This window comes from Pelosinus baikalensis, from assembly GCF_020819555.1.
Classification (GTDB): Bacteria; Bacillota; Negativicutes; order DSM-13327; family DSM-13327; genus Pelosinus; species Pelosinus baikalensis.
In genome coordinates, this window is record NZ_JAJHJB010000025.1 from 1 (window position 1) to 57,671 (window position 57,671).

At 38.5% G+C, this 57,671-nt stretch carries 55 protein-coding genes, 4 tRNA genes, 2 pseudogenes, 1 riboswitch and 1 other annotated feature (1 of these 63 running past the window's edge); of the genes and pseudogenes, 6 read left to right on the top strand and 55 right to left on the bottom strand.

Features of this window, described 5'->3' with window-relative positions; all coding sequences use genetic code 11:
- Positions 1-275 precede the first annotated feature (275 nt).
- Positions 276-626: an HAD domain-containing protein gene (locus tag LMF89_RS16255; RefSeq protein WP_229536015.1), complete on the bottom strand. Its 351-nt coding sequence runs from the start codon at positions 624-626 to the stop codon at positions 276-278.
- Positions 627-987: 361 nt separating this feature from the next.
- On the opposite strand from LMF89_RS16255, the gene LMF89_RS16260 reads away from it, so the two are divergent.
- Together LMF89_RS16260 and LMF89_RS16265 are read left to right on the top strand one after the other, a co-directional pair.
- A complete protein-coding gene (locus LMF89_RS16260; RefSeq protein WP_229536016.1) occupies positions 988-1,377 on the top strand; it encodes a hypothetical protein in 390 nt (129 codons plus the stop codon).
- 331 nt (positions 1,378-1,708) lie between these two features.
- On the top strand, positions 1,709-1,921 hold the full coding sequence (locus tag LMF89_RS16265; protein WP_229536017.1) for a hypothetical protein: 213 nt from the start codon (positions 1,709-1,711) through the stop codon (positions 1,919-1,921).
- 431 nt (positions 1,922-2,352) lie between these two features.
- Here LMF89_RS16265 and LMF89_RS16270 read toward each other — a convergent pair whose 3' ends face one another.
- The 8 genes from LMF89_RS16270 to LMF89_RS16305 all read right to left on the bottom strand — a co-directional run bounded on the left by LMF89_RS16270 (position 2,353) and on the right by LMF89_RS16305 (position 8,606).
- Positions 2,353-2,490, bottom strand: a complete 138-nt coding sequence (locus LMF89_RS16270; RefSeq protein ID WP_229536018.1) for a hypothetical protein — start codon at positions 2,488-2,490, stop codon at positions 2,353-2,355.
- A gap of 206 nt (positions 2,491-2,696) precedes the next feature.
- On the bottom strand, positions 2,697-2,834 hold the full coding sequence (locus tag LMF89_RS16275; RefSeq protein WP_229536019.1) for a hypothetical protein: 138 nt from the start codon (positions 2,832-2,834) through the stop codon (positions 2,697-2,699).
- A gap of 212 nt (positions 2,835-3,046) precedes the next feature.
- Positions 3,047-3,259 (bottom strand): hypothetical protein, encoded by a 213-nt coding sequence (locus LMF89_RS16280; RefSeq protein WP_229536020.1) that lies wholly within the window; start codon positions 3,257-3,259, stop codon positions 3,047-3,049.
- A 625-nt stretch (positions 3,260-3,884) separates the two neighbouring features.
- A tRNA-Arg gene (locus LMF89_RS16285) sits at positions 3,885-3,959 on the bottom strand.
- A gap of 81 nt (positions 3,960-4,040) precedes the next feature.
- The gene (locus tag LMF89_RS16290; protein ID WP_229536021.1) at positions 4,041-4,430 is read right to left on the bottom strand and encodes a zinc ribbon domain-containing protein; all 390 of its coding nucleotides are present in this window, start codon (positions 4,428-4,430) and stop codon (positions 4,041-4,043) included.
- A gap of 70 nt (positions 4,431-4,500) precedes the next feature.
- Positions 4,501-5,820 (bottom strand): MFS transporter, encoded by a 1,320-nt coding sequence (locus LMF89_RS16295; RefSeq protein WP_229536022.1) that lies wholly within the window; start codon positions 5,818-5,820, stop codon positions 4,501-4,503.
- 138 nt (positions 5,821-5,958) lie between these two features.
- Positions 5,959-6,741, bottom strand: a complete 783-nt coding sequence (locus LMF89_RS16300) for a FadR/GntR family transcriptional regulator (protein ID WP_229536023.1) — start codon at positions 6,739-6,741, stop codon at positions 5,959-5,961.
- A gap of 236 nt (positions 6,742-6,977) precedes the next feature.
- Complete coding sequence (locus LMF89_RS16305) at positions 6,978-8,606, bottom strand: L-lactate permease (RefSeq protein ID WP_229536079.1); 1,629 nt, start codon at positions 8,604-8,606, stop codon at positions 6,978-6,980.
- 21 nt (positions 8,607-8,627) lie between these two features.
- On the opposite strand from LMF89_RS16305, the gene LMF89_RS16310 reads away from it, so the two are divergent.
- A complete protein-coding gene (locus LMF89_RS16310) occupies positions 8,628-9,233 on the top strand; it encodes a LutC/YkgG family protein (protein WP_229536024.1) in 606 nt (201 codons plus the stop codon).
- Positions 9,234-9,237: 4 nt separating this feature from the next.
- Complete coding sequence (gene ldhH, locus LMF89_RS16315) at positions 9,238-11,406, top strand: L-lactate dehydrogenase (quinone) large subunit LdhH (RefSeq protein WP_229536025.1); 2,169 nt, start codon at positions 9,238-9,240, stop codon at positions 11,404-11,406.
- A 224-nt stretch (positions 11,407-11,630) separates the two neighbouring features.
- Here ldhH and LMF89_RS16320 read toward each other — a convergent pair whose 3' ends face one another.
- From LMF89_RS16320 to dcuC, 7 genes are all read right to left on the bottom strand, one after another.
- Positions 11,631-12,149, bottom strand: coding sequence for a transcription repressor NadR (locus tag LMF89_RS16320; protein WP_229536026.1), 519 nt, complete (start codon positions 12,147-12,149; stop codon positions 11,631-11,633).
- 217 nt (positions 12,150-12,366) lie between these two features.
- Positions 12,367-12,442 (bottom strand) — tRNA-Val (locus LMF89_RS16325).
- A gap of 10 nt (positions 12,443-12,452) precedes the next feature.
- Positions 12,453-12,527, bottom strand: a tRNA-Glu gene (locus tag LMF89_RS16330).
- Between the two features lie 5 nt (positions 12,528-12,532).
- Positions 12,533-12,608 (bottom strand) — tRNA-Asn (locus LMF89_RS16335).
- A gap of 94 nt (positions 12,609-12,702) precedes the next feature.
- Positions 12,703-13,536 carry a polyamine aminopropyltransferase gene (gene speE / locus LMF89_RS16340; RefSeq protein ID WP_229536027.1) on the bottom strand — a complete coding sequence of 278 codons (834 nt, stop codon included), beginning with the start codon at positions 13,534-13,536 and terminating at the stop codon, positions 12,703-12,705.
- Positions 13,537-13,822: 286 nt separating this feature from the next.
- The gene (locus LMF89_RS16345; RefSeq protein WP_229536028.1) at positions 13,823-14,101 is read right to left on the bottom strand and encodes a hypothetical protein; all 279 of its coding nucleotides are present in this window, start codon (positions 14,099-14,101) and stop codon (positions 13,823-13,825) included.
- 159 nt (positions 14,102-14,260) lie between these two features.
- Complete coding sequence (gene dcuC / locus LMF89_RS16350) at positions 14,261-15,628, bottom strand: C4-dicarboxylate transporter DcuC (protein ID WP_229536029.1); 1,368 nt, start codon at positions 15,626-15,628, stop codon at positions 14,261-14,263.
- Between the two features lie 273 nt (positions 15,629-15,901).
- Between dcuC and LMF89_RS16355 the strand changes: the two genes are divergently transcribed.
- Entirely contained in the window at positions 15,902-16,132 is a 231-nt protein-coding gene (locus tag LMF89_RS16355; RefSeq protein WP_229536030.1) for a hypothetical protein, read from the top strand.
- 62 nt (positions 16,133-16,194) lie between these two features.
- On the opposite strand, the gene LMF89_RS16360 is transcribed toward LMF89_RS16355, so the two are convergent.
- The 19 genes and pseudogenes from LMF89_RS16360 to LMF89_RS16450 all read right to left on the bottom strand — a co-directional run.
- Entirely contained in the window at positions 16,195-16,686 is a 492-nt protein-coding gene (locus LMF89_RS16360) for an 8-oxo-dGTP diphosphatase (RefSeq protein ID WP_229536031.1), read from the bottom strand.
- Between the two features lie 165 nt (positions 16,687-16,851).
- Positions 16,852-17,379, bottom strand: coding sequence for an arsinothricin resistance N-acetyltransferase ArsN1 family A (locus LMF89_RS16365; RefSeq protein ID WP_229536032.1), 528 nt, complete (start codon positions 17,377-17,379; stop codon positions 16,852-16,854).
- A 43-nt stretch (positions 17,380-17,422) separates the two neighbouring features.
- Complete coding sequence (locus tag LMF89_RS16370) at positions 17,423-18,205, bottom strand: HD domain-containing protein (RefSeq protein ID WP_229536033.1); 783 nt, start codon at positions 18,203-18,205, stop codon at positions 17,423-17,425.
- A gap of 11 nt (positions 18,206-18,216) precedes the next feature.
- Positions 18,217-18,537 carry a BON domain-containing protein gene (locus LMF89_RS16375; protein WP_007954016.1) on the bottom strand — a complete coding sequence of 107 codons (321 nt, stop codon included), beginning with the start codon at positions 18,535-18,537 and terminating at the stop codon, positions 18,217-18,219.
- Positions 18,538-18,593: 56 nt separating this feature from the next.
- Positions 18,594-20,366: a helicase-associated domain-containing protein gene (locus LMF89_RS16380; protein ID WP_229536034.1), complete on the bottom strand. Its 1,773-nt coding sequence runs from the start codon at positions 20,364-20,366 to the stop codon at positions 18,594-18,596.
- Positions 20,356-22,110, bottom strand: a complete 1,755-nt coding sequence (locus LMF89_RS16385; protein WP_229536035.1) for a DNA repair helicase XPB — start codon at positions 22,108-22,110, stop codon at positions 20,356-20,358. Before LMF89_RS16385 ends, LMF89_RS16380 begins: the two co-directional genes overlap by 11 nt.
- A gap of 341 nt (positions 22,111-22,451) precedes the next feature.
- Positions 22,452-23,684: an ROK family transcriptional regulator gene (locus tag LMF89_RS16390; RefSeq protein ID WP_229536036.1), complete on the bottom strand. Its 1,233-nt coding sequence runs from the start codon at positions 23,682-23,684 to the stop codon at positions 22,452-22,454.
- A gap of 160 nt (positions 23,685-23,844) precedes the next feature.
- Positions 23,845-25,032 carry a metallophosphoesterase gene (locus LMF89_RS16395; protein ID WP_229536037.1) on the bottom strand — a complete coding sequence of 396 codons (1,188 nt, stop codon included), beginning with the start codon at positions 25,030-25,032 and terminating at the stop codon, positions 23,845-23,847.
- Positions 25,033-25,216: 184 nt separating this feature from the next.
- Positions 25,217-26,947, bottom strand: coding sequence for a methyl-accepting chemotaxis protein (locus LMF89_RS16400; RefSeq protein WP_229536038.1), 1,731 nt, complete (start codon positions 26,945-26,947; stop codon positions 25,217-25,219).
- A gap of 86 nt (positions 26,948-27,033) precedes the next feature.
- The gene (locus LMF89_RS16405) at positions 27,034-28,086 is read right to left on the bottom strand and encodes a SpoIIE family protein phosphatase (RefSeq protein WP_229536039.1); all 1,053 of its coding nucleotides are present in this window, start codon (positions 28,084-28,086) and stop codon (positions 27,034-27,036) included.
- A 15-nt stretch (positions 28,087-28,101) separates the two neighbouring features.
- A complete protein-coding gene (locus LMF89_RS16410) occupies positions 28,102-28,407 on the bottom strand; it encodes an STAS domain-containing protein (protein ID WP_229536040.1) in 306 nt (101 codons plus the stop codon).
- Between the two features lie 35 nt (positions 28,408-28,442).
- Positions 28,443-28,853 carry an ATP-binding protein gene (locus tag LMF89_RS16415; RefSeq protein WP_229536041.1) on the bottom strand — a complete coding sequence of 137 codons (411 nt, stop codon included), beginning with the start codon at positions 28,851-28,853 and terminating at the stop codon, positions 28,443-28,445.
- Between the two features lie 180 nt (positions 28,854-29,033).
- Positions 29,034-32,126 carry a DUF3369 domain-containing protein gene (locus LMF89_RS16420; protein WP_229536042.1) on the bottom strand — a complete coding sequence of 1,031 codons (3,093 nt, stop codon included), beginning with the start codon at positions 32,124-32,126 and terminating at the stop codon, positions 29,034-29,036.
- A 32-nt stretch (positions 32,127-32,158) separates the two neighbouring features.
- Positions 32,159-32,446, bottom strand: a complete 288-nt coding sequence (locus tag LMF89_RS25875) for an ABC transporter substrate-binding protein (RefSeq protein WP_369412631.1) — start codon at positions 32,444-32,446, stop codon at positions 32,159-32,161.
- Positions 32,341-33,302, bottom strand: a pseudogene (locus LMF89_RS26300) (ABC transporter substrate-binding protein). The gene LMF89_RS25875 and the pseudogene LMF89_RS26300 overlap by 106 nt, the downstream one beginning before the upstream one ends.
- A gap of 282 nt (positions 33,303-33,584) precedes the next feature.
- On the bottom strand, positions 33,585-34,742 hold the full coding sequence (locus LMF89_RS16435) for a glycerate kinase (protein WP_229536044.1): 1,158 nt from the start codon (positions 34,740-34,742) through the stop codon (positions 33,585-33,587).
- 188 nt (positions 34,743-34,930) lie between these two features.
- The gene (locus tag LMF89_RS16440; RefSeq protein ID WP_229536045.1) at positions 34,931-35,890 is read right to left on the bottom strand and encodes a D-2-hydroxyacid dehydrogenase; all 960 of its coding nucleotides are present in this window, start codon (positions 35,888-35,890) and stop codon (positions 34,931-34,933) included.
- Between the two features lie 107 nt (positions 35,891-35,997).
- Positions 35,998-36,402, bottom strand: a complete 405-nt coding sequence (locus tag LMF89_RS16445; RefSeq protein WP_229536046.1) for a sugar phosphate isomerase/epimerase family protein — start codon at positions 36,400-36,402, stop codon at positions 35,998-36,000.
- A 327-nt stretch (positions 36,403-36,729) separates the two neighbouring features.
- A pseudogene (locus LMF89_RS16450) lies at positions 36,730-37,014 on the bottom strand (dihydrodipicolinate synthase family protein); the annotation flags it as partial.
- A 73-nt stretch (positions 37,015-37,087) separates the two neighbouring features.
- On the opposite strand from LMF89_RS16450, the gene LMF89_RS16455 reads away from it, so the two are divergent.
- On the top strand, positions 37,088-37,588 hold the full coding sequence (locus tag LMF89_RS16455; protein ID WP_255711441.1) for a DeoR/GlpR family DNA-binding transcription regulator: 501 nt from the start codon (positions 37,088-37,090) through the stop codon (positions 37,586-37,588).
- An 85-nt stretch (positions 37,589-37,673) separates the two neighbouring features.
- On the opposite strand, the gene LMF89_RS16460 is transcribed toward LMF89_RS16455, so the two are convergent.
- From LMF89_RS16460 to LMF89_RS16555, 20 genes are all read right to left on the bottom strand, one after another.
- A complete protein-coding gene (locus LMF89_RS16460; protein ID WP_229536049.1) occupies positions 37,674-38,843 on the bottom strand; it encodes an ABC transporter substrate-binding protein in 1,170 nt (389 codons plus the stop codon).
- Between the two features lie 312 nt (positions 38,844-39,155).
- Entirely contained in the window at positions 39,156-40,703 is a 1,548-nt protein-coding gene (gene pruA / locus LMF89_RS16465; RefSeq protein ID WP_229536050.1) for an L-glutamate gamma-semialdehyde dehydrogenase, read from the bottom strand.
- Between the two features lie 47 nt (positions 40,704-40,750).
- Complete coding sequence (locus LMF89_RS16470) at positions 40,751-41,899, bottom strand: NAD(P)/FAD-dependent oxidoreductase (RefSeq protein WP_229536051.1); 1,149 nt, start codon at positions 41,897-41,899, stop codon at positions 40,751-40,753.
- Positions 41,892-42,170, bottom strand: a complete 279-nt coding sequence (locus LMF89_RS16475) for a (2Fe-2S)-binding protein (RefSeq protein WP_007956726.1) — start codon at positions 42,168-42,170, stop codon at positions 41,892-41,894. Before LMF89_RS16475 ends, LMF89_RS16470 begins: the two co-directional genes overlap by 8 nt.
- Entirely contained in the window at positions 42,167-42,610 is a 444-nt protein-coding gene (locus tag LMF89_RS16480; protein WP_007956727.1) for a 4Fe-4S binding protein, read from the bottom strand. Before LMF89_RS16480 ends, LMF89_RS16475 begins: the two co-directional genes overlap by 4 nt.
- A gap of 1 nt (position 42,611) precedes the next feature.
- Entirely contained in the window at positions 42,612-43,700 is a 1,089-nt protein-coding gene (locus tag LMF89_RS16485) for an NAD(P)/FAD-dependent oxidoreductase (protein ID WP_229536052.1), read from the bottom strand.
- Positions 43,697-44,002: a (2Fe-2S)-binding protein gene (locus LMF89_RS16490; RefSeq protein ID WP_007956732.1), complete on the bottom strand. Its 306-nt coding sequence runs from the start codon at positions 44,000-44,002 to the stop codon at positions 43,697-43,699. The genes LMF89_RS16485 and LMF89_RS16490 overlap by 4 nt, the downstream gene beginning before the upstream one ends.
- A 305-nt stretch (positions 44,003-44,307) precedes the next feature.
- Positions 44,308-45,780, bottom strand: coding sequence for a sigma-54 interaction domain-containing protein (locus LMF89_RS16495; protein ID WP_229536053.1), 1,473 nt, complete (start codon positions 45,778-45,780; stop codon positions 44,308-44,310).
- Positions 45,781-46,038: 258 nt separating this feature from the next.
- Positions 46,039-47,274: a threonine ammonia-lyase gene (gene ilvA / locus LMF89_RS16500; RefSeq protein ID WP_255711443.1), complete on the bottom strand. Its 1,236-nt coding sequence runs from the start codon at positions 47,272-47,274 to the stop codon at positions 46,039-46,041.
- Positions 47,275-47,468: 194 nt separating this feature from the next.
- Positions 47,469-47,692 (bottom strand) — a binding site (T-box leader).
- Between the two features lie 126 nt (positions 47,693-47,818).
- A complete protein-coding gene (gene metX / locus LMF89_RS16505) occupies positions 47,819-48,958 on the bottom strand; it encodes a homoserine O-acetyltransferase MetX (RefSeq protein ID WP_229536054.1) in 1,140 nt (379 codons plus the stop codon).
- Positions 48,959-49,063: 105 nt separating this feature from the next.
- A riboswitch (SAM riboswitch) is annotated at positions 49,064-49,164 on the bottom strand.
- Positions 49,165-49,320: 156 nt separating this feature from the next.
- Positions 49,321-49,998 carry a transaldolase family protein gene (locus LMF89_RS16510; protein ID WP_229536055.1) on the bottom strand — a complete coding sequence of 226 codons (678 nt, stop codon included), beginning with the start codon at positions 49,996-49,998 and terminating at the stop codon, positions 49,321-49,323.
- 61 nt (positions 49,999-50,059) lie between these two features.
- A complete protein-coding gene (locus LMF89_RS16515) occupies positions 50,060-50,422 on the bottom strand; it encodes a PTS glucitol/sorbitol transporter subunit IIA (protein WP_229536056.1) in 363 nt (120 codons plus the stop codon).
- 41 nt (positions 50,423-50,463) lie between these two features.
- Positions 50,464-51,453, bottom strand: coding sequence for a PTS glucitol/sorbitol transporter subunit IIB (srlE, locus tag LMF89_RS16520; protein ID WP_229536057.1), 990 nt, complete (start codon positions 51,451-51,453; stop codon positions 50,464-50,466).
- A gap of 16 nt (positions 51,454-51,469) precedes the next feature.
- Positions 51,470-52,039 carry a PTS glucitol/sorbitol transporter subunit IIC gene (gene srlA, locus LMF89_RS16525; RefSeq protein WP_229536058.1) on the bottom strand — a complete coding sequence of 190 codons (570 nt, stop codon included), beginning with the start codon at positions 52,037-52,039 and terminating at the stop codon, positions 51,470-51,472.
- Positions 52,040-52,076: 37 nt separating this feature from the next.
- On the bottom strand, positions 52,077-52,496 hold the full coding sequence (locus tag LMF89_RS16530; RefSeq protein WP_229536059.1) for a transcriptional regulator GutM: 420 nt from the start codon (positions 52,494-52,496) through the stop codon (positions 52,077-52,079).
- A 123-nt stretch (positions 52,497-52,619) separates the two neighbouring features.
- Positions 52,620-53,393 carry a sorbitol-6-phosphate dehydrogenase gene (srlD, locus tag LMF89_RS16535; RefSeq protein WP_229536060.1) on the bottom strand — a complete coding sequence of 258 codons (774 nt, stop codon included), beginning with the start codon at positions 53,391-53,393 and terminating at the stop codon, positions 52,620-52,622.
- Positions 53,394-53,467: 74 nt separating this feature from the next.
- On the bottom strand, positions 53,468-53,638 hold the full coding sequence (locus tag LMF89_RS16540) for a hypothetical protein (RefSeq protein ID WP_229536061.1): 171 nt from the start codon (positions 53,636-53,638) through the stop codon (positions 53,468-53,470).
- 127 nt (positions 53,639-53,765) lie between these two features.
- Complete coding sequence (locus LMF89_RS16545; RefSeq protein WP_229536062.1) at positions 53,766-54,710, bottom strand: sugar-binding transcriptional regulator; 945 nt, start codon at positions 54,708-54,710, stop codon at positions 53,766-53,768.
- A 248-nt stretch (positions 54,711-54,958) separates the two neighbouring features.
- Positions 54,959-56,851, bottom strand: a complete 1,893-nt coding sequence (pepF, locus tag LMF89_RS16550; RefSeq protein WP_229536063.1) for an oligoendopeptidase F — start codon at positions 56,849-56,851, stop codon at positions 54,959-54,961.
- A gap of 342 nt (positions 56,852-57,193) precedes the next feature.
- Positions 57,194-57,671: the end of a lipase family protein gene (locus LMF89_RS16555; protein ID WP_229536081.1), read on the bottom strand. It continues 869 nt past the right edge of the window; only the last 478 of its 1,347 coding nucleotides appear in the window; the start codon falls outside the window, past its right edge — the gene reads right to left on this strand; it ends in the stop codon at positions 57,194-57,196.

Consider the following 57,671-nt stretch of genomic DNA (forward strand, 5'->3'; position numbering starts at 1 on the left):
TATAGATTGGCAGCATAAAAATATCGCCAACCGTTATCAGGCTGGCGATAGAAAATTTTATTATTTTTTATTGTCCTCTTGACGGGTAGCACACCATTTTTAGTGCAACAGCCCCTTGAATTTCTATATGGTGCGCCCGGCAGGAATCGAACCTGCGCACATGGCTTCGGAGACCAAGACAGCTCTAATTTATAGCAATATGGTTGCTTGTTGGATTCCTTTTATTATATATATGCAAAAAAATATATCGTCAGATGCTTACCTTTACATTTTATTTATTTTTTATTCCAAGGCTTAAACGCCTTGATTTTATCTAGCATTCCAGTAGTATTACCATCAAACGTAATTGCTCTATCATCAAAAATAACCACTGCTGGCGGTTTTTCATCCGTTACATCGTCGACTTGTATTTCATATTTTTTCAGCCATGCCTTTATTGCTTCAATTCCTCCTGGCTTATAGCATCGTGAAGAAACAACAACCACCCGATAGTGCTTACGAACTTCTGTTATAGCTTCCTTAATGCCTTCTACTGGTGGATCAGGAATGATATCTGCACCTTGCCAACGACTCGTATAGCTATTAATTACTCCATCAAAATCGAATATTACAGTTTGCTTGCTCAATTACATTCCTCCTTTCTATTAATTTGCCTCAACAGGACTGATTTTATTATAGGATTCATGGTTATTACCAATCCCAATAACCTTCATGTCATTTTCTAAGACCGCTGCTATTCTTTTTTTCTTTTTCCACCATAGAAATAAACAGGTCCATACTGGGTATAGTTTTCCTGGATGTATAGCATCTGTAGTTAGCTGCCTAATCTAGTTTCTATCTTTTTAGCACCGCGGGCGATTGGACTCGCCCACGGCTGTAATATTCTTATTGTTTTCATGATGTTAGTCTCCTTTTTTATTTATGAGCAAATAATAATTTGATTATGGGTTAGAATAAATAAACAACAAATTTATGGAGGGATCATATATGGCTGATGCCGACAAGTTAATGCAGGAAGAGTTTATGCCTTTTTATAAGCGTACATTTGAAGCGTTTATCAATAACCATAGTTCGCTATATTCAATTGCCGAAAAAATCATGTCTGACAAGAAGAACCACATAGGGATATGCATTACGCTAAACGAAAGTACCATTGGTGAGTACACTGTTTATTTCAATGGAGCAACCATTTCTCATCTTGAAGCTGGGGCACTTTCTTCAGAAATACATACTCCTTTTGGAATCGTTAAGCCATATGTAATTCTTGAAAAAAGTACTGTTGAAAACATGATTGCAGATGAACCGAATTTTATCAAAGATCCAATTACGACTAAAATGAAATACGTCCATAATGTTACTATAAAGTTTTTAAAATGAGTAGATGAGGCTGTCGCATTAGCGATATAATAATATCGCTGACGACAGCTTTTCCCTTGCCAAAACCAAGCAATTCTCTTTTAAAATTGAAGATAGTATTACCTGGAATAAAAAGGGCACACGAAAAAAGAGGAACATTTTCCTCAAATTTTTGTGTGCCCTTTTTCTGGTTTTAAGCTACTTTCAACGGATGCAAATGGACCCGCATCTGCCACTTTGTATTTTATTATGCAGTTTATTCACATTCTCAAAGAGAATCTACCTTACCGTCTGTAACCTTTTCCTAAGTTGAGAATACCTTATATCAATAAATTAAGACTGAGGGATCGGAATGAAATCTGATGACATTGACAATATCGTCATTTGGGCAATAGTCCTCACAATTATTTCAGACGCTCTTGCGTTATTCGCTGAATTATTAAACCAGCGATGTGAAAAGAAAGCAGAACGAGAACAAGAAAAAAAAGAAAAAAAATTCAATCTGGAAATTGAGAACTTACAAAAACGGATTTCTGCCTTAGAGAAACAAGTGGGTACAGTCTAATAATTTCTATCATCCTTCAGCGGATTATTCTTGTCATCAATCTAAAATAAGAAAAACAACTTGTCAGTTTTCCAAACGTGTTTAATTTCTCCACCAGTGACTTTTTTAATTTCGGACGTATCAAGGTGGACTTCAGCTTCAATAGCTTTATCTTTGGATTAATTACGCTGTAGACCAATTGGAATATACCACTCCCAATTACGATAGTTGTTATTTTTAAAGACGGCAACGTCATAGGAATTTTGAGCTGTTTTATTTGTATTAGGTGTGACAATCGTATTATCGGTTTTATCGAGTGCTGCAGGGGGTAGCGTAGGATTTTTATCGTTTATACGTTTTGCTACATCTTCGCAGCTGCCTGTACAGTCGATGTCTGCACAGTAAATACATATGTAAAGTCCGCCAATTATACTGGCGGGCTAACCTAAAAGTTATCTATGACAATCATCTTCCTCAGCCAATTCACGAACTATTCGAAGGAGTTCGCGTTCTATTCTTTCTATCTCTTCGACTTCAAGTTCTAATCTTTCTATTCTATTTTCGTCTTCATGGCAATTTCCGTGTGACATAAATTAACACCTCCTTATTATAACATAATATGTTTTTGAGGTGTTAAAAGTGATAAACACAAAAATATCGCCAAACTCATAAGAGCAAGGTGGTGATTTTTAAATTGGCAAGTGCTTGCCGATTTACTTAAAACAAGAAAAATAACTTATCCGATTTCCTAGTATATTTTACTTCCGATCCTGATCTATTATCACCAAAATGGTGTTCATAACTTACTGCAGCATCCTTGCTGAAATTCCTCTGCAGCTCTACGGGTACATACCGATATCGCCACCATGCTGGCCGTAACCAGCAGACCATCCCCAATTCCTATAGTTGTTATTTTTAAACACAGCAACGTCATAATTATGACTGGTCAATTAATTTCTTAGTAACTTTAGGGGCGTATTCAGAGCACTCGCCACCTTTCCACTTGACAAGCTTGGCTATACATATTTCAAATATGATTGCGAAAATCGGTTAATGTACATTCTACGGTTGGCATATTACTCCTCCTTCTCTATTTTTAGGTATGAAAAAAGCGCCCCAGTGGACGCTTAAAGTTATATTTATTTTTCAATTCCATCGACCATTCATATTCTTTTCAAATATACTTACTTTATCCTCATCTGCTTCACCACCTTTAAGATGCGTTTCAGTATATTTATTTTGGATCTCAACTGAACCAGAATGTTTCAATTCTTCGAATAATTTTTGCCGACCTTCGTCGGATAATTTTTGGACAAATTTATTAATCTCTGTCCATTCATCAATATGATTTTTATTCATATAGTGCCTCCTTATCCAGTCTTACATTTAGTATATCCAAATTTTCATAATATTTCACAATAAAAAAGAGCCCGAAGGCTCTTAGCTTAAATAAGTACAAATAAAGACCCCAAAACAGATAAATCTGCTGCTGGAGTCTCTTTTTCAAAATCTATCCTGCAATACTTAAACTGCATTTAGAAGAGTAGGACAGTATGAAAGAAATTGCAGGTGATAAATGGAATGAAACTGATTTAATCTTTACCACGGTTGTGGGAAAATCCATGTTTCCATCAACCATTAACCACTGGCTCATAAAATTTTAAGATAAGCATAAACTCTCACATATAAGCCCCCACTCTTTCCGGCACATGTCAGTAGCTATGGACCGGGGCTTTATCTGAGCGCGCACGACATGCTCAGATGAGCACTACAGCTGATATCTATGTACATTGTATTACCACAAAAGGATCAGGCAATAGCAGCTAGTTTAAATGAGATTATCGTTAAATCGCAAAATACTAAAGAAGAAAAACCTATGCTAAAAGTTAAACGAAGATACGTCTTGCGCAAATTGTTACCCACGTTGCTACCCAAGTAAACATAAAAGCCTTTGAGGTTAACCCTCAAAGGCTTGAATTTCGTATGGTGCGCCCGGCAGGAATCGAACCTGCGCACATGGCTTCGGAGGCCAATGCTCTATCCCCTGAGCTACGGGCGCACATTAATGAGTTTAAACCACAAAACTCATTATATCATAAAACTAATACCCTGTCTAATCAATTGTCGATGTAAGCTTTCATCATTTATAATCGATCTGAGCCTGACAATAAGGACAAACTTTAGATTCCCGCTCTATCTCATTCCCACAAGACTGACATTTTAACTGCAGAGTATGCTTACAATAAGGACATACTAAAAAACTCTCCTGGACCTTACTGCCACACATAGGACAAGGGGTCGTCTCTTCTACCACAGTTGCTTCTACATCAATAATATCTGGATCGGCGTTCCGCTGCCTGTCTATATTGGGTTTACGACCAAGTAACAAATATAAGGGGACGATTACAATCGGCATCGGAATACTAGCTACAGCCCATAATAGCGAGGTAAAAAAAGGCTGTCCTAGTTTTTTTGCATCATTATATATAAAATACGCAACTATTAACCCAATCAACATATTAATTCCCATATCAAAACCACCTTACCCTAATGATACGTTATTATAGCATCAAAAACAGCAGGTAGGCAACAACTAAGACTTAGCTACTAATTTCTTGCAAAGACTTGCCTTTTGTCTCTTCTCCTAAAAACCAAACGATAACTGCTACTCCTAACATCACAATGGTAAACATCATAAACACCTTACTAAAGCCGTCATTCCCAGATATCATATAACCGACAACCGTAGGTGCCAAAATGCCGCCAATGCGACCTACAGCAGCTGCCCAACCAGACCCATAAGCACGAACTTTAGTAGGATATAACTCTGGAGTATAGGTATATACGACTCCCCATGCTCCTAAATTGAAAAATGACATCATACTGCCCCACCATAATACAGTAGCTGCATTTCCTCCCTGTCCAAAGAAATAAGCACATACAGCACAAGCCGCTAAAAAACCTGATAAAGTAGCTTTGCGCCCTATACGATCTACGAGATAGGCTGCAGCAAAATATCCTGGTAATTGGGCTAATGTCATAACTAACACATATTCAAAAGTTTTAATAACAGTATAGCCCTGCCCTACCATTAATGAAGGCAGCCAAGTAAATATTCCATAATAGGAATACACAATGCCAAACCATAATATCCACAACATAATTGTCCTTTTAATAAACTGCGTTTTCCAGAGATCTGCAAAAACAGCTGGTGTTATATCTTTATTCTCTGGTGCAATTATGCTGGCAGCAGGCTTTATTCCTGCAGACTCTTCCAGTTTACTAACTAGATCATGAGCCTCCTTAACTTTTCCCTTGCCGAGTAAATAAGGAATTGACTCTGGTACTGACTTCCAAACCTTAAATACATATAAGGCAGGTAATGCACCAATAAAAAAAGCGATATTCCAACCATAGCTAGGAATCACCAGATAAGAGATTAAAGCTGCAACTAACCAACCGATCCCCCAAAAGCTTTCTAATAATACTACAAAACGTCCTCTAGCTGTAGGCGGCGCATATTCACTTACTAGGGTAACTGCTACCGGAAGTTGTCCACCTAAGCCGAAGCCTACCAAAAACCGAAACAATAATAAGGATTCAAAGTTCCATGCCAAACCACACAAGCCTGTAGCTACACTATACATAACAAGAGTAGCTGAAAATACTTTCTTACGTCCAAAACGATCTGCCATAGACCCAGACAATACAGCTCCTAATGCCATCCCCACCAAACCAATACTGCCGATGTAGCCAACTTGAGTACTAGTCAGCCCCCATACTTTTGCAAGCGTAGGAAGAACAAAAGCAATAATGCCTGTATCCATGGCATCAAACATCCACCCCAGTCCCGTAATTACTAATAAACGATAATGGAATTTTGTCACAGGCACATTTTCTAATCGAGTAATAATATCCATAAAGCCCTCCAAAGTAATAACATCTGTCTTGTCACATGTATGTATTATAGCGCTTCTCTCTCTTGATGACAATAGTTAGTTTGCTAGAAATTCCTACTCAGCATACATGTTTTTATCTAAAAAAAGCTCTCCAACCTTTTAGGATGGAAAGCCAAAATCTGCTTTTATATTATTGTGTACAAAGTTCTTTTCACTCTTAGTTAAGGATGTTATTCCACCTCGTTTGAGCTGAATTAATGATTCTTCTACCATCGTTATATGTTTACCCATTGTTTTTCGAGCCAGGCTAGGTTTTTTCTGTTCAATTGCATGAAAAATGGAACAATGCGAATCATACAAAACATTCTGCATATTTTCTTCCATAAAAATTTTTTGTCTGGAGAATCGATAGGTACTATTCATTAGATCAGAAACAGCCCCCATTAATTTAATCATAATAGGATTATGGGCGGCTTTCAGTATAGCAAAATGAAAATCTGCATCTGCCTTGTCACCCACTTCTCCATCATTCACTTCATCTACCATGCGATGCAGGGCAGCACGCATCTCTTCTATATCTTCTGGTGTAGCACGAGCAGCGGCTAACGCGGCAATTTCAACTTCTAAAGTTTTTCTTACTTCCAATAAATTCATTGCATCATCAACATTTACATGTAATAAAAAAGATAATGGCTCAAGCATTCCTTCAAAAGACACCTGACGTACAAAACTGCCTTCTCCTGGACGTATCGTTATAATCCCCATTATTTCTAGGGCGCTGAATGCTTCTCGTATAGAGGCGCAACTAACATTTAGTTTCTCTGATAATTCACGTTCCGATAATAATTTATCACCTGGCTGCAATTCCCCGATAACAATAAGCTGCTTAATTTGTTCAATTACTTCTTCATATACTTTTTTTGTTTTAACTGGCTTAAACATATAATCCTCCATCTTCCCTTAATCATTGCAGAGATCTATAAATGTCAGTGATAAGGATGTACGATCTATCAGTTAAATACATGGCGGGCTGCATAGTTTGCCGCCCGCCATGTACTAGATAAGTGTTAGTAACGATGATTATCTATTACATCACTTATAATCATATTTCTTTCATGATATACTATTTTCTTTCATAAGTCTAGACCCTAGTATAACATTCATTTACCCGGAAATCCCTATGGGATCATCCATTGCAACCAGTAAGCTTGCACATAGGTCATAATACCAACGATAACAGCCAGTACTAGAGAATGTTTTACCGTAAAGCCAAACAAATCTCCTTCTTTACCAACTAATCCAGTAGCTGCAGTAGCTACTGCAATACTTTGTGGTGAAATCATCTTACCACAAACACCACCTGAGGAGTTTGCAGCAACTGTTAAAATAGGATCAACACCAACTTGTGTTCCTGTAACAGCCTGCAAGTTGCCAAATAACGCATTTGCAGAAGTATCGGAACCAGTTAAGAATACACCCAACCATCCTAAAAATGGGGAGAAGAATGGGAAGAAAGAACCTGTACCTGCAAGGAATAAGCCAAGAGTTGAGCTCATACCGGAATAATTCATAATATAAGCCAAACCAAGAACACAAGGAATCGTAATCAAAGGTTTTGTTAATTGTTTTAGTGTCTTTGTGAAAATGGAAATGAATCTTCCTGGTCCAACGCCTAATACTGCTGCTGTAATGATTGCTGCAATAAACAAAGCCGTACCTGCTGCACTAAGCCAGTTAAGTTTATAAAGAGCTGCCATCGCAGTTGGCACTTTAGCGATTGGAGCCACCTGCATAACGACTTTATCCAAACCTGGTACTAAGAATTTCAGCGTAACAGCATCCAAAACCGCTACTACCGGTTTTAAGCCCCACAAGATAACCATTACAGTCAAGATAATGAATGGAGACCATGCTTTCATTACTTTACCGAAAGTTAATGCTGCACGATTTGCAACAAGAGTAGGTGCTGGTTCATTAGCAAAGCGCCAAATGCTTTTTGGTTTCCAATATTTTAAGAAGATCGTTAAAGAGATAATACAAGCAAGTGAAGATAAAATATCGGGAAGTTCTGGTCCGATATAGTTGGAAGAAAACCATTGTACACCAGCGAAAGAGATCCCTGCGACTAAACATGCAGGCAATACTTCTTTTGCAGCTTTCCAGCCTGACATTAATACAACTAACCAGATAGGAATAATAATGGATAAGAAAGGTAATTGTCTACCAACCATGGCACTAATTTTCATAGTATCGAGTCCAGTTACTTGTCCAGCGACAATAATAGGAATACCAATACCACCAAAGGCCACAGGAGCTGTATTAGCGATCAGGCATAATCCAGCTGCATATAGAGGATTAAAACCAAGACCCACTAACATACCAGCGGAAATCGCAACTGGAGTACCAAAACCTGCTGCTCCTTCCAAGAAAGCACCGAAACCAAAAGCTATTAAAAGTGCTTGTAAACGACGGTCATCGGTAATTGTCGCAATTGAGTCTTTTACAATTTCAAATTGTCCTGTTTCTACTGTCATGTTGTAGATGAAAATAGCGGTAAGAACAATCCAAAAAATTGGGAATACCCCATATAAAGCACCCATAGCTGTCGCAGTAACTGCGATTCCTGCAGGCATTTGATATACAAAAATCGCTACTAACACTGCTGATGCTGCAGCAAGTGCGCCTGCGATTTGTCCTGGAGTACGACGAATGGCTAAAAGATAGAAAATTACAATAATAGGAATTGCTGCGAAAAGGGATGATAGCGCCAAATTGTTCATTGGATCATAAACTTGAGTCCATGTCATTAAAAAGCGAGGACGTGACTTATGAAAAAAGTAAGTAATAATTGGAAGCAAGCTTTCCCACCCGAAAGCGTCGGAACCGAATTTTTCGAGGAATTTGCAATGCGTGCCCAAAATGTTGCAGCTAAGGTATTTAGAGTAAAAACAGCAGCAGAAGCCCAGTCAGTAATTGTCGAAATCATAAAATCCAGCAATGCCAAAAAAGTGGTGGCGACTCCTGAAGTAGTATCCCCGTTAGAACTCCCTACTATACTAAAATCCATGAATTTAAATTTATATACTGAGCAATCAGATATTCGAACTCATGCCGATACATCAGATGTAGGTATTGCCTGTGTGGAGTTTGGCATTGCCGAAACGGGTAGTGTCTGTGAAGATGGTCTTGCCATTGAACAGCGTCTCATTACAACTCTCCCTCCCATATCGATTGTTGTAATGAATAGTGCAAATGTGGTACCTACCATAGAAGCAGCCTTTGAAACGATTTCCAAGGTATTTGATCACGGTTACATCAGCTTCATCACTGGCCCTAGCCGTACATCAGACATTGAGAGAGTGTTAACTATCGGTGTACACGGACCTAGCCAACTAGTAATTATTGCTATCGATGAAGAAATAAGGGAGGTATGAAATAATGTCTAGCAATCGTAATCTAAAACAAGAAATTAACGAAAAATTAATGGATGAGACCTTGCGCGGTTCTTTAAATCGATTTGCAGAAGCATATCCAATTGCTCGCGCTAAGGCTTATGAAAATGTTGATGACATCGATTCCTTACGTAACTCTGTAAGAGATATGAAAATAGCTACCGTGGAAAACTTGGAGAAAATTGCTGATCAATTCGAAGAACAAGTAACCAAAAGAGGCGGAAAAGTGTTTCGCGCCAAAGATGGAGATGCGTTAAAAGAATATCTCTTTAATCTGTGCAAGGAAAAAGGCGTTAAACGAATTGCGAAATCCAAATCTATGGCTACCGAAGAAATTCATCTGAATCACTTTTTAGAAGAAAAAGGGTTACATGTTAAAGAAACAGATTTAGGGGAGTGGATTATTTCCATTGCTGGACATAAACCATCTCACATGGTTATGCCTGCCATTCACCTTGATCGAAATCAGGTTGCAAAATATTTTTCTCAAGAACTCAATAAAGACATTGAGCCTGATATTGCTTACATGGTACAAGAGGCCAGAATCGCCTTAAGGGATGAATTCCTGCAAGCGGATATGGGTATTACAGGTGCCAATTTCGGTATTGCAGAAAACGGTGCTACCGGACTGGTAACCAATGAAGGAAATGCCCGCTTAGTAGCAACTCTACCACCAATTCAGGTCGTCATTATTGGTTATGAAAAATTGATTCCTACCATTAAAGATGCCGTGCCGATTTTAAGAACCTTGCCAAGGAATGCAACCGGCCAGCTTATGACTAGTTATATGAGTATGATTTCTGGTGCTGCTCCTGCCTTAGTAAAAAAAGATGGTCAATGGGTAGAGCAAGAAAAAGAACTTCATGTCATTCTTTTTGATAACGGACGTTTAAAAGCAGCAAAAGACGATAAACTAAAACAAATTTACCAATGCGTTCGCTGTGCTTCCTGTTTGAATGTTTGCCCAGTTTATACCTTGGTTGGCGGACATGTTTACGGCCATATTTATGCCGGTGGCATTGGTGCCATCTTAACAGCTCTCTTAAATAGTATGGACGATTTTAAACAAATTAATGAAATGTGTATTGGCTGTCGTCGTTGTACTGAAATCTGTCCTGGTAAAATTGATATTCCTGGCCTGATTGAATATCTTCGAGCAAAATCGGTTGAACAAGACGGCCTGCCTTTTGGTGTAAAAGCAGTCTTTGAAAACGTTCTTGCCAATCGAAAAGTCTTCCACAATTTACTGCGTTTAGCCTCAATTGGACAAAAACCTTTTACCACTGGACGTGTTATTAGACATTTACCATTGTTCTTTGCTGGTTTAGCAGCTGATCGCAGTTTACCAGCCGTAGCAGACAAACCGTTTAGAGATCGAGTAAAAAAAGTTACTAAAAAGATAGACAAACCAGTTAAACGTGTTGCCTTCTTCAGTGGTTGTAATATCGACTTTATCTTCCCTGAAACCGGAGAATCCGTCTATAAAGTACTACAAGATCTCAATATGGAAGTTGTCTTCCCTGAAGATCAAAGTTGCTGCGGTAAGCCAGTATTAGGTATGGGTGACCATGAAACGGCTAGAAAAATTGCCAAACAAAATATTATTGCCTTTGAAGAAGCTAAAGCTGACTATATTATGTTTGCCTGCCCAACTTGCGCTGAAACTTGGCATCTTACCTATGTAGAACTGTTTAAAGATGATCCAGAGTGGAGCAAACGAGTCGAAAAACTCGTTCACAATGTACGTGAATTTACCAGCTTTGTTGCTGGTGAATATGATAAGGCTGGCCGTCTAAGCAAAACTACTGGCGGACAAAAAGTAACCTATCATGATTCTTGTCATATGAAACGTGGTCTTAATGTGCACACTGAACCTAGACAACTGCTAGAATCTGCACCTGGTTATGATTTCGTCGAAATGAAAGATTGCGATAAATGCTGCGGTATGGCTGGTGCATTCGGTGTGAAATATACAGAACTATCTATGCCGATCTTAAAAAAGAAAATTGATAATATTAAAGACAGCGGTGCTGAAGTAATTGCTGTAGCCTGCCCAGCCTGCATGATGCAAATTCAAGGTGGATTGGATAAACAAGCTCCTAATGTTAAAATTAAGCATGTTGCAGAAATTATTGCCGAACAAATCAAAGACTAGTAAGATGACAAGGGGTTGAGAGCATTGCTCTCAACCCCTTGTCATCTTTGGTAGTTTATAATTCTGAGGAATAACATTTTTTCTTATAATTTAAGTTTTGTAAGTTAAAAAACATAAGATATTATGAACCACAAAGGCACAATGCCGCTGACGCGGCACACAAAGGAGAACAAAAATAGTGGTTCGATTCGTTTTATATTTTTTAAAGAATACTAAGTGATTTCTTAAGACAGCATTAAAATACCTTTGCTCTTTAGCTCTTCTTTGATCTTAGTCAAGACTTCTTCATTAGGTATCTCTATGGTATGTAAGTGTACGCCACCAGTGATACTTGCTAACTGCTCTGCCTTGCCATCTTTTAACTTATGCAGAAATTCTCCGATTTCGCGACGTGATCCTAGCATTAAATTCGCCTTTAACTCACCGTATAAGGAATGATCCACAATGACATCAAGCACCTTACCACCATTGTCTACAATAATAGATAGTTCTTCTTCTAATTCATCTTGACTGTGCTTACAAGCTAAGGTAGCTTTAATACTCTTAGAACTTTCTACCAATGGCAATAGATATCCTTGAGGCGTAGCATATATCACATTTCCTGCAGCGCGTAAAATAGCAAAATCAGTAACAATCACTTGACGGCTAACACCTAGTTCTTTCGCCAACCAAGTCCCTGTCAATGGCTGCTCTGCTGTCCTTAGTTTCTCTAACAATCGTCCTCGTCGCTCTTTTGCATCCATTACTATGCCCCCTATACTACTATTTTAAATTAAGAAAGCTTCACAACCATCTTAATTGATATGCCTTTTAGCAAACAGAACCCTTTCAGTTTCACAATTCGGCCAAAATGAAATTTTTCCTGCTCATTGTCTATCATTATCCATATTACATAGGATTATGATAAACAAAAAATGAGTATCAGAATCTTCATTCCAATACCCATTATCGTTTCTAATTTGGTGGGCGATGACGGGATCGAACCGCCGACATCCTGCTTGTAAGGCAGGCGCTCTCCCAGCTGAGCTAATCGCCCGTATACTATTTGGTGACCCGTGGGGGAATCGAACCCCCGTTATCGCCGTGAAAGGGCGGTGTCTTAACCGCTTGACCAACGGGCCACATATGGCTCCTCGAGTAGGACTCGAACCTACGACCGATCGGTTAACAGCCGATTGCTCTACCAACTGAGCTATCGAGGAATAACAACATTTATCATTATATATTATCTTAACCATAAATGCAATAGGGTAAACTAACTTTTTTTATTTTATTACAAAAAAGTAGTTATCAGTCTTATTTCAATAATTCTTGCACAAAATTCGGCAGCACAAATGAACTTTTGTGAATGTCTTTATTGTAATATCGAGTAGTTAGCCCTTGAAGATTTTCCATACTAGATTTAATCGGATCATATTTCTTGGAGCCTATGGTGAAGCAATGTAATCCGCTAGGGTAAGTAGGAATGTTCGCCAAATACATTTTCGTAATAGGAAATAATTGGCGAATCTCTTTATTTACATATGTAATTAACTCTTGATGATAAAAAGGAGATTCTGTTTGCTGTACAAACAGTCCATCTTCTTTTAACGCCTTATACACATTAGTATAAAACTCAGGTGTAAACAAACCTTTACCAGGGCCTATAGGATCGGAGCAGTCTACAATGATAATATCATATTTATTTTCAGCTTCTTTCATATGAGAAATACCATCACCAATTTTAAGCTCCAATTTAGGATGCTTATGAATTATAGCTTCACTAATTTCCGGCAGAAATTTTTTACAGACATCAACCACCAAACCGTCAATTTCAACCATTTCTGCTTTCTCAACACAATCATGCCTTACAACCTCACGAATTGTACCGCCATCACCACCGCCAATGACTAGTACCTTCTTAGGGCTAGGATGGGTAAATAAAGGAACGTGAACAATCATTTCATGATAAATAAATTCATCAGTCACCGATGTTTGAAACACACCATCCAGCACTAACATGCGGCCGAATTGGTGAGAATCCACTACCGCGATCTCCTGAAAATCAGACTTTCCCATAAATAATGTTTCTTTTACGCGCGCTCGTAATTCTAAGTCTTTTGTTTGCGCCTCGCTAATCCATATATCCATCTTTGCTTCCCTCCAACTTTTTTATTTTATCGATGTTCTCTCTTATTCAGAGGCTATATGTCCACTATTATGAATTCATTTTAATTACAGCCAGTACCATTGTGCAATATACCGCCGCCATTGCAATCATTCTAAGAAATCCTTCTTTCCCAGATTCTTCTATATTTATAAATTCTATCATAAAATAGCCTTGGGGAAAAGGTCTATTTCTTTTCCCCCATCACCTAACGCAGCATCAACCCTAATTCTTGTCGGCTTATTTTTTTCGAAGAGTTGCGTTGCCTTACTAGTTACAATTAGATTTACCTGTCATATCGTCTTTTATTCCTAAATCACCTGGACAAGTCCCCTTTGGCGTATTCCAGATAGAATTAATCGCATGTGTCGCATTTAATTGAGTCATTAGCCAAATATAGGTATCACGAAACTGATATAAATCAAATTGCGTACTTTTTATTCCATTAAGAATCCAAGCTCCTAACCAAATTATAATAAAAATTGCAGTATAGGCTCCAATACACTTATTGGGGAAATAAATAACCTGTTGAATATTTCTCCACATCATATCTCACCCTCCACAAGTAGATTTATCTGCTAATAAATAGTCTTTCCTTATCCTATTCTGCACAAGTAAAAGAGTTATCGCTCAAATACGATAAATTCTATAAAAAAGGCCCTCTCATTTTATCCCAGAGACAAAATGAGAGGGCCTCTTACATGCTGATTATCGATAGAAGTAAATAAAGGTAGCAGCCACATTCACAATAAGGGCACCAATCATGGGAATAGATGTACGTTTTACTACATCAATTGGCGATACATTTGCAATACCTGAAACGACTACAATAACTGCAGTAATTGGTGACATACTGCGGGCAATACTTGCAGCAAAATGCATTGGCAATAGCATCAGGACAGGAGCAATATCCATCTTAGCGGCTACAACGGGAGTTAAAGCTACAAAAGCAAAGAATGGTGCATTGCCTGACCCCATGACTACAGATGATACCGCAATAATCGATACCATGACAATAATCATACCAGCTCCACCAAAACCTGCTGATTGAGCAGAACTAATAATCGATTCAATGGCTCCCACTGATTTTAACCCCTGAGCAAAGGTTTCCCCTGCTACGACCAAGGTAACTACAGCAGCAAACTGAATGCCCATACCGTCAAAAAAAACTTGCAGATCAGCAAAGACTTTTTTAATATCTCTTTTACGAAGAAACTCAAAAATCATAGATACAAATAAACTAATAAACATCGCATTCACAATATCCATTTTAATTCCTTTAATGCCAATATCACTAAAGGCTAAAATCAGTACTAAAGGCACGACAGGCAATAAGGCAAAAATCCCTGGAGGAAGCTCCTCTTCTGTTTTATTCGTGACTATCTCTGCCCGCTCTACAATATGCCCTTGTTTTTTATCAAACCACTGTTGGACAAAATAATGTAATACCGCAACTACCACCATTACTGTTAAAGCAACGGGAATTTGATACTGGGTCCAATAAGTCGCAATGTCCATACCAGCAGTATTAGCTGACAAGACGCTGCCAGGATCTCCAGGGCTCCAATCCAAGCACAAAGTAGTACCAATAACAGCCGTAGCAGCTAGTCGGCTGACGCCAAGGCGTATTAAAATAGGAAACATAGTAACCATGAGCAGCATGCCTAAACCAGAGGCACTGTTGATAAACAAGCCTAATACCTGACCAACTAAATAACACGCAGCCAACATTACATAGGGAGCATGAAGTTTTTGCAATGGCTTTATGGCAATATTTACCAAAGCCTTGCTAGCTCCAATATGATCCATATATCGAGCAAAACCTCCCACTGCCATAATACTAAGACCAAGACCAGCGGCTCTGCCACTCAACGTCTTTTTGATAAATTCAAACAAATCAAACCAAATGAGTCCCGTACTCTCCTTAACTGGCAAAATCGTTCCCAAACCAAAAATAACAGCACATGACATAAGAATAAGACCACCAAAAACTAAAACAGCTTGTGTCTTGTATTGCTTTAAAATCATGTAGACAACCATTGACGTAACAATAAGTGCTAATAGTATTCCTAACATCTTTATTCCTTCCTCCTATATATCCCTTTCCTCTTTACCATCTGAAGACAAACTCGTTTTCCTACAGTAAATATATTGAAAATGCATTATATATAGTTCTATAAATCTTCATTTTCTCCTGCAGGTGGACATTGTTTTTGTAATTAAATTTATTATATATTTTGAAAATTTAATAAATTTAATTATAATTTACATTTCTCAATATCTAGTTACTTTTACTTGGTGAATATTATATAATCAATGAAGCACTATAAATTATATTATGAGGTACCTATGAGTAAAATGACAATAGCACATCTTAAGACAGGCATTATTTTTGGTGATAATAACACCGCAGAATATGTATATTTGCCAGCCAGCGAAATTGGCATGGAAGAACCCTTATGCGTTCTTGAAACACCTAACGGACGGCAAGATCTCAATATGAAACAAGCCTTATCTTTTATATTAAAACTCAGCTTAAGACCAGTATGTCACCCTCGATTAGGGCGTAGTTCTTTCTAGCTTGATTAGAGTAAAGCCTTTCTTATTTTGCAGCATAGAAAAGGCCTTATTACTTAGTCTTGCTATAAAAATTTGACTTCAGCCACATCTTCATTATTTTCGGCAAAAATTACCGTGCCCTCTATGGTCTTTCCTGCCAAGACTGTAGGTAGCCAATAGATGTCATCCTGCCACATTTCATCATAAGGGATATCGGGCTGTGAAAACCATTGAGGCTTCATTTCTTCCGTTTCTACTGCTTCCCCCTGCCAGGTATGCACTAGAAAGATATGTACATCATGCCGCAGCTGAGGGCTTGCAGGAAAAATGAAATTCAGTTTACCTGCGTACTCCAACTGCCTCTCCTCCACTTGTATACCACTTTCTTCTTCCAGCTCCCGTACAGTTGCTTGCAATACTGTTTCACCTTTTTTAATTTTACCACCAAAACCATTATATTTTCCTTGACCAAAGCCTGTTTTTTTCATCCCAAGCAGAATTTTATCCTTTTTAAGCAAAAAACAGAGTGTGGTTGTATACATTTTCTCATCTTCTTTCTTAAAAGTGCCGGTCATATCCCCTTATCACCCCATAGCTAAGCTTGCATAGCAAGAAGAGTATTACCGGGAAATATCCGCATCCTCTGACAGTAACAATTTAAATTCAAGTTTTTGTTAATGTATCGTATAAGCACAATAAAAAACAACAGTCTATAAAGACAGTTGTGAAATTACCAGTATTTATTCTAATAAAAATTTTTCCATAACGTGTACATCAATCCATTTTCCATCTAACATTCCTTGTTTTACGTAAGTACCAACCTTTGTAAAACCAAGAGAGTGATAGAGTTTATGTCCTGTACGATTAACAGCCAACGTAGTCAGCACCATCTTATAAAATTCTTCCTCTTTCGCCACTTGTATTAAGGCCAATAATAAATGTTTGCCAAGCCTCTTATTCCGTTCTTCTCTTTTAATATAAATGGATAAATCAGCAACACCCCGATAACATTCTCTGGCATTAAAAACATTGAGTGAAGCCCAGCCTTTTATCGTATTCTCTGTATCTTCTATTACTAATACTTTATGTCTAGAACTCCTGCTTCTCAGCCATTCTACCATTTCTTCGACACTTTTTGTATTGGTTTCTAATGTAGCAATTCGATCTTGTATGCCTTGATTATAAATTTCCGTAATTTGCCCAATATCACTTAGAGAAGCAATCCGAATTAAAAATGTACCTTCAGGCAATTCTAAAGTCTCCTGCATATTCCCCTCACTCCCACTTGTCTTAATCCTTGAGTTCCCATTGCTACTTTGAAATAGCATGCTCTCTGGCATACTGCCATAAACACTGATGCACACGAGCAATCTCCTTTCGAGCAGGCAGGGTAGCAATCAGCTTATCAATGTACCCTTGCTCTACTATATAAGAAAAAGAATAGGAAAAGTAGATATCATATATCCAAGACAAACGAAAAAGCATTAAATCATTTCCGTTCTTGATGTCTGGATACTCCACTAATTTCCCCTGTATTATATCCTCAACGATCTTTGCTGAATACGCATTAGTATTTTCTAACTCTAGGGGCAGAGGGATCTTATTATCCTTATCTTTCGTGATTAACATGGAAAAGATGTCTATCTTATCTGCATCTCGAATAATCTTTGCAGGAGTTAGCCACTCTTCACTTTCATCCATTGGTAACTGACGCCGATTATGATATAACACAGCATTTTTTATAATCTTCTGTTCTTGATCATTTAGTCCAGCAGCTTGCATACTACCTGCTTCCTGCAATACTTCCAATCCTAATTGAGCATGATTCACAGACAACGCATCATTAAAGGTTTTATACGTTTGATATTGCTGAAACCTTCCAATATCATGAAGTAAAGCAGCAATTTTGATGTGCTGCATCTGTTCATAAGTACAAGTTAACCATGTACCAATTCTCACTGCATTTTCCAGCACTCGCCTTGTATGCTCTTCCTTCAATCGAATGTGAAATTGCAGCTGCTCATCAGTAGAATAAAAATCCTGAACATAACCATGAAACCAGTTTTTAAGAAATAAAAAAGCATGTTCCTTCATAGGCCCTCCGATTATTTGGCTTTTTTCTTTTCCGCTTTACTAGGAACGCCTGTTAATATGATTTGTTTATCCTGGGTTGTTACCTTAATATCAAAATCAACAATGCCTTCCTTAAATAGTTTAACTTTTAACTCCAGTAACGCTTTGCCTACCTTTTCCTGCAATTCTGACGTAAAAAACTCACTTGCATAATTCTTATTATCTTTTTGTATTCCCCTTACAGGCTGAGGAGTTGCTGTTTCTTCTGCATAATTCTCATTTTCAAAAGTAAGAGTCTCTTTATAATCGCCGAACATAGCTGTGTCACTTAAATTTTTTGGTATTTTTGCCATATTCCATTCACCCTATCATCTTAAAATTTTATACCTATATTATAGCACAAATCCAATTACTTTTCGTTTTTTCCTGTTGTTAGCCAAGTATATAACCCTTCTCCTACAGTGACTCCAGGCCTTGGTACCCAATTTTTCTTTTCTAGCCATTTACGAATGGTCCCTTCTCCATCTGGCTTTATCAGCAAAACCTGGGGGCCAACCAAACCAATCACCCAATTGGATAATTTACTTTGAGCAAGAATCTCCGACGCCATTTCGGGAGTATCACAAGCCAATATCATCGCTCTGGCAAACAAGGTTTTATCATAAGCAGTGGCCCACTGTTGCAGTGTACACAGCACATTTTCCGCGGGAGGTACTTTACTATGATCAGTAATCAGCGCAAATAAATCATCAACTGAAGCTCCTCCTTTTAACGCGCGAAGTATACTACTGCGAGTAATTTCTCCTTGATATACGTAATCTTGAACCTGAGTCTCAGCAAAAACCGATAACATCCACACCACGTAAGGGCTTACACTTTTAGGAACGAAAAAGGAAAGATCTGGTTGAATGATCAGCTGCTGCTCCAGTTCAGCAGGTAAAACCTGCCGCCATTTATCAAATAAAGGCGCAAAAATGACTTCCGTATCTTTATGATACAAATCGATTTTAACCATTTGGCTAATAGCCTTACCTGCGTCTTTCTCCTCTGCCAGCCATTGAGCCAAAGCCAATCCCAAAGGAGTCAATCGCCAGAAATTTCGAGGCATCTTCTCTTCCATCAGCCATTGAGTTGGCAGCTCGGCCGTAGTCTTTTCGAATAATCCACAATACATAAATGGCTCTAATACAACTGCCTCTAACCACTCTTCACTACTAAAAGGATCTTTATCATGAAAAAGCACTGAAGATTCATCTATAACGCTTTTCATCATTAAAGACGCGCCAGTTAACCATGTTCCTTTTACCTGGGCTGCATATTTAAATAAGTTGGCAATAAAAGGTAGGCTTCCTCCCTTATGATATTGAATACGAGAGATTTGCCAGCTCAAAATATAGAGTAAACGGTGGGATGCAGGTGAAAAAATAAAATCATCCCATTTTTCCCCATTTAATTGATAATAGCAATAGTCGCCTTTATCAACTACAACCTTTAAGGCTCCCATCTCCTGTAAAATCCCTAAAAGCATACGTGTCATATTCGTATATAAATTTTCATCAGCGGCTTCTTCCCATTGGTCAGCTGCCGCAGAGCTTAAGCGTGACATTAAACGACGCAATACGGATTTTGCCATGAACTTTTTTACAGTAAGCTTTGGTTTTTCTACATATAAAAATGCAGATAGCTCAATCAAATCCGTAAGAGACTGTCCTCCGCTATCAATTGCAGAATGTGTGGCCGGCAACCGCGCTTCTAAAAAATAATAAAATGCTGACATTTTATCAAGTGTTTTCTTAAAGTCGGGTATAGCTAACAGAGACTGAGGCATCTGCCCTTCTAACAGCCATCCCTTCTGCAGTAAATCGGTAACTGCAGCATCAATTGTTTTCACGGGCACTGTCGAACGATACTTTTCATATATTTGATTTATAGCTACTGGCTTGCCAGCGAATTCACATAGAAAAGCCATTATACTTTGCTCTTCTTCTCTCAATTCATGATATACTCCAGCAAATCGTGGGATATGGAAGATAGCCTCACGTAGTAATTTAGGAACATTGCCCACCCAGCCGCTTACATCAAATAACCAACACATTTTATTTAAGGCTGTTTTATTCAATGCATAGATTTCTTCTAAGGTATATGCATGATCCAAACGTAAGGATAATTTTCTATTTGGCAAAATTCCCCATTCCTTCCCTTGCCAATGTTTCATCAAAATCCAAGATTTGATACTGGTATCCCTGCTCTGTTAAAAATAACTGACGATGGTGAGCAAATTCCTGCTCCCGAGAATCCTTAGAGACTACACTATAAAAATAAGCCGACCGACCATCATCTTTAGGCCGCAAGATTCTGCCCAAGCGCTGAGCCTCTTCCTGACGAGAGCCAAAAGCTCCAGAAACCTGCACACCTACTGCAGCATCCGGCAAATCAATGGCGAAATTAGCCACTTTTGATACAATGAGTACTGCAATTTTTCGATTGCGAAATGCTTGATACAACTCATCCCGTTTTACTGTTGGCATCTTGCCAGTGATGAGGGGAAATCCAAAATAGTCGGCAATCCCTTCTAACTGCTTTATATATTGACCAATAATCAATATACCTTCTCCAGCATGTTTATGCAAGATATATTCGATAGCCTTTAACTTAAAAGTATTTTCCGCTTCCATACGATAGGCTATTCGTTCTGGAACTTGGGCACACTCCATGCGCAGGGAAAAATCCATGGGCACACGTACTTCTGTACAGACTGCTGTAGCAATCCAGCCGGCACTCTCCATTTCAGTCCATGGAACATCCAGCTTTTTGGGACCAATCAAGGTAAAGACATCGGCTTCCTTGCCATCTTCTCTTACCAAGGTAGCTGTTAAACCTAATCTGCGTTTTGCCTGCAATTCGGCTGTAACTTGAAAAACAGGGGCTGGCAGAGTATGTACTTCATCATAAATAACCAATCCCCAAGCCCGGGCATTAAAAATTTCAAAGTGAGGAAAGGGACCATTTTTAACAGGGCGATAGATTACCATTTGATACGTGGTAACTGTTACTGGGCAGATATCTTTTCTATCTCCAGAATATTCACCGACTATTTCTGCCGGCAAATCTGTTTTCTCCACAATTTCTCTCATCCATTGATGTACAGCGCTGGTTGAGGTTGTTAAAATCAGCGTATTCATTCCAACCCTTTCCATTGCGCCGATGCCAATTATCGTTTTTCCTGCACCGCAGGGTAAAACCAAGACTCCTGATCCACCCGTCTCTCGACCGCCATCATAAAAAAGATCAACAGCCTGCCTCTGATAATCCCGCAGGGAAAATTCTCGTCCAGTTAGATCCTTATGCCGTAATGTTATCGCTAACTTTTCACCATCAACATAACCAGCTAAATCCTCAATGGGATAACCAATTTTTACTAAAAGCTGCTTTATAATCCCCCGTTTTCCTGCTGGGATAACCAAAGTGTGTTCATCTAATTTTGCTGTAAAGATGGCCTTTGTCTCTTTATGCCCAGCAATGGTCATAATCGTAGGAATATCCTGGGAGTAAAGATATAAGAATTCTCCAGGCACTGTAAGCTCATCGGCTTCATGTTCTGCGATCATTGGTGGATATGCCATTAGTTTTACTAGACCATAACGACTCATGTAGCCTTCAATATCACGACACACATTATTCGGCAAAGGGAACTTCACATAAGTTAATAAAAATTCAAGCACCTGAGCCGCTGTCTGACCTGTGGCTGCAGCATTCCATAAAGATAAAGGAGTAATACGATATGTATGGATATGTTCAGGACTTTTTTCTAAATCTGCAAACGCAGACAATCCACTGCGAACGATTTCAAAATCAGGATGATATGCTTCTAGCAATACTGAAAAATCGCCTTGAACAATCATTGGATTCGTTGGATTATATACCACATTTACCTCCTAATAATACATGCTATGTAATGGTCTTTAATCACATGCTATATCCTTATATTGTACGACGCTTAAAAGGATTCGTCAAAAGATAAAGAAGAATTAGATTCAATTCTATTATTGTGACAAGCATCACAGTATCTATACATGTTTTACTCTATATTTACAATATAAGAAGTTAAAAGGAACGATATGGAGGATGTACCATGATTGATATAATTTTTTAATTCAGAAAACTATTTTTCTAAAATAAAAAATGACCTAAAACCCCAGGGTCTCAGATCATTTCACTAAATGAGCAATTGCTCAAGTATTGCTATTAGGTCAATCGAGAGTAGTGATTACAAATCATCAAACATATCGGTGTTAGGTGATTTCAATACCATTTTGAGAGCAAGAGCACATGCACCGATTACGCCTGAATCTGCACCGAGTTTTGATATAATAATCGCAGTTGCATCTTCCACTTCAGAAAAAGTATGCGATGCAATCACTTCATGAAAGTCTTCCATAAAGAATTCTGCTACGATCGCCAATTTACCTCCGATAAAAACTGCATCTGGATTATACAGATTAATCATGTGAGAAGTTGCTAAAGCCACATAGTGAGTTGCTTGTCGCAGCACATCTCTTGCATAAGACTCTTTCTCTAAAGCAACTTCTACTATATCATTTATTTGTATTTCTTGCGTAATGTTAAAACGCTTTTTTAATGGATCTTCATCAGCAAGAAAAGGCAACTGGGCATTTACTTTTTGGACAAGGGCAGGAATACCGCAGATGGTTTCTAAACAACCACGATTTCCGCAATTGCATAAAGTTCCCTGATCGATCATGACAGTATGACCAATTTGTCCAGCATACCCTTGGGAACCTTGTACAATATGCTCCCCCATAATGATGCCAGCACTAATTCCTTCTCCCATGTTGATGTAGATTAAATTTTCACAATTAATGCCGCCCCCATACCACTTTTCCCCTAGAGCTGCAACTTTTGAATTGGTTTCAATATAGATAGGCAGTCCGAATTCGTTTTCCAAAGTGGCCTTTAACGGATAGCCATTCCACATCTTACCTAGATTTACAGCTCTTTTTACTGTGCCTTCACTCCGATTTAGCATACCCGGGAATGCAATTGCAATTGCTACAATTTTTTTCTCCCTATTTTCTTTATTCAGGCTAACTTGTTTAATGATACGAATAAGTTCTTTTACTGCTATTGCTGGGTCTTTCATATCTACCGTTACTCGCCCAATACAAGTGGGAATATTTTTCAAATCAGCAAGAGCAACTGTTATTTCCTGGCTAGTCACTTCTATACCGATTACATATCCCGCACTACAATTAAATTGTAAATTGACAGGTTTTCTTCCTCCTTGAGATTGACCTAAGCCAACTTCCCTTACAAATCCTGTATCAATTAATTCTCGTATAATACCTGTAATCGCGGGCGGAGTAAGACCAGTTAACTCGGCAATTTGCTGACGAGAAATTAATTCATTATCTTTAATAATATTTATAATCGTCATTCGATTTAGCTTTTTAACATATTTACTATTGCCAGGGCTTCTCATCTTTCTTCATCCCTCAACTTTAATTTGATTACTATGAATGAACTATTCTCAATGAAATTATACCTTAATATTAATGCTATTGCGAACTATATTACAAGCCTTCCTCTATTGCACTTCACATTACACAATGCTCTCTTAGCAATAAAGAGGATACTGACAGCTAATCTTTATTCTTAACTGTTAAAGTAAATACACTAATTTCAGGTGGACAACCAAGACGAAACGGTATCCATTGTCCTGTTCCTGGACTAACATATCCATAAGAATGATTTTCCTGATAAAGCCCACGCATATAATGATAACTTACCGGCAGTAGGGACTTTCCTAAGATATTAACTTGCCCTCCATGGGTATGTCCTGATAGAGTAAGTGGTATTTGCGAAGCAAAAGCATTATACAAAAAATCGGGATGATGTGCCAATAATACTTTAAAGGCATCTTTAGGTATATCCTGCTCTGCCTTTGTCATAAATTGTTGTCGTGTTCGTTCCTTTTCTCCAATATCTTTTGGCCAAGGATAATCAACACCTAATATATATACGATGGTTCCTCCTACCTGAACTGGAATATTACTATTTTTCAGGACATGGATTGGACTATTGTGCAAAGCTCTGCTAATCCGCTTAACATCCCGAAAATATTCGTGATTACCCCAGCAGAAATAAACACCATAAGGTATTAAGGAACAGAATTCGCTAAGTTTAATTATCGCTGCGTCAAGTAGATTCAAATCATCAATTAGATCTCCTGTTATCACTACCATGTTTGGTTTTTCTTTTATAATCAATTGTAACACTTCATCCAATCGTTCTAGACTAAAAAATGGTCCTAAATGGGTATCACTAATTTGTGCTATTTTAAACCCTGCTAACTCTTGAGAAAGTCCTTCAAAAGGCAACGCTACATGCTTGACTACCATTTCCTTTTCTGCTGAATATACGCCTTTAGCACTTATTCCTAAGGATAATACAGGTGCAGCATAAAGCACACTTTGTAAAAATGTACGACGACTGACGTCCATCTTACCAGTTTTCTTTTTAACATTCGTAAGATTTAGCAACCTTCTTATGGCAAATAATACAGGAAAAAAGCAGAGTAAAACAACTCCGCTGATGATCCAAACGTAAGCAAAATCAACAACCGGGGTTATCCATCGATAGAAAAAAGCGGCATCTGGCTGGAACCACCAATTATAGTTAATAAAGAACCAAGCAAGTCCCGTTATAAGCCAATACATACGATTTTTACTAGAAAAATTTTCATTAAGAAACCATTGGGTTAGTAAACGCCAATTCACCCAGAATATGGCTAGCATAACGACGACTAATATACTATACATTATTACCATTCATGATCCTCCAACCATATATTTATATCATCTAAGGACATTATTTCCGAGATCCCTTCTTTCCTATCCTTAGATTCTACGTAAAGCATTAGAAAAACAGTAAAAAGACCTTGTCAGACAGTTTTATAATCGACAAGATCTTCTTACTATTCTCTTTCAATTGGAACCACTCTCGCCACTTCTTTTATAATTTAAACTTCTCCACAGAAGTTCTTAACTGATGAGCCATAGCGCTTGTTTCTTCTGCACTAGCTGCTACAGTCTGCATAGCCGCTGACTGCTGCTCAGAAGAGGCTGCAATTTCTTCACCATGAGCTGCAACACTTTCTATCATCGTTGCAAGGCTATTAATTAATTTTACGATTTGCTCGGAACTTGCAACTTCCGAGGAAGTTACATCACCGATATCTTTTGTTTCTGTTACGGTTTGCTTCACAGCCTGCAAAATACTATCCAAAGCGCCTCCCGCTTCATTAACAGTAGAAACACCAGAATCTACCTCAATAGCATTTTGAGCCATGGCTGTCACTGCAAGATTTGTTTTTTCAGTAACCATCTTCACTAAGGAAGTAATCTCTTGAGCGCCTTGATCCGATTGTTCTGCCAACTTACGTACTTCTTCGGCAACAACGGCGAAGCCCCGTCCATGTTCCCCCGCCCGAGCAGCCTCAATCGCCGCATTAAGAGCCAAAAGATTGGTCTGCTTAGCCAAGTTGGTAATGGTATTTGTAATTTGTGAAATTTGCTGTGAATAAGTGTTAAGTTCTTCAATGACTTGACTGGAATTTTGCGTTTGCTCTTTGATATTATCCATTTTTTTCACTGATTCAGTAACCCTTTTTCGCCCTTCTTCTGCTGCATGCAATGTATTTTCGGAGTTTGTAATGGTATTTTCCGATTTTGATTTTGCAATTTGAATGAGACTAGATAACTCTACTAACGCTTGGGATGCTTCCAACATGGATTGATTGCCTAAATCTGCTTCTTGCGCTAAGTGCTGCATATTTTTGGATACATCTTCACTAGAAGAAGTTACCTCTTCTGTCGAGGTCGCCATTTCTTCTGATGCACTCGCTAATTGTCCTGAGGCAGATCGAATGTTCGTAATCATTTCCACGAAATTTTTATGCATTTCCTGCAGAGAAGCTGCCAGCTCACCAATTTCATCTGAGCTGGCAACTTCAACCTGGCTACGTAAGTCACCATTTGCATATTGATGCGCAATTTCAGTAAGCTTGATGACAGGTCTTCGAATCATATTGGTTAAAGTGATTGCAATAACTATGCCTAACACTAACACCACTAAACTGATGATTCCAGAAGTAATAATTACAGTATTATTAGAACCTATACTTTCTTTAATAAAGCCTTTTGCCGCATCAACGTTTATTTGAGCAAAGCCATCTAAGGCCTTTTCAATCCCTTGGGATTGAGGTGCGATCCGCTTGGCAAAATCTGCTAATTTTACTTTGTTTTCTTGGGCTTTGCCATAATCGCCTGCCGCAATCAGCCGATTATACTCTTTTGCAAGTGGCACAAACTCTGCCATAATTGTATTTTTATATTTCACCGTTTCATCAATTACAGTTTGTACTTCCTGTTTTCTTTCAGGTCTGGCAAGTGCTAATAAATCGTTCTCTAGCTGTATAACCTTTTCAAAATCACTATTAATTCGGTTTAAATATACTTCATCTCCATAGGCTGCATAAGCACGAAGATCAGATACAGTGATTTTATATTGAATCGTAATCGCATCAGCAATCGCCATGCGAACATTTGCCTGATTGATATTTTCCAAATCATTTTTTGCATGATTTAATGAAATAAATGAATTAATCGCCATAATAATAATCAAAGCAATTACAATTGCAAAACTAGCAGCAATTTTAGCACCTATCTTTAATTTTATTCTCATTTTAAACTCATCACCTTTGATCATTATTTTTCCAACTATGAAAAGATTTGACCAATCTTGAAATAGTCATTTTATAAAAAACTCTTTTAGCGGATTAAAATTCCCACACCCGAAGCATCATCATTACATTCACCGCTGTTAACAATTTTTTTAGACAATTCGTGAATACTCCAAAAATCCAGCTCATGATCCATAGGCTGGACGATTCTCTCAAACAATCCATCTGTTAAAAATAGAAAGCTTTCACCTGATGTAAAATGATAGCTTCCCTGATCATAGACCTCATCTTCATTAATACCTAAGAAAAGTCCGGGGGTTTTTATAATGTGTGGTCCTTGCTCTTTTAAGATGATAAAATGATTAATTCCTCCCGCTGCATAGGTGAGAGTATTGCACATGAAATCAAACTCAAATAAAAATACACCAGCGAATTGTCCCCCTTTAAAAAAGGGCATTACTTCTTTATTTATCCATGCCAGCCTATCATTTATTGTAATGTTCTTCTTAATCGCTTTTAAAAAAAGATATTTTAGGATACTCGTTTGCAGTGCAGCTGCAACACCATGTCCCATAACATCAATCATAATGCCAAACAGCAATTGGGATTTTTCTTCATAAACAAAATCATACAAATCCCCGCTAACATAATGATGGGGCTGATAAACCGACCGGATACGAAATAATTCATTTTCTAAATCTCGCGGCAGCATTCTATGCTGCACTTGACCAGCAATTTGAATTTCTTCCCGCATTTTTCCATCAAAAGTAAGGTTTCTTATAACAGCAGCAAAAACAGGAGTTCCATGTAACGTCATATAACGTGCACTTACTTCTACTTTAAAAATAGTTCCATCTTTTTTAATATGGTTGGTAGTAAAAATATACCCCTCTTTATGCGTCTTAGCTAACTCCATATTTTCTCGCAATGTTCTCATTGAACTGTTTGCTATATCATCCGCAAACAAGGTCAAAAATTCTTCTTCGGTATATTGATACAACGTCAGTGCCTTTTGATTTATAAATAATATTTTTCCATCTTCAAAATCAATTAATAGCAGTGCATCATTGATCATGTTAAACAGATCAAAACGCTGGCAATAATCACACATGCCGCTAAAAATCCCTTGTGAAACACTCATTTACCTAACTCCTTACTATGCTTGCATCGTAAATACCTTGTTTAATCTTGTTAATTCAAATAATTCCTTTACAACGCCTTTGGCACCTGTCAAAGTTACATGCCCTTCTTTGGGCAGCACCTTCTTTTGTATGGCGACAAGTACACCAAGGCCTGAACTATCAATATAATCTACATTGTGCAGTTTAATGATAAATTGTTTATATCCAGATTCAATAAGACCCATTAGCTTTTCTCGTAATACAGCAGCATCTTCCACATACATACTTCCTGCTAAGGTTACAATAACTTCTTTTTCACTAATATTCGTAGTAATCTCCAATTGTGTATCCCCTCTCCATGTTGAATTTCCTCATCCTATAAACTGGTACAAGTTCTAAAAGGTTTACAATAAGCAGGATTAATTTTTTTTACTAAGGTAATCTCATTGCCTTTGGTATTCCAGCAGCAAGAATCTACATAAAGACCTATTAAATCAAGACCTCGCCCATTTTCATCCCATAATTCCATGCCGGCAGATTCTTTTGTATTTACAAAGCCCTCGCCTTCATCGCGAATAATAATTTGTACATCTTCTGGTGATCTTTCGATAATAAGCTGTACTTTTTTAGTATTATCTTCCTTATTACCATGAAAAATTGCATTATTAACCCCTTCATTGATGGCAATAAACAGACGAAGGGCATCCTCTTCACACGTTTGAACCAATTCTCTTTTTATTGAATCCCGCAGAATCGCAAATTCTGCAAGTGAGGAAAAAGAGTACATTACTTTTACCTCCCCATTCTTGATAAATTATCACTTTTATTAAAAACTTACTAACAACTTATCTATTTCTCTGATGTTTTGATAAAATTCGCCATTTATTTTTCAAATACCTTCCATAATTTATTAATTAATTAATAAAAAACAAAGGATTTTAGCTTAAAACGCCAAGATAGTTTTTTATTAATCCGGGAATTGTTCACAAATTTGCAAGATTTCATCCAATTTATTCATAAAAAGATCCACTAGTTTAGGATCAAAATGAGCTCCCCGCTCTTTGGAAATATAACGTAATATCTCATCTAATGGCCAAGCCTTTTTATAAATACGCTCACTCCCCAAGGCATCAAAAACATCTGCTAATGCAACAATTCTACCATAAATATGTATTTCTTCCCCTGCCAATCCTTGTGGATATCCGCTGCCATCATATCGCTCATGATGTTCATGAGCGATAAGGGCTCCACTTTTTAATATGGAACGCTTTGATCTTTTTAACATTTCATAGCCCACAGGAGAATGTCTTTTCATAATAGTAAATTCCTCAGGAGTCAGTTTACCTGGTTTATTTAAAATCGCATCTGGAATTGCCAATTTACCGACATCATGGATCGGAGCAGCTAATCGTAAATTTTCTGTTTCTTCGGGAGAAAGACCATAAGCTAATGCTAATAATTTTGCAATTTCAGCAACCCTTTTCACGTGATATCCTGTTTCCTGAGAGCGTGCTTCAGCAATCTCTCCTAATGTAAAGAGAATTTCCTTTTGTGCATCTTCTACCTCTTCATTTAAATAAATATTATCGAAAGCGATTGATACATTGGTGCAAAAAACCTCAATTAAATCCTTATCCCAGATACTTAAAGAAGCGACACCATCTAAGTAAATTACATTTTCTGAGCCTTGTTTACTACAAAAGTAAATTATAAAACGATCAGGAAAGTACAGACTTTTCTTTTGCTGAAAAGTTGCTTCAATATCTTGTCCAACTTTCGTCTCTATATCTTTCTGCAGCTTAGTACCAATCAATTTTTCATAGGTACCAGTTGCCGCCAGTATACAAAAATCATCTATTCCTTCTTTTGTTGCGGCAAAGGCGGATGCATGGCAATACAATGCATTAGGATTCAGGTGTAGAATCGCCACCAGTTGTGATAATACCGCGGAAGCAAATTTTGTCATCGATTGAAGCTGAAAAATAGTAGCTGATGAATCAATGATTTGCTTTAAACTGCGGCGATTCATATCAATAATACTCAAATCCCGAAAAGAACGCAGGGTTGTTACTAAGGTAGTATGCAGCTTTTGCGATGTTAGTTCTGTTTTTTCCTTATAATCATTAATATCATATTCTACCACCACATCATGTTCCGGAGCCTGACCAGGCTGACCAGTCCGCAGAATGATCCTAACTAAATGATTCTGTAATTCATTGCGAATATAGCGAGCCAACTGCAAGCCTGAATTTTCTTCTTCCATGACCACGTCCAGCAATATCACAGCTACATCCGGATTCTCTATTAATAAATTTCGCCCTTCACTTGCTGAATAAGCACTGATAAACTCTATCGCCTTAGCCCCCACTCCTACTGGCGTATTAATTTCATGGGCAATTCCGGCAACTAAGCTGCCAAGAGAAGCCATCTTCTCCGCATGCACTAGCTGCGCCTGGGTTTGTTGCAAATTCTCTACAGTAAACTGTAACTGTTTATTTACAGTTTGTAACTCTTCGTTCATAGCGAGCAAAGCTTCCGTTCTGCGTTCCACTTTAATCTCTAGCTGCTCATGGACTTGACGCAGCGCTTCCTCAGCTATCTTACGCTGTGTGATGTCACTGATCGAGCCAACAACCCGCAATGGCACACACTGTTCATCCCAGACTGCTTGCCCGCTAACAAATGCCCATTTAAAGCTATAATCCTTGCAGCAAAAACGATATTCCCCACGAAAAAAGTCTGCTTTTTTCGCAAGATAATCCTGCAGAAATTGCTCAATCTTTTCAGAATCATTTGGATGGATTCGTTTGCGCCATTCCTCCATACTCTTAAATACTTCTACATCATCATACCCAAACATTTGCATTACTCTGGCGGAGAAGAAAGTTTGGTCGGTTTTTATATCCCAATCCCAAATCCCCTCATTATTCCCCTGCAATGCCAGCTGCCAGCGCTCTTCGCTGACCATCAACTCTTTGTTTGTTTTCTGTATTACATCCATATTATTTTGAATCGTTTGTGACATCGTATTGAAAGTTGTACAAAGTTCTTGCAATTCTTGAGGAGCAGAGCGAATTACCTCTTCACTGATTTTTGCAGAAGCAAAATTCCCCTCATTAATACTCGTAAAATGCCTTGTTACCGTAGTAATCGAACGAAATAACTTATTGAAAATCAAGAGAGAAACAAAAGAAAGCAACAAAAATATAATACAGAAGGTGACTATACCATATTTAATACTATCATAGAAACCTTGTAATACTTCTTTTTGTGTAATAGTAACAGCAATGCCCCAGCCTGGAGTTTTTACACGATTAGTGGCAACCATTACTGCCTCTCCATTATCTCTAGTAAACTGCCTTATACTACGTAAATCTTTTTTAAATAAATCAGTAAGCTCACTTGGAATATAGGAAATATGCCCCGCAGTTTCACTATGTTGCGGTACAATTACTTTTCCATCAGAAGTGAAAACAAGTGTTTGACCCGTTTGACCAATCTTTGCATCTTCACTCATATCCTCTAATACATCCAACTTAATATTTTGCAATAATACGTCTGTTAACTCCCCACTCTCTTTTATGATCGGCTGGGTAATGACAATAACAGGTTTCCCAGTCGTAGGGCTAATCAATATCTTACTAATTTGGGAAGTTCTCGATGTAATAGTATCTTGGAAATAATTGTAACCCGCCATGCTTTTTCCAATTGCACTGGGATTATGAGGATAGATATTAGTGATTTCCCCATTTGGCTTTGCTACAATAAGATCATCAAAAGCATTTAGTTCATTATGCATATTTCCCAAAAGTTTTTGCATTTCTTTCTGACTTGCATTTTGAACAAAATATTCACTTACAAAAAGGTGACCGCCTTGTTTTATAAGAGTAAACCACATTTCCACTTGGTTACTAAATTGCGTAGCCTGATTTTGTAGAATTCCTTGCATACTTTCTTTCTCTTGGATGTAAGCAGTATACATCTGCACACCAGTAACGAGTGAAGTCATCAGGAATAATGCTACCACCATTACTAAAAGTAGCTGAGAACGAATCTTCATGCTATGTATCCTCCTCTCCACGATCGGCTCCCTTAAGGCTGTATATCGTCCTTGACAATCTTTCCATTTCGAATCGTCAAGATCATCATTTTTCTTTTCACATCATGATGCTGATCAAAAGTAATACGCCCTGTAACACCGGGATAATTTTCCACCTTACTAAGATAATCATAAATCCCCTCACGGCTAGCACCATTCTTTTTCATCGCCTGAATCAACAATTGAGCTGAATCGTAAGCCAAGGCTGCGTAACTGTCAGGTTCTTTATGATATCGATCCTGAAAACACTTTGTGAATTCTTCAGATCCATTTTCCTGTATACCATTATAAAAAAACCATTAAAACGGACGCCTTCCACCGCTTCTTTACCTAGCAAAACAAATTCTTCTGAGCTAATTCCATCTGTACCGATGATGGGAAGGTCTATCCCGATCCCTCTCGCTTGACGAGCAACGAATGCTGCTTCCGAAGAATATCCCGCTATAAAAATCCCATCGGGTTTTGAATACTTTATTTTATACAGTTCAGAGGTAAAGTCAGTAGTTCGTCCTTCAGAAAAAATTTCAATCGCTGTAATTTCACCGCCAATGCGCTGCATTTTCTCACGAAAATAGTCTTTCATTCCCTTACCGTAATCATTATTGACGTAAATAATCGCCATTTTTTTTAAGCCTAGCTGATAAAAAGAATATTCTCCCAGTCCTTCTGCTTCTGCCTTATCCGTTGGTATGACCCTAAACACATAGGGTGTTGTACCATCTGTTATCGTTTTATTTACCGAATCCGTAATTACAGGAATCCCTGCACCATTATATACGTTTCTAGCACCATAGTACTAGCACTATTCCAGTGACCAAGCACTGCTACTACAGCTTGGTTTGTTGCTATTTTTTCTGCCAAATTATGAGCTTCTTTTGGTGAACTGGCATCATCCCCCGCCAATAACTTAATATTTCTGCCTTGAATGCCGCCAGCTGCATTTGCTTCTTCTAAGGCTAATTGAATGGCTTTTACTTTCATGCTGCCAAACTCTTTAGAGTTGCCGGTCATAGGATTGGCACTGGCAATGATAATGTCATCCGTCTTACTCTGCTGCCCAATCGTATTACTGCTACACCCGCTGCCAAGCAAAACAAACCCTATAATAAAAATACTAACAATCAGTTTGCTGCCCATGACAATTAACTCCTTTCCTATCCATTAGTCACTGCCAATAAATTACACGATTACAAAAATATATATGATTTGGTTCCACAAGGATCTTCCTAATTCCTTGCTAAATTTGTCAATTTTTTGTTTATTATTAGAAAAGACTTGTTCTTTAAGCCATTATACTTCTACTCTATTTCTCATGTCACAAATCACCATCTTACATGCTACACTAAAAACAACTTGGAATACCACAGAATAGAGTAAAGCTCATATCCCCGTTTGAGATATGAGCTTTACTCTATTTCCTTATTTCTTTACTTTTATCCCCAACTCCATGCTCCTTTTTATGATGTGACATAATCGTTCTGCTGCTGCTTCTATCAATTCAGGAGCATTTGTCATGCAATCAGCTAAATTCAGGGGTGAAGGGATAATGCTCATTAAGCCACTAATGCCACAAGAATATACTTCTTCATATCCCTTACCTAAACTACCGGATAAACAAAAAGTAGGAACATCGTGCGCTTTAGCAATGCGCGCTACACCTACTGGAGCTTTCCCGCAAGCAGTTTGAAAATCAGTACAACCTTCACCAGTTATGATAACATCAGCTTCTCTGGCAATATCAGAAAAGCGTACCGCCTCAAGTATAATCTCAACACCAGGCAAAAGCTTCGCATTGGTAAAAAGCAGTAAGCCGGCTCCAAGACCGCCGGCAGCTCCTGCCCCTGGATATTCCGTCACATCTTTTCCTGTAACTTGCTTAGCAATCGCAGCAAATCTTGCTAATGCCGCGTCTAATTCAGCAATCATTTCTATTGTAGCACCTTTTTGTGGGCCATAAACAGCCGATGCTCCCCGGGGTCCGCATAAAGGGTTATCAACATCACAGGCTACGACTACCGTGGTTTCCGCTAACCGTGCATCCATTTGACTGACATCAATCTTTGTTAACTGCTGTAATGCCGCTCCTCCACTAGGCAAGGAGTTGCCAACAGTATCTAGAAATTTTGCTCCTAAAGCACAAGCCATTCCCATTCCACCATCATTCGTTGCACTGCCGCCTATTCCAATGATTAATTTGCGAATTCCTCGATCAAGAGCCGCCTTTATTAATTCACCTGTACCATAAGTAGTAGTGATGCAAGGATTGCGTTTGTCCTGGGGTACCAAAGGCAAACCTGACGCAGCTGCCATCTCAATGACAGCGGTTTCCCCATCGCCAAGTATCCCCCAATGAGCCCTTAGTGGATTTCCTAATGGTCCAAGTACAGTTTCTGTAATGATTTGTCCACCAGTAGCTACAACAAGAGCTTCAATTGTACCTTCTCCTCCATCCGCTATTGGTACTTTAATTACCTCGGCATCTGAGAAAACGGATAATATCCCTGCCTCCATAGCATTTGCTACAGCTACAGCTGACGCGCTTCCTTTAAATGAATCGGGGGCCACAACAATACGCATATCCATCACATCCTTTATCAATCTAAGTATCTTTGATACTGCATGTAAATGAGAGTATGAAATCATTCTCATACTCTCATTTTTATTACTTTATTTTATCATCTTACCAATTATTAATCTATGTTTACTGTTATCTCTACTGAAATAAACATTCTACACAGCAAATGTATTTTATATAACAAGCACGCTTACTTATTCACAATATTCACTGGTGTATTTGCCAAGAATTTTGCCAGATTATCTACAGCAATATCCATTAGTCTCGATCTGGATTCTTTTGGTGCCCAAGCAATATGAGGCGTAATAATGCAGTTTTTTGCCGTGAGTAATGGATTATCCGCTTTAATCGGCTCGGAGGAAACAACATCCAATGCCGCTCCATATAATTTGCCGCTATTTAACGCTTCTGCCAAATCTTCTTCCACAATCAAAGGACCTCGAGAGGTATTGATAATGATAACCCCATCTTTCATTTTGGCAATATTATTCTTGTTTACAATGCCCTTGGTGCTGTCAAATAACGGACAATGCAGGGATATCACATCGGAGTTTGCTAATAGTTCATCAAGACCTACATACTGTAGGGTATCGCTTTTTAGCTCTTCAATTTCATAGGAGTCAAAAGCTAATACTTTCATTCCCAAAGCTTGAGCAATCTTAGCGGTTGCTTGACCAATTCTGCCGAATCCGATAATACCTAAGGTTTTACCAGCAAGTTCGATGAGAGGATAGTTCCAATAGCACCAGTCTTGACAATTGGTCCAGTCACCTTTTAGTACACTTCGGCTATGTTCTCCAATATGGTGGCATACTTCCAGTAAGAGTGCAATGGTAATTTGGGATACGGCAGTGGTGCCATAGGTTGGAATGTTGGCTACCGGTATGCCTTTGGTTTTGGCAATTTCCACATCTACCACATTGTAACCCGTTGCCAATACACCAATAAATTTGATGTTCGGGCAGGCAGAAAATACTTCTTGATCGATAACGGTTTTGTTGGTAAAAACAATCTGAGCGTCCCCAATTCTTTCAATGGTTTTTTCGGCTGGCGTTCTGTCATATACCACCACATCACCTAGTGCTTTTAGACCATCCCAGCTTAAGTCACCAGGATTTAGGGTATAGCCATCTAATACAACGATTTTCATAATAGTTTTTCCTCCATTTTTTTTATAGTTTAGCCCAGGCTAGGTTTAAAGCGCGTTTTGCATTGGCAACTACCAGATCTGGGTCTTCATCTCCCCAGGGTTTTACTTCAAAGTAAGTCTCCATAGCCTTCCATGGATGGATCTTCAACTACGCAATTGGCTATGTGAGCGTGAACAATATAGTCTTTAATGGGCAGTATGGCTTCTTCAACGGTTTCATGTAATTGGACAATATGACTTAGATCTACCATGAGACCAAAGTTATCATATTCGACTCGAATCTCTTGGGCAAAACGTTTGGCAAGAGCAGCAGGACCGATTAAGGATTTCTTGTCAAAGTCATAGTCAAATACTTCGAGGATAATTTTTAGATTTCCTTTCGATTTGGCATAGGCACATAGTTCTTTGGTTGATTTTACGAGGGCAGCAAAGGCTTCTTCTTTTTTGGCTTCTTCATATTTTCCCGAAAGAAAGGCACAACCTACAGCGCCTAATTCATAGGCTTCGTCCACACCGTCTTTTAGGGAGCCAGGGCTTCAAGGCGTACTTTTTCATCCAGGGAGTTAATGTTTAAGCCCTGTTGTCAGATGCCTTGGCTGGCAGCCATAACCCACCGTTAAGCCAGCGGTTTTGACGGCTTCTGCCACTTGTTTGCGGGTGTCTTTGTCTTTTATCCAAGTCAGTTCAATGGCATCAAAATAATCATCGTTGGCAATCTTTTTGGTGGCTTCGAGTATTGGACCTTCTCCTTTTATGGTGGACGATAGGCCATAAAATTTACAATTCCGACTTGCATGTATTTTTTCATGGATTCAATCATTTGTAAATACCTCCATTTTTTATTTGAGTAATCCCATATTTGCCAAAATATTTTTCAACTTAGTCATATTGACCTCGGAGCAACTGGTATTTGGCTTAATCGGTTCACCAGCCTGAAAACCAATGAGATTCATTGCATCTTTGGTTACCACTGGCCAACTGCCAAGTCCCATAGCTACCCGCAGTGGAGCAAGCTTATATTGAGCTTCCAGTGATCCTTGTATATCACCAGCCATAAATGTATCGTAAATTTGCACCACTAACTTTGGAGCAATGTTGGCAGTAGCAGCAACGCATCCTACACCACCATAAACTAAGCCATTTCAGGACCATTTGCTCCCGTTCTAATCATTTTAGGTCCTTCAAAGACAAGGGTGTTTGCAACAGCGCGAGCGAAAGTCTCAAAATATTTTCTCTGGGACCACTACAATGCACATGATACCCTACTTGTCAGATATCAAGAACTTAACAATTATTACCAATAATTTACATGTAATATTAAAAGCTCTCCCTTATCAAAACTTAAATGTGATTTCTACAGGGGGAACACTATTTAGGCGAACGAATTCTTTTGTTGATTCAGGAGCAGTAAGCTCCTTGAAAAAATACAATATCTCTAAAGCCTTTTTAGCCACAACCGGGATCTCAATTGCAAAAGGAATAACCAATTCCTCATCTCTTGAGTATGATATAAAAAAATATATCGTAGAACACTGCGATAAAAAAATACTATTGGCAGATGATACGAAGCTCGGTAAAGTATCATTAATAACATATTACGACTTAAAAGATATACAAGTATTTGTAACCAATCAAAAACCAGATGATGAATATACTGACTTCTTTAGCAACAACCATATTACATTGATTGCTCCTTAGGGAATTGACTTGCATGAATGGGAATAGAACCAATAAAGAAACTGCCAGGGAATAAAATCCCTGGCAGTTTCTTTATTGGTTCTTATTAAGGTTTTACAGTTTCTTTATACACTTGTTTACCATTTTTCATTTCAATAATTACAGCGCTTTTTATTGCATCATGGGTATCATTTAATGTTAAGGAACCAGTTACACCTTGGAAATCTTTTGTATTGGCAAGTGCTTCACGAATTTTTTCAGAATCCGTGCTGTTAGCCCGTTTAATGGCATCTACTAAAGCATAAGCTGCATCATAACCTAGGACAGCCATTGCATCTGGCACTTGACCATATTCTTTTTGGAAAGCATCAAGGAATGCTTTTGATTTAGGACTGTTATCTTCTACAGAATAGTGATTCGTAAAGTACGTATTATTAAGAGCATCTGGTCCACCGATTTCAGCCAGTTTAGGAGAATCCCAGCCATCGCCGCCAACAAATGGTGCGGTGATACCAATTTCACGAGCCTGTTTTATGATCTTTCCTACTTCGCCGTAATAGCCAGGCACATAAATTACATCTGGGTTAGTAGCTTTAATTTTTGTTAACAGTGTTTTGAAATCCTGGTCATTTTGTAAATAAGCTTCTTCGATAGCTATGCTACCGCCGCCCTTAGTAAAAGCATCTTTAAAGAATTTAGATAAGCCTTTGCTATAATCGCTAGAGTTATCAATCATGACAGCAGCATTTTTAGCTTTAAGAGAGTTCAATACGAAATTTGCTCCTACAGTACCTTGAAAAGGATCAATAAAACATACGCGGAAGGTATAGTTTTTAACTTTTCCAGTATTCTCATCTAAGGTTACTTTAGGATTCGTTGTTGCAGCGGCGACAAATGGGATTTTATTCGCTTCAGCAACGGTTGAACCTGCGATACCGTTAGAGCTGGTAGTAAAACCAGTAACAGCAATTACTTTATCTTGAGAAATAACTTTTGTCATTGCATTAGAGGATTCAGATGGTTCACCTTTGTTATCGGCAACTGCGATTTGGATTTGTTTGCCCAAAACGCCACCATTAGCATTAATTTCTTTAAATGCTAGCTTAGCGCCATTGGCAGCAGCTGTACCAAAGGATGCAGTATTTCCTGTCAATTCATATACAACACCAATTTTAATATCTTTGCTAGCGCTTCCACCACAGCCAGCTACCAATCCAGCAACCAATATGACAACAGTGAATAAAGATAACCATTTAGCATTCATTTTTCTAAACACAATAATCCCCCTTATTAATTATATTATTTCGAAGTTTTCTACACCTTACCGTCTTCCCTACCACCCCCACCAAAATATCGAAAAAGGTGCTTCAAACAGAAGAGAATACTCTCTGTTTAAAGCACCTTTGCTTTAATCTTATATTTGTTTTTTATTATACCGTGCGTTCTCCGACTTGACAAGTGTTTTTTTCAAAAAAACATTTTATATTTTTTTGAACATTTATAGTATATTTTCTTTCTTTGTATTGTGAAATCAGTAACGATCTTTACCTCACATTACAAATTGCTACAACGGTATATGACCTTTAATTTATAGTTTTTCACAAATTGATTTTGCCTGTAAAAACAATAATAAATAATCAGCACCACCAGCTTTAGAATCGGTACCAGATAAGTTAAAACCGCCAAAAGGATGAACACCGACTAAAGCACCTGTGCACTTACGGTTAAAATATAGATTGCCTACATGAAATTCGCGGCGAGCCTTTTCTAGTTTAGCACGGCTCTTTGAATACACAGCACCAGTGAGACCATATTCAGTGCCATTGGCAATAGCAAGAGCATGGTCAAAGTCATCAGCAGGGATTACCGCAAGCACAGGTCCAAATATCTCTTCCTGGGAAATACGGGCCTCGGGAGAAATCCCTGAAAATACAGTTGGCTCAATAAAGTAGCCTTGTTCACCAGCCGTAGATCCACCGCACTCTAGTTTCCCTTCTGTTTTGCCAATTTCGATATAGCTTAAAATCTTTTTATAAGAGTTTTCATCAATTACAGGACCAATATTACTTTCAGGGCTGCTGGCAGCACCAATCTTAAGAGCCTTCGTCTTTTCGACTACCTTTGCAAGTACTGCATCATATACGTCTCTCACGATAATAGCACGAGAGCAAGCAGAACATTTTTGTCCCTGGAAGCCAAAGGCAGATGCAACAATTCCAGCAGCTGCTTCTTCAAGATCAGCTTCACTGTCTACAACAATAGAATCTTTACCGCCCATTTCAGCTACGACTCTTTTAATCCATTTCTGCCCTGGAGACAAATCAGCAGCTAACTTATTAATGCGAAGTCCGACTTCTTTAGAACCTGTAAAATTGATAAAGCGCACTTGAGCGTGGGATACCAAATAATCGCCAATCGTTCCACCACTGCCTGGAAGATAATTTACAACACCAGCAGGTAAAGAGACTTCTTCCCACAACTGCATAAATTTAGCAGCAATTACAGGCGTTGAGCTTGCAGGCTTCATAATCACCGTATTGCCAGCTACAATAGCTGCTGCTGTCATCCCTGCTAAAATGGCTAAGGGAAAATTCCATGGCGGAATTACAACACCAACACCGAGAGGAATATAGGCACACTCATTTTGTTCTCCAGGATAAGGTGTTACTTCCATGCCTTTTGCATACTTATCCATTTGGCGAGCATAGTATTCCATAAAATCGATTGCTTCTGCAGTATCGGCATCCGCTTCCGCCCAAGTTTTCCCTGCCTCTTCCACTAACCAAGCAGAAAACTCAAATTTACGTCGGCGTAAAACAGCAGAAGCTTTAAACAAATACAAAGATCGTTCCGCGGGGTCTACATACTGCCATGAAGCAAAGGCTTTATTGGCTGCCTGCACCGCTTTTTCAGCTAAATCTATATTGGCCCGAGCAACGGTACCAACAATGTCAGATGTTTTGGAAGGATTGATCGACGTAATGCGCGCTTCTGTATCGACAGTTTCTCCGCCGATAATGAGTGGATAATGAGCAGCTTTCTCCAACTGTACCGCAGCCAATGCCTTCTCCATAGCAGCCTTGTTTTCTGGAAGACCAAAGTTAGTAAAAGGTTCATTTTTGTATTCTGTAATCATTTTAAATTCCTCACTTTCGTATTTTAAATGTAATGATATATATTGACTCACACAACGGATGGCTCTACAAATAACTCTCCGCGTTCAAACCGCCCAGCATCAAACATTTGGATAGGAAAGGCCGTAGGTTTTCCCACTACCATCTCTGCCATTAATTGACCTGTGATAGGCGAAATCATGAAACCATGACCACTAAAGCCTGCAGCAGTGAAGAAACGATTGAGAGCAGGACTGCTGCCTAATATCGGTGTGCGGTCAGGGCACATATCATATAATCCCGCCCATTGCCGAACTACATTTAGACCTGCTAAAGGCGGCAGGATTTCCACAAGTCGCTGCGCCATATCTCGTAAAAACTGCCAACTGGATTTTATATTATAGCTTTCCGGTTCATTTGGATGACCAATTCCCATAATAAAACTACCATGAGGACTTTGCTGACAATATAAATTATGATAAAAACTCATCACCATGGGTCCCATAGTAGGCTCCACTGGTTCTGTTACCAAAATTTCATGACGTTCTGGGAAAATAGGAAGCTCAACGCCGACCATACGTCCAACGGTTTTTGCATACCCTCCTGCCGCATTTACAACCGTATCTGTTTGAATATCTCCCCGGTTGGTACGGACCGAAATAATTTTACCATTCTTCGTTACAATGCCTTGCACCTCAGTATCGGTATAAATCTCAACATTTAAATTTTGGGCAGCTTGCCCGTAGGCTTCTGTTACTTTAAAGGGATTACAATGACCATCTTCTGCACAATAGGTAGCACCAAACATTCCTTTTGTATTTAGAAAAGGAACAATTTCCAAAGATTCCTCTGGCGTCACCCAGCGTGCAGGAATGTTAAGAGAATTTTGCAGTACCAAATTCTTTTTAAACTGCTCTGCCATTTTTTCCGAGTAAGCGGGCATTAAATAACCATTTTGGGTAAATTCAATATCTACATCCACATTCAGCAATTCTGGTAAATGGGAGAGCATCTTAACACTTTCACGAGACAAAAGACAATTAGTCTCTGTTCCCCACTGCATTCTCATACCTGCCCCACAGCGACCCGTGGCACCACTAGCTAAGTACTTCTTCTCTAATACGACTACTTTACCTGCACCTAATTTAGCTAAGTTATAGGCAGTGGAACAGCCGATAACACCACCACCAATTACCACAACATCTGCAGTCTTAATCATGCTTATCTCCTCCTAACAAAGAAGCCATCTTAATGGGAGAGGTAGAAGGACGAAACGTAGGCAAAGGAATCTGTGCGACAGGCTTTCCTGTGGCTTTGGCAATTTCATTCACAATAAGAGGAGCACAAGTTCTTCCTTGGCAAGGACCCATTCCAGAGCGGCAAGCTCTTTTTATTTCTTCCAGAGTATGTTTTCCCTGTGCAATCTGCTCTCTAATCTCTCCTAAGGTTATATCTTCACAACGACAGATAATAATATCATTATGATTCATGATCTTCCTCCTTTCTTAAGGCGAATGCTGCGTACCTCCATAGCTAATTCCCGAGGCACAGACAGCCAAATAATATTTGTTTTATTTGGTGATGTCTGTACTCGAATGACTTCTGAAGTGCCAATACATTGACCTTGTCGATTTAAAGCATCAACAACAGTCTTAGCCTCAGGCAAAGGAGAAAATTCATAGGGAATCTTAACTAAGGCCACATCTTTTCCATAAGTATAGTCAACAACAAAAATAGACAACCCAGGGCAGTGAGTCATACACACTCCACAGCCATTGCAAAGTTCTTCATTTAAAGAAGGACAGTCATTAATTTCTTTTACGGTAATGGCACCCCGCGGGCAAGCATCAGCACAAGGATTACAGGGAATTTGCTGCATACATTCAAATAAAGCGATTGGACCTTTCGCGAAACGCTCCTGTGACGGCATTTTATCCAACCTCCTCTAAAACAACTTTGCTAAGTCCCGTACAAATCTTCACACTTGCTGGACCAGAACGCAGGGCACTCAGTTGTGATTTTGCAGTCTGAAACTCTTTGGTAAACGAATCTTTTTTATGTCCTAAAACAGAAGCAACATATAAGCCTGCTAATTTTCCTTCTACCATAGCTGCTGAGGCTTCTTCGACTCCTGAAACATCACCAGCTACATAGATATTTTCATGGGATGTTTTCATATTGGCATCACGTAATGGTACATAACCGCCTAATTCTGCTGCGAACTTCATTTCACAGCCCGCTTGCCACAACAGTTCGGTCAGGGGACTTAATCCTACTGCCAAACATAGCCCATCTACAGCAATATATTGTTCACTTCCCTCAATCGGCTGCCATTGTTCATCTAGTTGGCAAATCGTAACACCTTCCAAACAGGAATCACCATGGGCTGATTGTATCGAATGAGATGTATAAATTGGTACACCATGACGTTGCAGCTTAGCAGCATGAACACGATAACCGCCAACTTGCGGCGCAGCTTCTACAATGCCTGCTACTTCAACACCCGCCTGCAGCAATTGATAAGCCACAATCACACCAATATTGCCAGCGCCAATCATGAGTATCCTTTTTGCTGGTATCACTCCGTGAACATTCATTAATGTTTGGACTGCACCTGCACCATAAATACCTGGTAAATCATTATTAGGAAAGGCCATTGTTTTTTCCGAAGCGCCCGTTGCAATAATAATTTTTTTAGGTCTGGCTGTACAAAAAGCACCTTCATAAGAAACCGTAACTACGCCATCTGGATAGATTCCTAGTACTACAGCATTCTTCCAAATGGTGATACCTGAAATATCCGAACTCTGGTTGATTAATTTTTCAGCTATATCCATTCCACGCTCACCGGCAAATTCTGCCTTCGAGCCAAAAAATTTATGAGTTTGTTTAATTAACTGACCGCCTAAGCGATCCGCCCGTTCAACAAGCAATACCTTTGCACCAGCCTCTGCAGCATGAATGGCAGCCATTAACCCAGCCGGGCCAGCTCCTATGACTAAGATTTCTGTCGTTATCATACGATCTTCCCCTTCCCTTCTTGGGTCTCAACTACCATGCCAGCGCGAAGAGGTTCCGTACAAACCCGTACATTAGGAATTTTATCTACTGTCATCAAACAAGATGAACAGTTTCCAATGGCACAGAAGAGACCACGAGGACGATGGCGACCATGACTATGACGCAATACCTTTACATCAGCCGCATGTAGTGCAGCAGCAATTGGCTCTCCCGCTATTCCCTCTATCGTTTGACCATTCAATGTGAAGGTCACCATATCTCGTTTTGGAAATGTCAGTATTGGATGGTTGACAATTCTCATAGTTAAACACCTCCTGCTCTATTCCTAATGCAATATTCGTGCCAACTATATATTTTTTATATTATAAATTTAGTAACAGCAGAAAAAACACTACTACAGCTTTTAACCGCAGAGGCGCAGAGAATACAGAGAAAACATAGATAAGGGTTAAAAATCCCCCTCTGTGTCCTCTGTGTTAATCATTTTAGCCCATTAATATAAAAAAAGTACCGACGTATTCTTTGCGGCACTTTTTTCTGTATCTATTTTAATAAATGACCTTTTATAACAACGTTTTCTATCTACCATTCGACGATAGCGTCAGTTTATTGACACTCCAATCCCAGCTTCTGCATTTTGTAATATAAGGTGCTGCGAGGGATACCGAGTTTCTTTGCTGCAGCTGCTTTATTAAAATGGTATTCCGCCAGAACCTTAGCAATCACTTCTTTTTCTAGGCTTATGGTTTTTTCCAACAAACTGCCTTCCATAGCGCAGGGATCTATACTTTCCATAGGAAAATCCATTTGGCAGAACGTAGCTGGCAGATTATCGATACCCAATTGGTCACTATCAGCCAAAATCACCAGCCGTTCTAATACATTGAATAACTCTCTAATATTGCCAGGCCATGGATATTGAATAAAAGATGCCATGAGTGCGGGATTCACTTTTGAGATTTTTTTATTATGAATTGTGCCATAATGCAAAATACCTTTATGAACTAATTCAGGTATATCATCTAACCTGTCACGCAATGAAGGCAGGGACACCGCCACTACATTTAAACGATAATATAGATCTTCTCGAAATTCACCGTTCTTAATCATTTCTTCTAAATTGCGGTGGGTAGCAGCAATAATACGAACATCAATATGAATCGCTTTGTTGCCGCCCACACGATAGAAACTCTTATCCTGTAGAACCCGCAATAGTTTTACCTGCATGTCTTTCGGCATATCTCCCAGCTCATCCAGTAAGAGAGTTCCTCCATTTGCTTGCTCTAATAACCCCACTTTTCCTTTGCGGTCAGCTCCCGTAAATGCTCCAGGCTGATAACCAAACAATTCACTTTCAAATAGATTAGGAGAAATCGCTCCACAGTTTATAGCAATAAAGGGACCAGCAAATTGACTGGCATCATGAATAGCACGGGCAAATAATTCTTTTCCTGTACCGCTTTCCCCACGCAGTAATACTGGAACCGCCGTTGCTGCAACACGTCTGGCAATACTAACCGCTTCGCGAATGGCAGTACTATGACCATAAACCGTCGAAAAGGAATCTGACTGGGAATGAATTTTATCAATTTCTTGCTTTAGGGTTTGTACTTCCTGATGAGTCTGGGATAGTTTTTGATTTAGCTGCACTACTTCTGTAATATCTCGTTCCGCACAAACTCCGCCGATCACCTGGCCAGCTAACTTTACAGGTCTTGCATTAATTAATACATGAGTATCAGGACAAGGAGTGTGGTACTGTTCATGCACGGTGCGTCGTTCTTTCATCACTTTGGTTAACATTAAATTGGAAAAATAACCTTCGATAGGACGCCCAATAATTTCATCAGCGGCAATTCCATATAAAAGTTCAGCATGATGATTCCACACTACCACCTTATCTGATTCATCAATAATACATACTGCCTCATTAACTGTATCTAATAGCGCTTCTAGCCTAGCCTGCTGCAACTCATATAAGGTTAAAAGCTGCTGAAAACTCTCTATTACTTTTTCTGATTGGTCTGCTTCAAGATAACTGCGAAATTCCTCAATCGGCAAGGGATACTGAGAATTCATAAAAGCATGCCTCCCTTATAATATAATAACGCTTCCTATCTTTGCTTTATGAACGATAACTATAGGCTTTGTTAAACGAAAAAAGACGCCCCATACAGGACTATAATTAGTCCCTGTACAAGCGTCTTTGCTTGTGTCAGTTAATTGACACTTTTTTATTTCATTATAGAGTAAGAAATTATAATAGGCAATACCTAATTTTTAACTCTTCATAATTTAACTTAGATAAATCTCATTACAGCCAAAGATTTTAGTGTATTAATAAATTTTTTGGATATCAATACCATTTCGTAAAAAGGCAGCTTCGATTTCCTCTACATGACTATGCCCATTCGTCTCTACGGTAACTTCCAGTTGAACCTGTTTAAAGCTGTCCATCACTTTGGATTGATTATGATCCAATTTTATTACGTTTGCATTTAATTCAGAGATAATTTTTGCCACATGCAATAATTCCCCTGGTTTGTCAGGTAAATTAATGGTAAAGCAGAACAGCCTTCCCCTAAATACCAAGGCTTTATTTATGATAGCCGAAATCGTTAAAATATCAATATTTCCGCCACTGACTAAACAAACTACCTTTTTATTCTTGGAAGATAATTTCTTTAAGCCAGCTAAGGACAGCGCCCCTGCTCCTTCTGTGATCAGTTTATGCTTTTCGATTAAGAGCAGTATTGCTTCTGCAATATCAAAGTCAGAAACAGTGATGACTTCGTCAACAAACTCTCTGATAAATTCGAACGTCAATGTACCTGGTCTTTTTACAGCAGCACCATCTGCTATGGTATCCACTTTCTCCAGCTCTATTACTTTATTATCAGCCAAAGACTTTTTCATGCAGCATGCGCCTTCTGGCTCAACTCCGATAATTCTGATACTTGGCTTTAGCATTTTTGCCGCAAATGCAATGCCACTCGCTAAACCGCCCCCACCTATAGGAACCAATATCTCATCAACATCTTCTAATTGATTCAAAATTTCCAAGGCCACTGTACCTTGACCAAGAATTACATCCAAATCGTCAAAGGGATGCACAAAGACATAGTTATGTTCGGTCTCCAACTCTCTGGCTTTTTTATAAGCTTCATCATAACTATCGCCGTATAATACAACATTTGCTCCATAATTTCTTGTAGCTTCCACTTTAATGATGGGCGTGGTTGCAGGCATCACAACAGTAGCCTTAACACCCAGTAATTGAGCTGCATAGCCAACCCCCTGGGCATGATTTCCTGCTGAGGAAGCGATGACTCCCCTACTTTTTTCCTCATCACTTAACTTACTCAATTTATTAAATGCTCCGCGGATTTTAAATGCACCTGTCACTTGTAGGTTCTCTGGTTTAATGAATACACAATTTCCACACTCATTACTAAACACTGGACTTTCAATGAGTTCTGTCTTTTTGATTATACTTTGCAGCTTCCTTGCCGCTGCATATACGTCTTCAATTGACACACAAGAATTAGCTACCTTAAAAGTGTTCTGATTCATAATTTACCTCCAAAATTTGATAAGAAAACGCTGCGCGTCCTTTAAAGCATATAAAGTGAACCGAACCACAGAGGCACAGAGAACACTGAGAAAAGATAAATAGGGTTTAAAAACCTCTGTGCTCTTAAGCGAACTCTGTGTCCTCTGTGTTCAACGTTCCCCTAAAAATAATAAAAAACTCGCCCTTGAATATATCCAAGGACGAGTTATTACCCGCGTTACCACCTTAATTGCACAACAATGCCTCTTCAGTTCTATCAAACCTAAGCCAAATAACGTGGCTAACCCGGCATTTCTTACTAACGTTCAGAAACACAGTTCCGGAGGGATCTTCTTCCACCGCTCATTGTCGACTTCCACCTTATGCCGACTCTCTGGAAATTTACAAATGGTTTACTTACTCCGTCATTACTATTCTTCATTATGCTTTGGAATGAATTCTATCATTTTACCTTTACTAATGTCAATATATTTTTATATTTTTATGTTAATTTTGTAATTTTATAAATTCTTTATTCCCCTAATAAATACTTTTGTATTCTCATCACTTTATTAAATGGTTCATAAAATTACGAATCATAGGTCTTAACAAATGAAAATCAATTAAAAAACCATCATGACCATGAGGGCTTTCAAGTAAAGCATACTGAGCATCTACTCCGCTGTCACACATAGCTTCAACAAGTTCTTCCTGCTGATAAGGAGGATACAATATATCCGAACTCACACCCACAACCATAACTTTTGCTCTAATCTTAGATAAGGCATCCTCATAACTGTTACAACTTTTCAATAGATTATAATAATCCAAGGCGCGCAGGAGATACAGATAGGAATTGGCATCAAAACGACGTGCTAGACTATTTCCTTGGTAATCTAAATAATTTTCAATCTCAAAACAGCCATTACGACGCTTTCGTCCAAATTTTCCTTCCATTGACATTTCACTCTGATAGGTAATCATACCAACAGCCCTAGCAATTGCTAATCCCTTCTCGGGACCAATCCCGCCATAGTAGTTTCCCTCTCGCCACTCTGGATCAAGGATAATAGCCTGTCGTCCTACCTTATTGTAAGCAATCGACTGAGAAGAGGCATATCCAGGAGCGGCAATCACCATAACTCCATCCATAAAATCAGGATAGGCTACCGACCATTCCAAAGATTGCATCCCTCCCATAGACCCACCAATGATTAACTTTACATGATGAACCCCTAATACATCCAATAACCTCTTTTGTACATGAACCGTATCAAGCAAAGTAATTTCCGGGAAATTCATACCATAGGGCAAGCCAGTGTCTGGGTTTGGAGAAGCAGGACCCGTTGTTCCCTGACAGCCACCAAGTACATTTGCACAAATAATAAAAAACTTTTCTGTATCCAAGGGACGTCCTGGGCCAACCAAAGGCTCCCACCAGCCTTTTTCATCATGCTGAGTATGAGCAGAAGGATGGCTGTCACCCGTTAATGCATGGTTCAATAAGATGACATTATCTCCACCTTCTGATAAATGACCATATGTTTCATATGCTACAACAACCTCATCTAACCTTCCGCCTAAACTAAGATGCAAAGGATGTTCCTTATTGGCTACCCTGGCTAATTTCAAATAAGATCTCCACTTAAATCCTGAAAAGTGAGTTATTGTTATCTCTAAAACACAGCTGTCTTTTAACAGCATTCATACCCTCTCCTTATTCTAGATTATAGAAAAATATTTGCTTTCTTTTTTGTATAATAAAAAACCCTTCTCACAAATAAGAAGGGTTTTATGATATACTAAACCCTCTTATCTCCCAGGATTACTCCTGCTGGAATTAGCACCACTGCATTACTGCCGGTTGCCGGGTGTCATCGGGCCAGTCCCTCGACCACTCTAGATAAGAGCTCATTATTAAATTGTAACGTTGTAAACCTAACTTTTTTTATACTATACCATGTAATATCGACAATAGCAATATTTTACAGGTAATCTCGTTAATAAATCCGCAGCAACATATCTATAACTAAAGAACTCCTAGCTTCATAATCGCATCTCCTTGATTAAACCTCACCTAATATTGCTCCTTTACCATAAACACTTTCCCAATCCTCAATAAACGTATTGACACTCCACTCCGTCAAAGGATGGTGATACAAGTTGATAAAAACATCTTCACTAACCGTTACACCATGAGTACCAGCTAAACAAACTTTCTGCACTTGTTCTACATTTTTAAAACTGGCTGCTAACACTTGCGTTTTAATATGATAAGTATCGAAAATTTTTACAATATCAGCTACTACCTTTACACCATCACCAGAAATATTATCAATTCTGTTTACGTATGGCGCTACAAAACTAGCGCCAGCTTTTGCAGCCATAAGCGCCTGTTGTGGAGTAAACACAGCAGTTGCAGTAACTTTTATATTCAATTTCTGTAGAGTCATCATCGCCTTAAACCCTTCAGGCACAACCGGAATTTTAATATAAATATTGCCATTAAGAATCTGGCTTACATATTCCGCTTCCTTAACTATTTCTTTGGCATTTGTACTTAATACCTGCACATGGAGCATTTTTTCACTGCCAATTATAGATACTATTTCTTGAAGGATTTCAATATAGGGTCTCTTTTCTTTGGCTAGAATAGTTGGATTGGTCGTAATACCATCAATTGGATAATATTCATTGGCACTTGTTATAAAATCAACTTTCGCACTATCAAGTAATATATTCATTCGAACCCCCCCTTAGCTACTCCTTTCCAATCCATCTGAAAGGTTCATCGCATAACAACATCTATTCTCTGTATATAGAAATAACATCGCCAATTTTTATAGCAGGCAATGCCTTATCCTCAAGATATACACTTCCGCCTAACCCTTCTGTATTGCCATCAAACCGCAAGGTTATATGACCCAAATTTTCCAAATTAGCCTGCACTTCATCGCCTACATATACAACCTTATATTCTTGACCAGCTATGACTAAAACATCACCTTGTTTAACGCTATCTGAAACCTCATTGCCACAATGCAATACGCAATAATCAGCCAATTCCTCCGGAGCATTATCTTTGAAAATAATGATCAGCTTTTCCTCATAAAAAGCTGACACTAATCCTCCAATATTAGTAACCCTAGTATTATATATAATCTCCATAAAATACACCTCCATAATAGCATCTATATACTTTTTCACTTTTATTTTGCGTAGAGACCAAAACTAGCAGCCCAAGCAACCAATACGGTTGTAGGACCAGTGATAAAGCGAGAATATAATACGGAAGGTACACCAATTTCGACAGTTTCGACTTCCGCTTCAGCCAATCCCATGCCTACTGGTATAAAATCACAAGCACACTGGGAATTTATCGCGAAAAGTGCTGGCAGTGCTAACTGAGGGGGAATCGTACCTTTACCGATCTCAACGCCAATCAGCACCCCAATTACTTGGGCAATTACCGCGCCTGGTCCCAGGAACGGAGATAAGAATGGAAACGAACATATGGCTGATAGTAATACTAACCCTTGAACAGTTCCGGCCAACGGTGTCAGTATTTTAGCAAAAACATCACCCATACCAGTACTTAATACAATACCAATTAACATGGATACGAACGCCATAAAAGGCAATATGGTCTTTAAGACAGTATCGATAGCATCGCGACCAGATTGATAAAATGTAGCGGTTATCCCCCCCATAGCCTTCCCAACTTTGGCCATAACACCAGCAGTAGTCTGTTCACTAATTTTCTTTTGCGTATCATACTTAGGCTTTTTAGCACTACTATCTTCAGAGACCGCATTCTGGATCGTTCCATCGCTAAAATTTATATTTACTTCTTTGACATCCGATACATAAATATCTGCCTTGATGTGTTCTGCCAAAGGTCCACTGGGACCTGATGGCATCAAGTTAATTGTTGGAATCCTTTTTTGAGGATATATACCACACCTCAAAGTTCCTCCACAGTCGATGACGACACAAGCAATTTCATTATCAGGCACTTTCGTTTTAAATCCATCTACTACTGTGCAACCTGCCATTTCAGCAATTTTCGCAGCAACAGGTGAAATGACACCTCCAGTAATATTGACAACCTTATTCTTGGTGTCATTAGGCTGAATCACTAACGGTCCACCAAAGCCGCCTCGACCTGCCGTTATAATAACTGATTTATAATTCGCCATTTTTTATCCCCCCTTTCTAAGCATTAAAGCCAGCCGACTGTACAGTACTCACTTCTGTTTTTAATTTGATGCCTTGTTGTTTTTCAATATATGCGGTAGTAAAATCAGTGATCCATCCTCTAAAGAAATTGGTCACAACTCCAACAAGAAAGTATCTTACTGCTAAGTCAACCGTTGATAAACCCAGTTGAGTTATCCCAGCCGCAATTCCAAGAAAAACAAATAATTCTCCAGGATTTATATGTGGAAATAAACCATTCATACTATGGCAGGAAAAAGAAGCTGCAGCATAATAACTTGGTTTATATTTTTCAGGCAAAAACTTCCCTAATGATAAAGTCATTGGATTACAAAAGAAAAAAGTTCCTATTACTGGTAAAATGAGATATCTAGATATAGGATTGCCACCACACATATGAGCGAGTTTTTCAACTTTCTCTTGCCCGACAAATCGAATTAGAGCATTCATAGCTACAAGCAACATGACTAACGTAGGTACTATTCCAGTTATCATACTTACGAAAACTTTACCACCCTCATTAAACATGCCGATAAATCCTTTGGCTAACACAATGAACATGTCCATACGATACCCTCTCTCTCAATAATTTTTTATAATGCCATTACACAGTTATTCTTGTATTTTCTGTTCCAACCACCTCCATGTCAGATTTCGCTATATTAATAAACGCCTTATAATTTTCAATAGCGTTCATTACTGCCTTACTCGCTGATTTACCTAACCTATTACATTTACTTTCTTCAAGCTCTAATAAATTAAAATGATTGAAGGAATTAAAAGGCTTCAATCTAGCGAAAATTGAAAACCCTTCCATTTTTTCGCCCCTAATGATATTGCAATCTTGGTCAAGACAAAACATAAGTACAACCCCAGCCGTGACTCTACCTTTCGATTTGCCAATAACGACCCTACCTTCTTTTCTCAATAATTTAAATCGCTGATTAAAATGTCTCAATTGCCAAAGGCCAAGTAACCCTTGAAGTATCCACATCCCTGCAGCAAGAAGAACAAACCACAACATATAGTTTCCCCCTTTGAACTCAAGTCCTACTTTACATTTTAGTTATTATCTAAATATTTAGCTATCTTAACTTACATGTAACTTGTTCTGACACATGCAGCAAAACATTGCTACTACATCCTCTTAGTGCATTACTTGTCCACCAGTTATGTTTACAGATTGCCCTGTTAAGTAATTTGCTTTTTCTGATGCATAAAAGGTAACTACATTTGCCACATCTTCAAACGTGCATCCTCTCTTTAACGGCACCTTATCTATATATGTTTGCTTTACTTGTGATTCTGGTATTCCTAACTTCACTGCATATTGCGGAAGCAAGCTTTCAAACAAATCTGAATCTAGAAGATTGCCAAGCATCATTGCATTGACTCTTATATTATCATCCGCTAGATCTAAAGCTAAGCTTTGCGTTAAACCAACAGCTGCAAATTTTGCAGCTGAGTAGCCGCTGTTAAATTTACTTCCAACTTTACCCGATTTAGAATTAATTCCAATAATGGCCCCTTTAATATTTCTTTTTATCATTACTTTGGCTACTTCTCTAGCACAAAGGAAATATCCATTTAAATTAACATCTACAATCCGATTAAATGCTTGTAATTCGAATTCAGTAATCTTGCAACTTTTGGCTATTCCTGCATTGTATATTAATAAATCTACTCTTCCTAGCTCATTTACAACCTGTTGTACCATTGCTTTTACTTCATCTTCCTTGCAAGCATTCACTTCTACTGCAATTGATTTACCACCGCTTGCGTTAATTTCATCTGAAACCTTTTGTGCATTTTCATATACCAAGTCTGCAACAGCTACCTCATATCCTTCCTTCGCCATATGCTTACTTAAATATTCCCCCAAACTTCTTCCTCCGCCAACGATAAGTACAACTTTTAACATAACTAAATACCTCCTAAAACGATTTCTTATATTTTTTCATATACAAAAAGGACCATGAGATAAGCAATCAATGCTTAGCCCATGGCTCTTACATACTGACAACAATTATTTTTTTTACTTTCTTCTATTTTCTCTATTCGTATAATAAAGCTTTCTTTACTTCCTTTAATCACCACTTCATTATATTCAAATAGCGTATATATCTTATCGCCTGGTTGTAGAACTGATTTTATCTCTTTAGCCATATAAAAGTCCTCCTAAACCATAGTTTTGATAATTTGCACCTCGTAAAGAGTATACAAAAACCATGAGCGGCATTATGCTTAGCCCATGGCTCTTACATAATCATTTGAAACTAAGCATTCTTTCATCTTAGTCGGCAAAATCAATTAGTAATTTAGCAGTTTCTTCATCAGAAATTAACACATTTATAAATTTACCCTTCATAGCTCCATATATAGCAGGCACCTTTTCCGGTGAGGACGCAATACCTATGGAATATTTTATATTCCTTAACTTTTCCAAATCAATCGCTATTGTTCTATCCTTTAATACCGTATCTACCACATTTCCATCAACATCATAAAATCTTGAGCAAATGTCACCTACTACCCCCGCATCTTCCAGCATATCATTGTATTCTTTGCCAAGAGAACCGGACCATACTAAGTTGGAAGACCTTATTGGTGCACCAATTCCTAATATTGTAATACTCACTTCATCCCATAACTTCACGATTTTACTACAATTAGCATCTTGCATGATGGCTGATTTAGTTTCTATCGTTCCGGTAATAGCAGGTGCATACAAATAATGGCTTTTGGCCTTAAAAGCATTTGCAACTTTATATACAATGGTGTTTACATGGTATTCGCTATCTAAATTTTCAGGTCCCCCCACCAGAGGAATCATGTTGGCATTAACTACATCGCACTTCTCTACAGATGCTAGATTCGATAACGCACCAATAGTCGTTCCCCAGGCAAACCCTACGATATCACCATCATTTATGATTCGCTTTAAGTAACTTATTCCCGCTTTTCCAAGATTATTTTTTACCTCACCCGGGTCTGAACTCGAAGGCACAATATATACTTCTTTTAATCCAAACTTTTTTTCTAATGCGGTTTCCAGACTTTCATACAAATCATTTACAACGGAAATTTGCACAATTCCTGCTAACATTGCTTTTTTCAGATACTTGCTTACAGTAGTTCGATTGATACCAAACTTACTAGCTATTTCATTTTGATTCATATTCTCTATGTAATACATCTGTGAAACTTTCACAAGTAACCTTCTATCTACCTTAAGCATAGTGTACCTTTCTAACCTTATATGGTTTATTGATTTTTTCGCCATCGTCACATTTGTGACGGTATGTAACTTTCGTTCTGTGTCTATATATTAATATATTCTTTGGAAAATTACAATACTTTAAATAAATAATTTTCTATCTATTTAAAAACCCCCTTAGTAAATGTGTTGTATATTATCTATACTCGCATTTACTAAGAGGGTACCTGCCCTAAAAGCTATAGTATTTTCAACTTTGGTAACACCTTCTAGTATTCAGCCAATAAACCTTCTAATTCATCTAATAACCGATTGAATTTCTGTAACGTAATTTCAATCGGTTGAGGAGTAGACATATCAACGCCAGCATTTTTTAAAATTTGAATTGGTGTATCAGAACCACCAGCTTTTAGAAACTTGTTCGTATATCGTTCTTGGGCTGCTTTGCCTTCGGTTTGAAGCTGCTTAGCAAAAGCTGTTGCTGCAGAGTATCCTGTAGCATATTGATACACATAAAAATTTCGATAAAAATGCGGAATCCGAGCCCACTCAATATCAATTTCTTTATCTACAATCATTTCTGGACCAAAGTACTTTACATTAAGATCATGATAGATCTCCTCCATAAGATCTGCAGTCAAGGTCTCACCCTTTTCACTTCGATCATGAATCTCTTTTTCAAATTCAGCGAACATCGTCTGCCGGTACAAGGTAGTGCGAATATTTTCTAAGTATTGATTCAGCAAATACATTTTTTCTTTTTTATCCGTTGTTTTTGCCAGCATATAATCAATGAGCAATATCTCGTTGGTAGTAGAAGCGGTTTCAGCTGTAAAAATCACATAGTCCACTGTGGGATAAGGCTGGCTCTTGGCACTATAAAAACTGTGCAATGCATGCCCCATCTCATGGGCAAGGGTAGATGCATCACTAAATTGTCCATTATAATTTAGAAAAACAAAAGGATGGACGCCATAAACACCCCAAGAATAAGCACCGGAACGTTTACCTTGATTCTCATACACATCAATCCAATGAGAATCAATTCCTTTGTTAAAGTTTACTATATACTCCTCACCAAGAGGAGCTAAAGCTTGCCGAACAAGATCCAGGGCTTCTGAATAAGATAACTGAATTTCCACATCTTTTACCATTGGCGCATATAGATCATACATATGTATCTCCTCTACACCTAATGCTTTCTTCTTGAGTGACACATAACGATGCAGAGGAGCTAGATTGTGATTTACTGTAGTAATAAGATTATCATATACTTCTACAGGAATATGATTTGGCATAAGAGCCGCTTCTTGAGCTGAATGATAGTCATGGGCCTGAGCAAAAAACACGTGTTGCTTGACGTGTCCATTCAGTGTTGCCGCCAAAGTATTACGATATTGGCTATAAGAACCTAGAATACCTGCAAATGCATCCTGACGTACACGACGATCAGAAGAACGCAGATAATTATTATAGCGACCTTCACTTAATGGAACCTCTTGCCCTGCTTCATCCTGAATCGAAGGAAATTTTACTTCCGCATTTGCTAAAACATTAAAAATAGTTGCCGGAGTGGCAGCTACTTCTCCTGCCCGAGATAATAATGCTTCTTCCCGCGGGGAAAGCACGTGCTGTTTTTGCTGCATCAAACTTTTTAAATAGAAGCTGTAAACCTCCAGCCCCTTTTCCTGCTTTTGCATTTTTCCCAGTTTCTCTGCTGATATTTCCACTATCTCAGGATCAATAAAGGCAGTAGCAGCATTTACTTCAATATTTAAAGATTGAGCCTTGCCAGTTAATGCCTGGTATTTATTATCCGCCGTATTCTCATCTTGATGCATTCGAGCAAAAGGATATAGCTTCCCCGTAATTTTGGTAATATCATCCCTAAGCTTAAGGCAGGCTAACAGGTTCTTTCCTGAACGATCCAGCTTCCCTTTATACTCACCGACTTTAGGCAGCATTCCTTTTACCTTATCATAGTCTGCCTGCCATTCTTCATCACTGGCATACAAATCGTCAAGATGCCATTTATACTCAGCTGCAATTTCCTCGCGACTGGGAATTTGAAACGTTTCCGCTCCTACCGCCGCCATAGCGCTTGATGTCGAAAGCAACATGAGACTAAGAGCAAAAGGAACTAAATGAGGCTGTTTTGACATTGAACAATTCTCCTTTACTGAAAAGTACTACTATATATATTATGAGTTCTGCTGTTTTTTTCCTGTATTATATCTTCTAATATTTTCATTTCACAAAATTTTATTCTCTATTGTGTATTTCAATTAATTTATTTCTATTTGAATAACTCTTAAATACAAAGAAAGCTACTCTCCTATAAAGAAGACTAAGGTTCAAATGGAGTTTTAACTCCACCTGAATCTTAGTCGCACTTATCCTTAGGACTTAGCCGCTCTTAACTTCCACTTGAAAAGATGGGAGTCTTAGAGCAGTTTAGTCATCGGATAGTATTTAGAAGAGTAACTTTCTTACTAAGCGATATCTTAAATTGTATTTTCATCAAACGTCCCTAACCAATCCTGCCTGTTCTGACTCATATTCTTGGCATTATGGATAAAAGCTTCCAGAGAGGTAAGCTCCCGCGTACTGCTCCCGTAACTGGCTGCAGTAACAATAGCACCACTCTTTGCCTGATATACGCGCTGTTCTAACGTAATATAACTTGTATGCTCCTCATTTTTAACCTTATGACCTTGAATTTCAGATACTACCACCCAATCACAATTAGCAGCAATTGCTTTTTTAAAGATATCTTCACTTTCTTCTCCTGTGTCTAATACATATCCTGGTAAAGTACTTCGATATTCATCATACAGCGCTTCCTTCATATAAGAAAATTCTCCACGCAACTCTTCCGGCAATTGGTTTTTAATCGGGGCAACATATACTCTTGGCTTGCCAGTAACATTGATTGTCTCATTGGGTACTGACAATTCTCCTGCTGATACAGCCTGCTGTCTT

Excerpts from the sequence above, each read along its gene's own strand:
- LMF89_RS16375 (WP_007954016.1), bottom strand. The coding sequence starts at position 18,537 with ATGGCAAAAATACCAAAAAATTTAAGTGACACAGCTATGTTCGGCGAT.
- LMF89_RS16405 (WP_229536039.1), bottom strand. The coding sequence starts at position 28,086 with ATGAGTGTTTCACAAGGGATTTTTAGCGGCATGTGTGATTATTGCCAG.
- LMF89_RS16395 (WP_229536037.1), bottom strand. The coding sequence starts at position 25,032 with ATGGTAATAATGTATAGTATATTAGTCGTCGTTATGCTAGCCATATTC.
- dcuC (WP_229536029.1), bottom strand. The coding sequence starts at position 15,628 with ATGTTAGGAATACTATTAGCACTTATTGTTACGTCAATGGTTGTCTAC.
- ldhH (WP_229536025.1), top strand. The coding sequence starts at position 9,238 with ATGTCTAGCAATCGTAATCTAAAACAAGAAATTAACGAAAAATTAATG.
- LMF89_RS16265 (WP_229536017.1), top strand. The coding sequence starts at position 1,709 with ATGAAATCTGATGACATTGACAATATCGTCATTTGGGCAATAGTCCTC.
- ilvA (WP_255711443.1), bottom strand. The coding sequence starts at position 47,274 with ATGAATCAGAACACTTTTAAGGTAGCTAATTCTTGTGTGTCAATTGAA.
- srlD (WP_229536060.1), bottom strand. The coding sequence starts at position 53,393 with ATGTTAAAAGTTGTACTTATCGTTGGCGGAGGAAGAAGTTTGGGGGAA.
- LMF89_RS16435 (WP_229536044.1), bottom strand. The coding sequence starts at position 34,742 with ATGCGTATTGTTGTGGCCCCCGATTCATTTAAAGGAAGCGCGTCAGCT.
- LMF89_RS16270 (WP_229536018.1), bottom strand. The coding sequence starts at position 2,490 with ATGTCACACGGAAATTGCCATGAAGACGAAAATAGAATAGAAAGATTA.
- srlA (WP_229536058.1), bottom strand. The coding sequence starts at position 52,039 with ATGGACATGTTCATTGTGTTAGCCAAAGGATTTATCGGCATGTTTAAT.
- srlE (WP_229536057.1), bottom strand. The coding sequence starts at position 51,453 with ATGGCGAATTATAAATCAGTTATTATAACGGCAGGTCGAGGCGGCTTT.
- LMF89_RS16420 (WP_229536042.1), bottom strand. The coding sequence starts at position 32,126 with ATGAAGATTCGTTCTCAGCTACTTTTAGTAATGGTGGTAGCATTATTC.
- LMF89_RS16530 (WP_229536059.1), bottom strand. The coding sequence starts at position 52,496 with ATGTTGTGGTTTGTTCTTCTTGCTGCAGGGATGTGGATACTTCAAGGG.
- LMF89_RS16370 (WP_229536033.1), bottom strand. The coding sequence starts at position 18,205 with ATGAAGGAACATGCTTTTTTATTTCTTAAAAACTGGTTTCATGGTTAT.
- LMF89_RS16305 (WP_229536079.1), bottom strand. The coding sequence starts at position 8,606 with ATGACATGGACTCAAGTTTATGATCCAATGAACAATTTGGCGCTATCA.
- LMF89_RS16355 (WP_229536030.1), top strand. The coding sequence starts at position 15,902 with ATGAGTAAAATGACAATAGCACATCTTAAGACAGGCATTATTTTTGGT.
- LMF89_RS16470 (WP_229536051.1), bottom strand. The coding sequence starts at position 41,899 with ATGATTAAGACTGCAGATGTTGTGGTAATTGGTGGTGGTGTTATCGGC.
- LMF89_RS16510 (WP_229536055.1), bottom strand. The coding sequence starts at position 49,998 with ATGAATATATTACTTGATAGTGCGAAAGTTGATTTTATAACAAGTGCC.
- LMF89_RS16390 (WP_229536036.1), bottom strand. The coding sequence starts at position 23,684 with ATGAGAAGCCCTGGCAATAGTAAATATGTTAAAAAGCTAAATCGAATG.
- LMF89_RS16345 (WP_229536028.1), bottom strand. The coding sequence starts at position 14,101 with ATGATGTGGAGAAATATTCAACAGGTTATTTATTTCCCCAATAAGTGT.
- LMF89_RS16320 (WP_229536026.1), bottom strand. The coding sequence starts at position 12,149 with ATGGATGCAAAAGAGCGACGAGGACGATTGTTAGAGAAACTAAGGACA.
- LMF89_RS16440 (WP_229536045.1), bottom strand. The coding sequence starts at position 35,890 with ATGAAAATCGTTGTATTAGATGGCTATACCCTAAATCCTGGTGACTTA.
- LMF89_RS16280 (WP_229536020.1), bottom strand. The coding sequence starts at position 3,259 with ATGAATAAAAATCATATTGATGAATGGACAGAGATTAATAAATTTGTC.
- pruA (WP_229536050.1), bottom strand. The coding sequence starts at position 40,703 with ATGATTACAGAATACAAAAATGAACCTTTTACTAACTTTGGTCTTCCA.
- LMF89_RS16275 (WP_229536019.1), bottom strand. The coding sequence starts at position 2,834 with ATGACGTTGCTGTGTTTAAAAATAACAACTATAGGAATTGGGGATGGT.
- LMF89_RS16365 (WP_229536032.1), bottom strand. The coding sequence starts at position 17,379 with ATGCAGGAGACTTTAGAATTGCCTGAAGGTACATTTTTAATTCGGATT.
- speE (WP_229536027.1), bottom strand. The coding sequence starts at position 13,536 with ATGGATATATGGATTAGCGAGGCGCAAACAAAAGACTTAGAATTACGA.
- LMF89_RS16260 (WP_229536016.1), top strand. The coding sequence starts at position 988 with ATGGCTGATGCCGACAAGTTAATGCAGGAAGAGTTTATGCCTTTTTAT.
- LMF89_RS16300 (WP_229536023.1), bottom strand. The coding sequence starts at position 6,741 with ATGTTTAAGCCAGTTAAAACAAAAAAAGTATATGAAGAAGTAATTGAA.
- LMF89_RS16495 (WP_229536053.1), bottom strand. The coding sequence starts at position 45,780 with ATGAATTCTCAGTATCCCTTGCCGATTGAGGAATTTCGCAGTTATCTT.
- LMF89_RS16295 (WP_229536022.1), bottom strand. The coding sequence starts at position 5,820 with ATGGATATTATTACTCGATTAGAAAATGTGCCTGTGACAAAATTCCAT.
- LMF89_RS16290 (WP_229536021.1), bottom strand. The coding sequence starts at position 4,430 with ATGGGAATTAATATGTTGATTGGGTTAATAGTTGCGTATTTTATATAT.
- LMF89_RS16475 (WP_007956726.1), bottom strand. The coding sequence starts at position 42,170 with ATGAATCATAATGATATTATTATCTGTCGTTGTGAAGATATAACCTTA.
- LMF89_RS16490 (WP_007956732.1), bottom strand. The coding sequence starts at position 44,002 with ATGAGAATTGTCAACCATCCAATACTGACATTTCCAAAACGAGATATG.
- pepF (WP_229536063.1), bottom strand. The coding sequence starts at position 56,851 with ATGTCAAAACAGCCTCATTTAGTTCCTTTTGCTCTTAGTCTCATGTTG.
- LMF89_RS16515 (WP_229536056.1), bottom strand. The coding sequence starts at position 50,422 with ATGGAGATTATATATAATACTAGGGTTACTAATATTGGAGGATTAGTG.
- LMF89_RS16400 (WP_229536038.1), bottom strand. The coding sequence starts at position 26,947 with ATGAGAATAAAATTAAAGATAGGTGCTAAAATTGCTGCTAGTTTTGCA.
- LMF89_RS16310 (WP_229536024.1), top strand. The coding sequence starts at position 8,628 with ATGAAAAAAGTAAGTAATAATTGGAAGCAAGCTTTCCCACCCGAAAGC.
- LMF89_RS16545 (WP_229536062.1), bottom strand. The coding sequence starts at position 54,710 with ATGCTTAAGGTAGATAGAAGGTTACTTGTGAAAGTTTCACAGATGTAT.
- LMF89_RS16540 (WP_229536061.1), bottom strand. The coding sequence starts at position 53,638 with ATGGCTAAAGAGATAAAATCAGTTCTACAACCAGGCGATAAGATATAT.
- LMF89_RS16360 (WP_229536031.1), bottom strand. The coding sequence starts at position 16,686 with ATGACCGGCACTTTTAAGAAAGAAGATGAGAAAATGTATACAACCACA.
- LMF89_RS16480 (WP_007956727.1), bottom strand. The coding sequence starts at position 42,610 with ATGCCGTCACAGGAGCGTTTCGCGAAAGGTCCAATCGCTTTATTTGAA.
- LMF89_RS16485 (WP_229536052.1), bottom strand. The coding sequence starts at position 43,700 with ATGATAACGACAGAAATCTTAGTCATAGGAGCTGGCCCGGCTGGGTTA.
- metX (WP_229536054.1), bottom strand. The coding sequence starts at position 48,958 with ATGCTGTTAAAAGACAGCTGTGTTTTAGAGATAACAATAACTCACTTT.
- LMF89_RS16415 (WP_229536041.1), bottom strand. The coding sequence starts at position 28,853 with ATGTACTCTTTTTCCTCACTTGCAGAATTTGCGATTCTGCGGGATTCA.